Origin of the sequence: Cellulosimicrobium sp. Marseille-Q4280, assembly GCF_943181405.1 — a bacterium.
GTDB lineage: Bacteria > Actinomycetota > Actinomycetes > Actinomycetales > Cellulomonadaceae > Cellulosimicrobium.
Map to the genome: position 1 here is coordinate 228,134 of NZ_CALPBY010000005.1, position 55,546 is coordinate 283,679.

The following is a 55,546-nucleotide window of genomic DNA, read 5'->3' on the forward strand; positions in this document are numbered from 1 at the left end:
GCTCACCGACGCCGGGCACGACGTCGTCCGACGCTCGTTCGCCCTGATCGACGTGATGAGCGCCGAGACCTTCGCCGACTGGTCGACCGACGAGATCGTCGCCGCGACCGAGCAGATCGACCGCGGGACCGGGGCGGTCGCGCGGCCCACGCCGCCTCCGGCCACGCCACGCCACCCCCGACCTCCCCGCACCGCCAGCACCCCCGAGGAGCACCCCCGCATGACCAGTGCCACCACCCCCGCCGAGGCGCCACCCGCGTCCGCCGGGCAGACCACGATGACCCGCCGCGAGGTCATGGAGTCCCTCTCCGGGATCCTCCTCGGCATGTTCGTCGCGATCCTCGCCAGCTCCATCGTGTCGAGCTCGCTGCCCAAGATCGTCAGCGACCTGGACGGGTCGCAGTCCTCCTACACCTGGGTCGTCACGTCGACCCTCCTCGCGATGTGCATCTCGACCCCCATCTGGGGCAAGCTCGCCGACCTCACGAACCGCAAGGTCCTCATCCAGGTCGCCCTGGTGGTCGCGGTCGTGTCCTCGGCGCTGGCCGGGCTGTCGCAGAACGTCGAGACCCTCATCGCGCTCCGCGCCTTCCAGGGCATCGGCGCCGGCGGCCTCATGGCGCTCGCGACCGTGCTCATCACCGACATCATCTCCCCGCGCGAGCGCGGCAAGTTCATGGGCCTCATGGGCGGCATCATGGCCGTCAGCCAGATCGGCGGCCCGCTGCTCGGGGGCGTGCTCACCGACACCGTGAGCTGGCGCCTGAACTTCTTCGTCGGCCTGCCGTTCGCGATCGCCGCGATCGTCGTGCTCCAGCGCACGCTGCACCTGCCGGCGATGGCGCGCAGGGTCGTGCGCATCGACTACTGGGGCGCCGTCCTCATCAGCGTCGGCGTCGCCACGCTCCTGCTCTGGGTCACGTTCGCGGGCCAGAACTTCGAGTGGCTCTCGTGGCAGACCTTCGTCATGGTCGGCGGTGCCCTGGCCGCGCTCGTCGGCGCCGTGCTCGTCGAGCGCGTCACCCCCGAGCCGATCATCCCGCTGCACCTGTTCAAGAACCGCACGTTCGTCCTCGCGGTCGTGGCGTCGGTCGCGGTCGGTGTCGCGATGTTCGGCACGGCCGTCTTCCTCAGCCAGTACATGCAGGTCGCGCGCGGCAAGACGCCGACCGAGTCGGGCCTCCTGACCATCCCCATGATCATCGGCACGTTCGTGGCGTCGACGCTGTTCGGCCAGCTCATCACCCGGACCGGCCGGTACAAGACGATCATGGTCTCCGGTGCCGCGCTGCTCACCGTGTCCCTGCTCGCGCTGTCGACGATCGACTACCACACGAGCTTCGTCCTGGTGAGCCTCTACCTGTTCATGCTCGGCACCTCGATGGGCATGCTCATGCAGAACCTGGTCCTGGCGGTCCAGAACACGCTCGCCGTCGAGGAGATGGGTGCCGGGTCGTCCACCGTGGCGTTCTTCCGGACGCTCGGTGGTGCGATCGGCGTGTCCGTGCTCGGTGCGGTGCTCGCGAGCACGGTGACGTCGTCGATCCGGTCCGGCCTCACCGCGATGGGCGTCCCGGCCGACTCGATGGGCGGCAGCAGCGCGGTGCCCGACGTCGCGACCCTGCCCGCGCCGCTCCGGGACCTCGTCGAGAAGTCGTACGGCGACGGGATCGCCGAGATCTTCCTCGTCGCGGTGCCGCTCGCGCTCGTCGCGCTGATCGCGGTGGCCTTCCTCAAGGAGGTGCCGCTCGGCACCAAGACGGGCCTGCAGGAGCGGCTCGAGCGCGAGGCGGCTGCGTCGGCGGACGCCGACGACGCGCCCGTGGACTCCACGCCTGGACGGGTCACCCTCGTCGAGGAGGCCGAGTCGACGCTCGTCGACGCGTGGGCGCCCGGTGGCGTCGTCGACGACGAGGCCACGGCTCGGCCGTCGCGCTGACCCCAGGCCCCGAGTGCGTGAGACATGCGGTCCCGAGACGATTCGGGGCCGCATTTCTCATGCACTCGACGTGCTGGTCAGGTGTCCAGCAGGGTGAGGTTTGCCGAACGATCGTGACCTTTCCTCCCCCTTGCCGCCATGATGGGCCTGTGTCCGCCGAAACGCCTGCCCCGAGCGCCACCCCGACGACCGAGCCCGACGTCGCGTACGTCGACCTCGAGCGCGAGCTGCGCATCCTGCTGCGCCGCGCCGGGGCGGCGGCCGCCGCCATGGCGCGCCGGATCCACCCCGGTCTGGAGGCGAGCGCCTACCCGATCCTGGCGCACATCGCGGACCGCCCGGGCGTCCGGGGCTCCGACCTCGCGGCGCACTTCGGCGTCGGGCGGGCGACCATCTCCCGCCAGCTCAGCCGCATGCACTCGCTCGGGCTCGTCGCGCGCGAGGTCGACCCCGACGACTCGCGCGGCCAGCTCATCACGCTCACCCCCGACGGCGCGGCACGTCTCCAGGCCGCCCACCGTGGCCGGGTCCAGTCCATCACCGAGGCGCTCGCCGGGTGGGAGCGCGACGACGTCGCGAGGCTCGCGGGGCTCCTGCACCGCTACTCCGAGGACGTCGTGCGCTGGAACGCCACGCGGTGACGCCGGTGCGGCGGCGCCTCGCCCTCGTGGCGGCGCTCGCCGCCGTGGTGCTCGCGGGCCTCGTCGTGGCGACCCGCGTGCCGGACCCGTGGGGCGACGTCGGCGGTGACGTGCTGTACGCGGTGGCGACCTACCTGCTCGTGGCGCTCGTCCTCGTGCGCACCCGCCCCGTCGCGGTCGGCGCGCTCGCACTCGCGTGGTGCGGGGCGGTCGAGGCACTGCAGGCCACCGGCCTCGCGGCGGCCGTGAACGACGAGGTCCCGCCCGCGGCGTGGCTGCTGGGCAGCACGTTCGCGGTGCGGGACCTGGCCTGCTACGCGGTCGGAGTCGCCCTCGCCGTGGGGGGCGACGTCCTGGTCCGGTCGCTCGTCGCGCGCCGCACGGGTCGGCGCACGACGGCGGGCGTCACGCCGTCGGCTCGAACGTCAGGCTGACGGAGTTCATGCAGAAGCGGTCGCCCGTCGGGGTCTGCGGCGCGTCGTCGAAGACGTGCCCCAGGTGCGAGCCGCACCGGGCGCAGCGCACCTCGGTGCGCACCATCCCGAGGCTGCTGTCGGTGAGCAGCTCGACGCGGTCGCCGGCGAGAGGGCTGAAGAAGCTCGGCCACCCGCAGTGCGAGTCGAACTTGGTGTCCGAGCGGAAGAGCTCGTTGCCGCACGCGCGACAGCTGTAGACGCCGACGCGCTTCTCGTCGAGCAGCTCGCCCGTCCAGGCACGCTCCGTGCCCGCGTGGCGCAGGACGGCATACTCCTGCGGCGTGAGCTCCTCGCGCCACTGCTCGTCCGTCTTCGTCACCTGGTAGGTACCGGTGTTCTCGTGGGTCTTGTCGGTCATGATCCACCTCCGCCGTTCCCAACCGTCCTGACGCGCCCGGTGTTCCTGGCCCCGTGGCGCACCGTCCCGTCAGCGGGGAGGATGACCCCATGGCCGAGGTGCCGAACAGACTGCGACGTCACGTCCACGCGCGCGCCGCGCCGGATCTCCTGTACGGCGCCGTCGTCACCGGGTCCGTGCTCGCCGTGAACAGCGTCCACACCGTCGACAGCGACCGCGTCGCGATCGCCGCCTCGGTGGTCGCCGTCATCTACTGGCTCACCCACGTCTACGTGGACGCGATCGGCGGCCGGTTCTCGGACCCGGACCACTCGTCGGGCCATCGGCTCAACGAGGCGCTGCGGACCAACACCGGCGTGCTCGTCGGCAGCATCCCCCCGATCGTCGTCTTCGCCGTCGGGCGGGTCGCGGGCCTCGACGCCGAGACCGCGTCCTTCGTCGCCCTGTGGTTCACGGTCGTGCTGCTCGCCGCGGCCGGCTGGTACGCCGCGACCCGGGCCGGGGTGCGGGGCTGGCCGCTGGTCGGCGAGACGTGCGTGGCGGCCGGCTTCGGCCTCGTGGTGATCCTCCTGAAGTACCTCCTGCACTGAACCGCTGCCTGAGCCCCGGTCCGCGCGCCCCGGCGGAGACCCGGGTCGCACTCGTCGGCAGCACGTGATACAGATCACACTGGCAGACGCCAGCAGGGCGTCCGCAGCGGCGTGACGCTCGCGTCCGCCCTGCCCGAGGAGGCACCATGCGTCCCGACCAGCACGCCCGCTCGATGCTGCCGATCCCCGATCGCACGCCGCCCGGCCTGACGACGTACGACGCGCGGGATCCCGACACCGCGTTCCCGCCGATCGAACCGCTGCTCCCGCCCGAGGGCGCGCCGAACGTCGTCGTGATCCTCCTGGACGACGTCGGGTTCGGCGCCTCCAGCGCGTTCGGCGGCCCGTGCCGCACCCCGACCGCCGAGCGGCTCGCGGCGGGCGGTCTGCGGTTCAACAGGTTCCACACCACGGCGCTGTGCGCCCCGACGCGCCAGGCGCTCCTCACGGGCCGCAACCACCACTCGGTCGGCATGGGGAGCATCACCGAGACGGCGACGTCGGCGCCCGGCAACAGCTCGCTGCGGCCCAACACGAAGGCGCCGCTCGCCCTCACGCTGCGGCTCAACGGCTACTCGACGGCGCAGTTCGGCAAGTGCCACGAGGTCCCCGTGTGGCAGTCGTCCCCCATGGGGCCGTTCGACGCCTGGCCGTCGGGGGGTGGCGGCTTCGAGACCTTCTACGGCTTCATCGGCGGCGAGAACAACCAGTGGGACCCGGCGCTCTACGACGGGACGACGCCCGTCGAGCCGCCCGCTACGGCCGAGGAGGGCTACCACCTCACCGAGGACCTCGTGGACCACGCCGCGGCATGGGTGCGTCAGCAGAAGGCGCTCATGCCGGACAAGCCCTTCTTCGTCTACCTCGCGCCCGGTGCGACGCACGCGCCGCACCACGTTCCCGCCGAGTGGATCCAGAAGTACCGTGGCGCGTTCGACGACGGCTGGGACGTCCAGCGTGAGCGGATCTTCGCCCGCCAACAGGAGCTCGGGGTCGTGCCCGAGGGCACCGAGCTCACGGCACGGCACGAGGAGATCCCCGCGTGGGACGACATGCCCGACGACCTGAAGCCGGTCCTCGCCCGCCAGATGGAGGTCTACGCGGGGTTCCTCGAGCACACCGACCACCACGTCGGCCGGTTCGTCGACACCCTCGAGGAGCTGGGCGTCCTCGAGGACACGCTCGTCTACTACGTCATCGGCGACAACGGTGCGTCGGCCGAGGGCACGGTGAACGGCGCGTTCAACGAGATGGCGAACTTCAACGGCATGGCGGCGCTCGAGACGCCCGAGTTCCTGCGCTCGACGATGGACGACCTCGGGTCGCCGGCCTCGTACAACCACTACGCCGTCGGGTGGGCGTGGGCCATGAACTCGCCGCTGCAGTGGACCAAGCAGGTGGCGTCGCACTGGGGCGGGACGCGCAACGGGACGATCGTGCACTGGCCCCGGCGGATCGCGGAGCGCGGCGGTCTGCGCTCGCAGTTCACGCACGTGGTCGACGTCGCGCCGACGGTCCTCGAGGCGGCCGGGATCCCGGAGCCCACGATGGTCAACGGCGTGCTGCAGTCACCGATGGAGGGCACGTCGATGCTGTACGCGTTCGACGACCCCGAGGTCCCGGAGCGGCACGACCTCCAGTACTTCGAGATGTTCGGGAACCGCGGGATCTACCACAAGGGCTGGAGCGCGGTCACGAAGCACCGCACCCCGTGGGTCATGGTGGGCGGCGATCTCGTGCCGTTCGACGACGACACGTGGGAGCTCTATGACGGGTCGGCGGACTTCAGCCAGGCGCACGACCTCGCCGCGGAGCGCCCGGACGTGCTCGCCAGGCTGCAGCGGCTGTGGCTCATCGAGGCGGCGAAGTACGGCGTCCTCCCGCTGGACGACCGCGGCGCAGAACGGCTCGAGCCGTCGATGGCCGGTCGGCCGACGCTCCTGCGGGGGACGCGGCAGGTGTTCTACCCCGGCATGGGGCGCCTGTCGGAGAACAGCGTGCTGAGCGTCAAGAACAGGTCGTTCTCCGTCACCGCGCAGGTCGACGTCCGCGACGAACCGGCGCAGGGGGTGCTGATCGCGCAGGGTGGCCGGTTCGGCGGGTGGAGCCTGTACGTCCACGAGGGACGCCTCACGTTCCTCTACAACGTGCTCGGCATCCACCACTTCGCCGTCCGGGCGGACGTCCCGCTGCCCACCGGCAGCCACCAGGTGCGCGCCGAGCTCGCGTACGACGGCGGAGGCCTCGGCAAGGGCGGCGACGTCACGCTGTTCCACGACGGCGAGCCGGTCGGCACCGGCCGCGTCGACGCGACGCAGCCGATGGTCTTCTCCGCGGACGAGACCACGGACGTCGGCTACGAGTCGGGCACGTGCGTGTCGCCCGACTACACCACCCGGACGAGCCGGTTCACCGGGCGGCTGCAGTGGGTGCAGCTCGACGTGGGCGGCGACACGCACGACCACCTCGTGGACCCGGAGACGGTGCTCCGGATCGCGATGGCACGGCAGTAGCGACGACGGGACGGCGGGGGCGAGGTACCGCCAGGAGCGGGTACGGCAGCGGGCCGAGGACGGATCTCCCGTCCTCGGCCCGCCGGCCGTGCTGCAAGGTGCTGCGGTCAGCGCGCGGAGGACGTCGAGTAGACGGTCCCGCCCGCGGGGCGCTGCGCGCGGCCGCGGCCGCCGCGGCGGGCGGAGCCGCCCTGCCCTGCCGACTGCTGGCCCTGCTGACCGCCGCGGGACTGCCCGCCACGCGACGAGCCGCCCGACGAGCCACCGGCGGGGCGGCCGGCGCCGCCGGAACGCTGCGCCGTCTGGCGCTGGCCGCCCTGGCCGCCGGCGGACTGGCCGCGCGGAGCGCCGCCCTGGCCGGAGCCCTGGCCACGGCGCGACGCGCGCGAGCCGCCGTTGGTCGACGGCGTGCCGCGCCGGGCCTGCGTCTGCGGGGGCGTGATGTCGGCCGGGCGCACATACGCCGCGATGTCGCCGACGAGCGCCTTCAGCGTGGCGTCGCCCGGGTCGACGGGCTTCGGCTGCGCCGTGATCTTCGCCTTGCGGGTCAGGTCGCGCACGTCGCCGCGCTGCTCGGGGAGCATCACGGTGACGACGACGCCCTCGGAGCCCGCGCGCGCCGTGCGGCCCGAGCGGTGGAGGTAGGCCTTGTGCTCGGCCGGCGGGTCGACGTGCACGACGAGCTCGACCTCGTCGACGTGGATGCCGCGCGCGGCGATGTCGGTCGCGACGAGCACCTTCACGGTGCCCGAGGAGAACGCCTCGAGGTTGCGCTCACGCGCGCCCTGGCCGAGGTTGCCGTGCAGGTCCACGGCGGGGACGCCCGCGGCGGTGAGCTGCCTCGCGAGCTTCTTCGCCTGGTGCTTCGTCTTCATGAACAGGACGCGGCGACCGGTGCCCGACGCGAGCTCGTGCACGACCTGCTTCTTCGCCTCCGCGTCGCGCACCGCGAGGATGTGGTGCGTCATCTGCGGGGGCGCGGCCGCGGCGTCGTCCACGGAGTGGCGCACCGGGTTGCTGAGGTAGCGCTTGACGAGCTGGTCCACGCCGTTGTCGAGCGTCGCGGAGAACAGCATGCGCTGACCCTTCTTCGGGGTCTTGTCCATGATGCGCTTCACGCCGGGCAGGAACCCGAGGTCGGCCATGTGGTCGGCCTCGTCGAGCACGGTGATCTCGATGCCGTCGAGCGTGAGCAGGCGCTGGTTGAGGAGGTCCTCGAGGCGGCCGGGGCACGCGATGACGATGTCCACGCCCTTGTCGAGCGCGGCGACCTGGCGCGACTGCGCGACGCCGCCGAAGATCGTCGTCGTCGTCAGGCCGAGGGCCTTCGCGACGGGCTCCATCGTGGCGTTGATCTGGTTGGCGAGCTCGCGCGTGGGGCACAGCACGAGCGCGCGGGGCCGACGCGGGTGCCGCGAGGTCTTCGCGTGGGCGAGCCGCGAGACGGTCGGGAGCGAGAACGCCAGCGTCTTGCCGGAGCCCGTGCGGCCACGGCCGAGGACGTCGCGGCCCTTCATCGAGTCGGGCAGCGTGGCGGTCTGGATGGGGAACGGGGAGTCGATGCCCTGGCGCGAGAGCTCGCGCACGACGGTGGTGGGCAGGCCGAAGTCGGCAAAGGAAGTCACAGGAAGAAAGGCCTCTCGAGGCTGGGGTCGGGGTCCGCCGCACGCAATCCGGGGGGATCTCCACGACGCGGGGCGCGCAGTTCGCACTGCCCTCGTCCGACCAGTGTCTCATGCCCGACGCCGTGCGGCCGGGAAGCGTGTGCGGCGTCACGTCGGGCGGGACCGCGGGGTCCGCGGCCGAGCACGACCTGACGGTCGATATCAGACGCAGAACGACCGTGATGTCGTGCTCGACCGCGCACCAGGTCGTGCTCGGCGCACCGGGAGTCGGGACGCCGGGGACCGCTGTCCGCCAGGCGTGGTGGAATGGCGCGCGTGGACGCGCTGACGAAGGCCGCTATGGCCCTGACCACCCTGTCCGACGGCGGTGCCACCTCGGGCGGTGGCGTCGCCTCGTCGGTGGGGGACGTCGTCGGGCAGATCTGGGACGCCGCGGTGACCCCCGTCGCTCCCCCGGACCCCGCGGTGGTCGCCGCCATGGGCGTCCTCGCGCTCGCCGTCGTGCTCGTGACCCCGGTGTGGCGCGTGGCGCGGCACGTGATCACCATCGCGCACGAGGGCGCGCACGCGCTCGCCGCGGTCCTGACGGGGCGGCGCCTGTCGGGCATCCGGCTGCACTCGGACACGTCCGGGCTGACGGTCTCCTCGGGCCGGCCGCGCGGGTTCGGCATGGTGCTCACCGCGTTCATGGGCTACGTCGGCCCGGGCCTGATCGGGCTCGGTGCGGCCGCTCTCCTCCGCCAGGGCTACGCCGTCGGGCTGCTGTGGCTGCTCGTGCTGCTGCTCGCGCTCCTGCTGCTGCAGATCCGCAACTGGTTCGGCCTGTGGTCGGTGCTCGTGAGCGGTGCTGCGCTCGTGGCGGTCTCGTGGTGGGCAGCGCCGGCGGTCCAGAGCGCCGTCGCCTACGCCGTGACGTGGTTCCTGCTCCTCGGCGCCGTCCGCCCCGTGCTCGAGCTCCAGAGCGAGCGGGCGCGCGGACGGGCCGCCGCCTCCGACGCCGACATCCTCGCCCGGCTCACCCGCGTGCCGGGGCTCGTCTGGGTCGGCGTGTTCCTCGTCGTCACGGTCGGCGCCGCGGTGCTCGGCGGCTGGTGGATCGTCGGGCCGGCGACGTGACGCGCTCCGCGGACGCGCCGGAAGGACGCGGGTCGGGGCGGCGCCTCGCGAACCTGCTCCTCCCCGGGACCGACCGGCGGGACGTCCCGTCCACGGCGACCGGGGTGGGTCGGACCGTCGAGAGATGGCGGCGGAGACGGGCGGAGATCTGGGTCGGGACGCGGTTCGCCGTCGTCCCGGACCACCTGTGGTTCGGCGTCTCACGCGCGGACCAGGCGCTGCTCCGTGGGCTGCCGGGCGAGATGATGCTCGCGCTGCGGGACGTGACGTCGGTCGAGACGGAGCCAGGGGTCCTCACCGGGATCGTCGCGGTGCACCACGAGCGCGGCGTCCTGCGGTTCCGCTGCTGGCGCGCCGGCGCGGTCGCCGCGGAGGTCGCCGCCGCGGCGCGCGACGCGCGCTGAGGACGTCCGAGGCTGCTGGCGCAGGTCTGACCCGACCGGGCACGACGACGGGCCGCCCGCGATGCGGACGACCCGTCGGGGTTCGAGGACGCGCCTGGAGGAGGAGAGCGGCGCGTCGCCGAAGTGCGTGCGGCGTCAGCCCTGAGGGGTCAGGACGAACGACGGACCCTGAGCGTTCGGGTCGGTGTCGAGCGTGAGGTTCGAGAGCGTCGGCACGGTGGCGGACTCCACGAACACCTTGGCCTCGCCGTTCTCGACGACCTCGTCGTCGGGCTGCGGGGCGGGAACGAGCGCGAGCTCGAAGCTGCCGGCCTGGTCCGCGGACTCGGCGATCCGGAGACCGCCTCCCTCGGGGACACCGGCCTGCGTGGTGAGGTCCTGGACAGCGGTACGGGCGTTGTCGGTCAGGGTGAGCACGAGAGCTCCTCTCGTCGCCGGGCGGGGGCCACGGGACACGTCCGTGCGGCTCACACCTGGGGGGTGTGACCTGCCGTCGGTGCACCCTCCCGCGGGCCCCTCGGTCTCCTCCAACCAAGCAAGATCCGGCGGACGGCGCAAGCGCCACACCCCGATCTCACCGAATTTCTCACGCAGCAAGACCGCACAGGACAGTCCGGGGAGCGGCGCGTACGGTACGCGCCCGCGCGGGTCCGGCGGCGTCTCGCGACCCACCGATGCAGGGCGGCGCGCTGGTGGAGTGCGGCTCAGTGGCCGTGCGAGTGCCCGTGGCCGTGCCCCAGGCGCACGGTCCACACCTCCCCGTCGAGCGTGACGACGTAGGCAGTGCGCCCGACGATCTCGACCGACGTCGGCCGGTCGAGGCCGACCGCGACGGCTCGCAGGTCGCCGTGGCGACCGACCTCCAGGAGCTGTCCGGTGTCCGGAGCGGCCGGCGACCCCTCGGGGCTCCCCGGCGTGAACGTGCCCTGGGCGAGCGCGAACAGGTGACCGTGCCCGCTCTCGACGTCCACGAGCAGCCGACCGCCGGAGGCGACCTCTCGCACGTCCTGCGACCCGGGCCGGAACGCGACGACGCGCCCGTCCTCCGGCAGGTGCGGGACCGGACCGGCCTGCGCGAGCAGGACCGTGCGGCCGACGGTCTCGAGACCCGTGGGCACGACGTTGCCGAGCGCGAGGACCTCGGTGACCTCACCGCGCGTCGTCACGCGCAGCACCCGGTTGTGATGCCCGTCCGTCACGAGGAAGCCGCCCCGGTAGCTCTCGAGCGCGTACTGCACGCCCGAGGGCACGAAGAAGTCCGTGTCGGGCGGGTTCGCGATCGACCAGGCACCGATGTCGGCCACCGGGGTCACGCCGCCGGACCGGTCCACGCGATAGAGGCCGACGACGGCTGGCTCGACGATGGTCACGAGGACGTAGGCGGTGCGCCCGAGGAACGCGACGTCGATCGCGCCACCCGGTGTCCCGGGCAGCTGCGTCGGCAGGCCGGACACGACGGTCGAGATCTCACCGGTCCGGCGGTCGACCCGGGAGACCTCGCCGGACCGCGGCTCGGTCACGTAGAGGGAGCCGTCGGGCCCGATCGTGCTGCCCGCGCCTCCGGAGAGCCCGGTCGCCAGGAGGGTCGGTGCGGAGTGCGAGGGGTCGGGTCGTGGTGGTGTCGCGACGGCGGCCGAGGCCGAGGTCGCGAGGAGGAGTGCGGAGAGGACGAGGACGGTCAGACGGCGCGGGGTGTGCACGGCAGACCCCTTCCATGGTGCGACGGTGCACAGGTACGGGTCGGGCCCGGCGCGGTCGGGAGATCGCCGCGTGCCGGGTCGGGACGAAGTGCTGCCCCCTCACGGACGACGCTACTCCCGTGCCGGGCGGGCGTCACGGGTCGTGGCGCTCCGGATCCAGGGGCTGCGCACGCCCGCGTAGGCTGTCCCCGACGATCGCAGCGCGCTCGTCCGGGGCCTCTAGCTCAACTGGCAGAGCTGCGGACTTTTAATCCGTAGGTTGTGGGTTCGAACCCCACGGGGCCCACCACCTCTCGATGGAGCCGAGCCGGCCGGCGCACGTCCGCCGCCAGCACGTCGCGGAGCGGCCCCGAGCCCATGCCGCGCGGAGCGGCTCGACAGCACCGCGTTGACGGCCGGCACCCCCACCAGCGGGGGGCGATGGTGGGGGCACCGGCGCTGCGTCCACCGTAGGTCGCGAACTGGACGAGTGTCCAGGAGCCAGCGGGTGAAGTCGAGGTCCGCGTCTCGCTCATGTTTCATTCGAGGCGCATCGCTGCAATACTTCGCCTCATGGGGCTGAGCTGGAAGGCGACGGAGGACGGCGGGTACGAGGCCACGGCACCCGAGGGGGTGTACCGGGTCGTCACGCGGGCGGAGGAGTGGTGCCTCGAGAAACCCCTGCCCCGGCCCGGTCGCATCGGCGGGTTCTCGTCACCCGTCGAAGCCATGGCATGGGGCGGCGACATCCACCTCGCGGCCACGGGGAACCAGGTCCGCACCGCGCGGTCGGCATGGCCGACCGTCGACGAGCTCGCCCGCGAGGTCGAGACCTCCTCGAGCTCGCTGCGCTCCTGGCTCGCGGCTCACGTCGGCGGCTCCACCAGCCCGCGTCGCCGCATCGACCCGCATACGCAGCACCGCATCTGGACGTTCTACGGCGGCGAGAACACCTAGCGGCACGTGGCGGCGCACGGCCGAGCGCTGGTGGTCGACCGGTCCTGCAGCGGCGTCAGGAGCGCCCGCCCGTCGGGTCACCCTCCGCCGGCCCGGCGTCCTGGCGGGAAGCGCGCCGGACGGCCTCCGCGAACCACCGGTCGAACTCGGCGCCGATGTCCTCGGGTCGCATGCGCAGCGTCTCCGCGGGGCTCGTCGCCTCTCGACCGGCGACGTAGAGCCGACGCACCATGTCGGTCGTCGGCGTCCAGTGCCTCACGCGCCCCGTCCTGCGCCGCTGGTCGGCGCGGGCCCCACGGCGGTTCCGCCGGGAGTGCTCGCGCCGTCGTCGTGTGGACCGTCGACGAGCTCGACCAGTCCTCGCGCGCTGCTCATGTCGAGCAGGTCGAGGACGGGCTGCGGGGCATCGACGAGCCGCGGACGGCTCGCGGCCGTCACCTTCATGAGGAGCAGGTGCAGGCCCGACGAGTCCATGAAGGTCACGCGCCGGAGGTCGATGGTCTTCGGGAAGCCGTCGATGGTGGAGGCCAGGGCCCGCTTGACCCGGTGCGTCACGGAGAAGTCGATCTCGCCCCACATCACCCACCGCGACCCGCCGTCCTCGATCGCGACGTCGCCCACTACTTCCCTGTTCACCGTGATCCGCACTCCTCGTCGTCAGCGGCTCGACGGTACGCGCCATGTCGCGTGCTCGCTCACCGAGCGGGTCCCCCGCGCTCACGCGAGCCCCGACAGCTCCCCGCACGACGCGACGCGCACGAGCCCCTCCGCGGCCCGGGCCCGCTCGGCGTCCTCCGTGACGAGGGCGTCGGCCTGGAGGCTGGCGACGGCGACGTACTCCGCGGGCCCGGTGTCGTCCCAGCCGAGGCGGTCCGGGACCTTACAGTCCGGGCTCGGTCGCGTCCTCGCCTTCCAGGTCTCAGGCCTCGGGCGGGACGATCGGCGTCGGCTCGAGCGACGCCCGCAACGTGTCCATGACCGCGTTCTCCACGAGCACGGGCACGAAGTCGCGCACGTGCGCGTCGTCGAAGACCTCGAGCTCGGCGTGCACCTGCGCGCGCACGTCGTCCGGGTCCACGCCCGGGAACCGGTCCGCGATGCGCTGGACCACGACGTCGATCTCGCGGGTCTCGTCGGCTGTCATGCGGGCAGGTTCGCACGGCGCGGTTGCGGCAGGGCGAACGTGCCGTGAACTCGGGGGTCCGCCGGAGCAGCACGACGACGACCCGTCGCACGTCGGCCGTCGTCAGGCAGCGCGAGCGCGCCCTCGTGCCCTCTCGGTGTCCCGCATCCCCAGCAGCGACACACCGACGCCGTACGTGACGAAGTCCCCGTAGGGCTCGAGGCGGATCCCCACGAGCGCTCCGCGCGCGCCGTCCTCCTCGACGTCAAGACCCTTCAGCAGCACCGCGCGCACGCTGCCGGGGATCGACGCCGCGGGCACGAGCGTCGCGACCGCGGTGAACGTGACGGTGGCGGCGGGCACCTTGACCCAGGGCACGAACGGCAGACGCTTCGGGACGGGTACCGTGACGGAGACCTGCGGGTTCGCCGCGAGGTGCTTCGCCTTCCACTCGTCGTCGTTCGTCGTCGACCACAGGCGGCGCCCTTCGACGTGGAGCATGACGCCCGCGGTCCGCGCTTCGCCGCGCGCCGACACCATGCCCAGGACCATGAAGTTCTGCTTCAAGAGGACGCGCCACACGTCCCGCGTCGTGAGCTCGACCATCGTGTCTCCGCTCGTGCCACGCCCCCGGACCGTCCGCCCGGCGGCCGTCGACGCCAGGCTAGCCGTCCCCGCGGACCGAGGACAGGACCGGGCCGTAGACTCGAACGAGTGCAGTGCCACCACTTCGACGCCTGGCGGTGCCGGTCGTGCACGCTCCTCGAGCAGCCGTACCCGGCCCAGCTCGCGGGCAAGCAGCGGCACTGCGCCGACCTGCTCGCCCCGCTCGCTCCCGGGCTGCGGTGGCTCGACCCGGTGACCTCGCCTGAGGCCGGTTTCCGCAACAAGGCGAAGATGGTCGTCACGGGGACCGTGGACGACCCGGTGCTCGGGATCCTCGACGAGGCCGGCGGCGTCGACCTCACGGACTGCCCCCTCTACCCCGCGGCGCTGCAGGACGCGTTCGGACCGCTCGCGGAGATCGTCACGCGAGCACGCCTCGTCCCCTACGACGTCCGCGCCCGGCGGGGCGAGCTGAAGTACGTGCTCGTGACCCTGTCGCCCGACGGCGACCTCATGGCCCGGTTCGTCCTGCGCTCGACCGAGTCGGTGCCCCGGCTCCGCAAGCACCTGCCCGCGTTGCTCGACGCGCTCCCGCGGCTGCGCGTCGTCTCCGCGAACATCCATCCCGAGCACAAGGCCGTCGTCGAGGGCGAGACCGAGATCCTCCTCACCGACACGGAGACCCTGCGCATGTCGGTGAACGGCATCGACCTGCACCTGCGCCCGCAGAGCTTCTTCCAGACCAACACCGAGGTCGCCGCGGCGCTGTACCGCCAGGGCCGCGACTGGGTGGACGACGCCGGCCCCTCCTCGGTCTGGGACCTGTACTGCGGCGTCGGAGGGTTCGCGCTGCACGTCGCCGGTGCGGGGCGCGACGTCGTCGGCGTCGAGACGAGCGTCGAGGCGATCGCGAGCGCGCGGCTCACGGCGCAGGACGCAGGCCTGGACCGCACGACGTTCCACGCCGAGGACGCGACGGCGTTCGCGCTCGGGTCGTCGCCTGGCGCGCAGCCCGGACTGGTCGTCGTGAACCCTCCGCGCCGCGGCGTCGGCGAGACGCTGAGCACGTGGCTCGAGGCGTCGGACGTTCGGCACGTCGTGTACTCGAGCTGCAACGCGACGTCGCTCGCGCGCGACCTCGCGCTCATGCCGTCGTTGCGGCCGCGCGAGGCGCGCGTGCTCGACATGTTCCCGCACACCGCGCACTACGAGGTCGCGGTCCTCCTCGAGCGCGCGTGACGCGTCGCGGGCCGCGTCACACGCTCTCGCCCGCCCGGCGCGCGGCCTCGACCGCCGCGTCCTCGACCCGCTGCCGGTAGGCCGTCCACTCCGCGTCGGACTGCTCGGGCAGGTCTCCCCGGCCGTTGCCGGCGGCGCCGTCGACGAGCTCGCGCACGATGTCGGCATGACCCGCGTGGTGCGCCATCTCGTCGAGCATGTGCACGAGAATCTGGTGGAGCGTCACGACGCGCCGCTCCGGCGGCCACCACGGCACCTCGCCGCGCGCGTCGAGGTCGAGACCGGCGACCGTCTCGTCCGAGATCTCGGACGAGCGCCGGAAGAGCTCGAGGATCTCCTCGCGCGACTCGTCCGCGGTCGCCCACATGTCGGCGTTGACCTCCATGTCCTCGCCGTCGAACCACGGCATCGCGAGGTCGTGCGTGCCGCCGAAGGTCTCGCACAGGTAGCCGACCTGCACGCTCGCGACGTGCTTGAGCAGCCCCAGGAGGTTGGTGCCCGTGCGGGTCAGGGGGCGACGGACGTCGTGCTCGCTCAGCCCTTCGGCCTTGCCGAGCAGCGCCGCGCGCTCGCGCGCGAGGTATCGCAGCAGCGTGTCCTTGGGGTCCTCCGGCGACGGGTTCGCAGGTGGGGTCGTGGCAGGTGCGCTCATTCCCCGGACGCTACTCCCGGCCACCCGCAGCGGTGCCAGACTCGCCCCATGGCGACCCTCCACGAGCAGATCACCGACCGCCTCGCGTCGTTCGTCCTGGCGCAGCCGGTGTTCTTCGTCGGCACCGCCCCGCTCGCCGCGGACGGTCACGTCAACGTCGCCCCCAAGGGCATGGCGGGGACGTTCGCCGTCCTCGGGCCGCACCGCGTCGCCTACCTCGACTACACGGGATCGGGCGCGGAGACGCCGGCCCACCTCCGCGAGAACGGCCGCATCGTCATCATGTTCTGCGCGTTCGACGGGCCGCCGAACATCGTGCGGTTCCACGGCACCGGGCGCTACGTCGAGGCCGGCACGGAGGAGTTCGACGCGCTGCGCCCCCTCTTCGCCAAGGACCAGACGGCCGGGCAGCGCGGCGTCGTCGTCGTGGACGTCACGCGCGTCTCCGACTCGTGCGGCTTCTCCGTGCCCCGCATGGAGCTCGTCGAGGACCGCGACCTGCTGGACCGCTGGGCGGCACGCAAGACGCCCGAGCAGCTCGACGACTACCGCCTGCTCAAGAACTCGCGGAGCATCGACGCGCTCCCGGCTCTCGACGGTGGCGCGGCGGCCCAGACCCTGACGCGCGACCCGTCCCGCTCGTCCGTCGTCTCGCCCAGCAGCCGGTAGCCGGACCGCTCGGCGACGGCCTCGCTCGGCTCGTTGCCCACCCGGGTGAGCAGCCGCACCTCCGCGGCGCCGCTGTCGTGCGCCCACCCCGTCAGCGAGCGGACGGCGCGCGTCGCGAGGCCGCGTCCGCGAGCGCCGGGAAGCAGCGCGTAGAACACGGCAGGTGCCGACGTGCCGAGCCCGGCGATCCCCGCGACCCCTGCGTCCTCGCCGTCGCACTCCACCACGTAGCGCACGCCGACCCCGGCCTCGGCGCGCTCGACGGCTGCGCGCGCCCAGCGGCGCGCCTGCGCGTCGGTCATCCGCGGCGGCACGAACGTCCACCGGGGTACGTCGTCGACGCGGGACAGCGCCTGCTCGAGCGGCCAGTCGTCGACCGTGGTGCGGCGCAGCAGCACGGTGGGCGTGCCGACCACCGGGAGCGTCGACGGGGGGTGGACGGTCACGTCCGGTCCTCGCGCGTGGCGGCGAGGTACGCGGCGCCACGCGGCGAGATCCGGTACCCGACCTCGAGGCTCTCCGTGAGCCCGAGCTCCTTGAGCCGCCGCACGCGGACCTTGAAGTCGTCGCGCGCCACCCCGAGCCCGGCCGCGAGCTCGCGCGCCACGACCCCCGGGTGGGCGGCGACGAGCTCGAGGTAGGCGCGCGTCCACGGCTCGGTGGCGGCCCGGTCCTTGCGGGCGAGGCTCGCGCCGATCCGCTCGACGGCGGCCGCGTCGAGCTCGGCGTCCGCGCGCAGCGCGACGCGCGGGTCCGCGCCCGCGAACCGCAGCCCGACGCGATAGAGGTCGCCCTCGCGCGCTGCGCCCCGGGCCAGCACGCGCTCGGGGGAGGCCAGACCGGCGAGCCGCGCGTCGGCGTCGGGCACCAGCGGGACGCCGTCCGGTCCGAGCGGGACGCGCTCGACCGAGGTCACCTCGACCACGCCGATGCTCGTCCGCTGCCGCGTCCCGACGTGCACGCGCGGCACGGTCCAGCGGCGGAACGCGAGCGTCACGGTCCCGTCCTGGATGCCCTGCAGCGTCCGCGCGTCGAGCAGCACGGCTCCCACGATCCCAGCCCGCCCGGCAGCCCGCGAGCGGTCAGGCGAGCTCCGGGCGGCGCGCGACCGTCAGCACGTGCGTGTCCGGCCAGTCGACGGGCTCGCCGGTCGTGGCGTCGTGCAGCGTCGCCACCGGCGCGAACGCGTGCTCGACGAGCCAGTCGTTGCGCCACGCGCCGCTGCCGGGCTCGAGCTCGAAGCCCGCCTCCTCGAGCAGCGACGCCCATCGCGGTCCGCTGAGGTCGCAGAACCGCTCGTGCGCCTCCGACAACCAGTTGTCCACGTAGTCCTTGCGCGTGAGGAACTCCATCGCCTCGCGCAGCGTGAGCCGCCAGCGCCCGTCGCCCAGCCGCTCGGGAGCGAACGTCGCCCCCGACGACCGCGGGAAGTCGTGCGCGAACTGCGCGAGGCGCGCGTCGGTCGACAGCCCGCCGACGTACGCGGCGACGTCCTCGCGCGCGAGCGAGTCGAGGTCGGTCCGTGCCCCGTCCGGCCCGTCCCCGGCGGCCGCAGCGCCGTCGTCCGTCCGCAGCGTGAGCACGACGACGCGGCCCGGGTCCGCGGGCCCGCACACGTCCGAGTTGACCCAGACCCCTCCGGGCCGCGTGTGCCGCAGCACGCGCCGGGCGAACAGCTCGACGTCGCGCACGCCGTCCCCGTACGACGACACCTCGTGCGTGAGCGCGATCGTGAGCGTCGTGTCCACGGACGCGTCCGGCATGACCGACCGCGCGAGGATGTTCGCCTGCACGAACCACACGTTCGGGTTGGCGAACACTCCTTGCGCCTTCTTGTGCTCGGCCTCGGCGACCAGGTGCCGCGCGACGTCGACGCCGAACAGGTCGGACTCGTGCAGGCGCGGCTCGCGCGCTGCGTGCTCCAGCAGCCCGCCGGTCGCGCACCCGATGTCGACGACCCGCCCGGGACGCACGTGCGGCGCGACCTGCGCCCACTTGCGCGCCGACGCCTCCTCGAACGCGGCGGCGTACGTGCGGTAGTCGCGCGTCGTCGTGAGGTCGCCGTCGCCCGAGACCACCGGGTCGGCGAAGATCTCCCGCACGTGCGCGACGAGGCCGTAGCGCGCGTAGAAGTCGGGCACCGCAGGGTGCGCGACCTCGCGCCAGTGCTCGTCGCCCGCGGCGAGGAGCTCGACGACGTCCCACGGCCGCGCGACCGTCCCACCCGTCGCGCGCGCCCCGCCGCCGGGTCCGCCGTCGTCCTCCGCCGCGTCGAGCTCGACTCCCGCGACCCGGAAGCCCAGCTCGCGGTAGGCGTCGATCAGGGACGGCGTCGAGCACGCCACGACGGTGTCGGCCGGCGTGGGCTCGCGGCCGGTGCCCGTCGCGACGCTCGTCACGACGAGGGTCGCGAACCGCGGGTTCGGCGCCGCGTCCGGCACGGGGACGACGACGCTCGGCAGGCCCTCGCGGACCGCGACGTTCTCGATCAGCGCCTCGCGGCGGTGTCCCGGCAGCGGGTTGCGCCGTGTGCCCGAGTGGTTGGCGGAGGTCACGACCCAGACGACCTCGACGTCGGGGGCGCAGCGGACGCGCCGCCCGTCGAGGTCCCGGACGAGCCCGGCACGCAGGGCGCGCAGGTAGTCGACCTGGAACCGCGTGACGAGGTGGTGACGGCCGGGGAAGAGGATGCGGCGGACGGGGCCGTCGGTTCGGTGCACGGGGCTACGGTGCTGGTGGCGGGTCCCGCAGCGCAAGTCCGCCCGTACCGGAGGGGACGGCCGGCGCGGGCCGCGAGCGCACTGGACGCCCGTCCACGATGCGGTGGGCACCTGACCTGTGGCACGGTGATCGCGATGTTCTGGATCATCGCGGGGGCTGTGCTTGTCGTGTCCGGCCTCGCGATCTCCGCGGCGGCCGTCCGCGCCGTGCCCCGGGGCCGGTCGACGGGCGCGAACGGGTTGGCGATCGGCTGCGGTGCGGGACTCGTCCTCTGGGGCGTGATCGCGATCGTCGTCAGCCTCGTGCTGCGGTCCTGACGCGAGGCTGTCCGCGCCGGGTCGTGCGATCCGTGCGACGGTGGACGCAGGCTCACCGAGGAGGACGACGATGGACGTGCTCTCCGCCCACGGGGACGCGATCGGCGCGTTCGACGCACGCGTGCGTCCGCTGACCGACGACGACTGGGCCCGGCGCACCCCGGACGACGACTGGACGGTGCGCGACCTCGTCAACCACCTGACGGCGGAGCAGCTCTGGGCGCCGGAGCAGCTCTGGGCGCCGGAGCTCCTCGCCGGCCGGACCCTCGCGGACGTCGGCACCGTGCTCGACGGCGACGTGCTGGGCGACGACCCCGTCGACCGCTGGGTCGACGCGTCCGTGCAGGCGCGCGAGGCGTTCCTCGCGCCGGACGCGCTCGACCGCGTGGTGCACCTGTCGTACGGGGAGACGTCCGCGGCGGAGTACTGCGCGCAGATGACGTTCGACCTCGTGGTCCACGCGTGGGACCTCGCCCGGGCGACGGACGGCGACGAGGTCGTGGACCCGGCGCTCGTCGCGTGGGCGCTGCACTACGCGGAGGCGCGCTCCACGCTGCTCGACCCGGGCCCGCTGTTCCGCGGCCCGCTCGACGTCGAGGACGACGCGGACGACCTCACGCGCCTGCTCGCCCTCACGGGCCGCCGCCGCTGACCGTCGGGGTCCGGGAGCATCAGGCGCCCGGGGTCTCCCCCGCGGCGTCGCACAGCTCGCGGTACTCCGTGAGGCCCTCGCGCGCCGAGGCGACGTCGAGGTCGACCGACTCCTCGGTCCCCGTGTCGAGGTTCTCCTGGAGCTGGAGGAACGGCACGCGCACCGCGTCGACGGCGCCCTCGAACTCGGGCGGCACCGTCACCGAGAGGCTGCCGAGCTCGATCCCGACCGCGGTCATCGTGCTCACGGTCTCGGTCCCGGCCCCGTCCTCGCTGATGCCGACGAGCGCGGCGACGACGCGGCGCTCGAGCGGCTCGTCACCGTCGACGTACATCGCGGCGCACGCCTGCTGCGCCGTGAGGGTCTCGTCCGGGCTCGCGGTGCCGTCCGTCGCGTCGGCGCCCGCACCGGTCGACGACGTGGCCGACGGCGTGGGGTCGTCCGGCTCGTCGGCCCCGCCCGAGCACGCGGTCAGCAGGGCGGCGCAGAGCACGCCGGCGACGACGGCGGCGGACCGGGACAGGGCGGGTCGGGAGGAGACGGGTCGGAGGGCCATGGACAGCATGGAACCATCCGCACCGGGGAGCGCCCAACCCGGGGGCGGCCGGGTGAACGGCCGGCGAAGGGTCGGCGACGGGCGGCGCGGAACCCTGGCGCGCCACCGCCCGCGTGGCGAGACTGACGACATGGCCCTCGACGACCTGCCCCGTCTTCTGCTCCCGGTGGCGACACGCGCAGGGCGACCGGCCGTCGTCGCGCACCGCGGGAGCTCGTCCGTCGCACCGCAGAACACGCTGGCCGCGTTCGAGTCGGCGTGGCGCGCGGGTGCCGACGCGATCGAGCTCGACGTGCACCTCACGGCGGACCGCCGCGTAGTCGTGCTCCACGACGACACCGTCGACGAGACGACCGACGGCACGGGTCGCGTCGCCGACCTGACCCTCGACGCGCTGCGCGGGCTCGACGCCGGGGCCTCCTTCTCGCGCGCCTACGCCGGGCAGCGCGTCCCGACGTTCGAGGACGTCACGCGCCTGGTGGCGGAACGGCCCGGCATCGACCTGCTCGTCGAGCTCAAGGGGATCTGGTCGGCCGACGACGCCCGGCTCGTCGCGAAGGAGGTCGACGCCGCGGGACTCGCCGGGCGCGTCGTCGTGCAGTCGTTCTGGCCGCCGACCGTCGCCGCCCTGCGCGACGCCGCGCCGCACCTCGCGCGCGGTCTCCTCCTCGCGCTGCGTCCCGACAGCACGGACGAGCTCGTGCAGGTGTGCGCCGACCTGGGCGTCGCGGCGTGCAACCCGGAGCTCGCGCTGCTGCGGCGCGAACCGGACCTCGTGGACGTGCTGCACGACGCCGGTCTGCGTGTCCTCGTGTGGACGGCGGACGAGCCCGGGGAGTGGCTCGACCTGCTCCGTCGCGGGGTCGACGGCGTCGTCACCGACCGGCCCGACCGCCTCGCGGGCTGGCTCGACGGCCGTCTCGGCACCCCGGACGCCCCGCTCGCCGGGTGAGGCGGCGCCGCGCGACCTAGCCTCGACGGATGAGCGCGACGACCCCGGCCCCGGCACCCGCCCCGGCGTCCCCGGACACCGCCCCCGCGGTGCCTCTCGCCCCGACCACGGGGCTGCGCCCCTCCCGCCACGATCGCCCCGACCGAGGCCCGCACGCCCACGGTGTGCGTCCTCGCCCTCACGCCGCTGCTCACGATCGAGATCGAGCCCGCGGGGCCGCACGAGTCGTCGCCCGAGGTGCACGTCCACCCGGGCGGGCAGGGACTGTGGCTCGGGCGCATGGCGTACTCGCTCGGCGCGCGCGTCGTCGTGTGCGGACCGTTCGGCGGGGAGACCGGCACGGTCGCGGCGCACCTCGCGCGCGCCGAGAACCTCGAGCTCCGCACGGTCGGGACGGGCGGCAACGGCGCGTTCGTCCACGACCGGCGCAGCGGCGAGCGCACCGAGGTCGTGACGATGGACCCGTACCCCCTCAACCGGCACGAGGTCGACGACCTGTACAGCACCGTCCTCGTGAGCGCCCTCGACGCCGCCGTCACGATCCTCACCGGTTCGGAGACGGCGGTCGGCGTGCCCGCGTCGTTCTTCGGCCGGCTCGCGCGCGACCTCCACGCGTCCGACCGTCAGGTCGTCGCGGACCTGTCCCGCGACCAGGCGCGCGCCGTCTGCGACGCGCCCGGCGTCGTGCTGAAGATGAGCCACGAGGAGCTCGTCGAGGGCGGGTTCAGCGACGACGACTCCGAGACGGCGCTCCTCGCCTCCGCCCGGGGGATGGTCGACGCCGGCGTGCGGGCCGTCGTCGTCTCGCGCGCGCAGGACCCCACGCTGCTCGTGACGCGCGAGCACACCTACCGCGTCACGACCCCGCGCGTCACGACCGTGGACCACCGCGGCGCGGGCGACTCGATGACCGCCGGGATCGCCGTCGGGCTGGGGCGCGGTCTCGAGCTGCCCGACGCGGTCCGCATGGGCGCCGCCGCGGGGGCGCTCAACGTCACGCGGCGGGGGCTGGGCACCGGTCGCCGCGACCAGATCGAACGCTTCGCGCGGCGTGTCACGGTGCGCGAGGCCTCCTGACCGACCGACGACCCACCCGGAGGACATCGTGCACGCACTCGTGACCAACGACGACGGGATCGACTCCCCCGGCCTGGCCGTGCTCGCCGGCGCGGCCCTCGACGCCGGCTACGACGTGACCGTCGCCGCCCCTGCCCGCGAGTCCTCCGGGGCGAGCGCGTCCCTGCTCGGCGCCGAGCACGACGGACGCCTCGTCGTCGAGCCCCGGGACGCGCCCGGTCTGCCCGAGGGCGTGACGGCGTCCTTCGCGGTCCGCGCCGCGCCGGCGCTCATCGCGTTCGTGGCGGCGTACGGCGGGTTCGGCCCGAAGCCCGACCTCGTGCTCTCGGGCGTGAACAAGGGCGCGAACACGGGCAACGCGATCCTGCACTCCGGCACCGTCGGCGCGGCGCTGTCCGCGACGACGCACGGCATCACGTCGATCGCGGTCTCCGTCGACGCCGCCGAGCCGCGGCACTGGGAGACCGCGCGGCTGGTCACGGACCACGTGCTCGACTGGGTGCGCAGCACGCCCCTCGAGGGGCGCACGCTCAACGTCAACGTCCCCGACTGCCCGACGGACCGGCTCCGCGGGCTGCGCTCGGCACCCCTCGCGACGTTCGGTCTCGTGCAGGCGCGCGTGCACGAGGACGGCGACCGCCACCTCATGCTGCAGTACTCGGGGACGGAGCGGCACTCGGAGCCCGAGTCGGACACCGGCCTGCTGACGCGCGGCTGGGCCACGGCGACCCTGCTGCGCGCGCCGTTCGCCGACGCGAGCGTGGAGATCCCCGGGCTCGGGTAGACCCTCCGTCCGTGCGGTCGTCCGCCGAGCACGGGGTCCGCCACCGGATCTGACCGGATCCGGTGGTCAGTCCCGTGCTCGGCGGTCGCCGTCCCCGTGCTCGGGATCCGGGTCCTCGGCCTCGTCCTGGTCCCGCCGGGCGTCCGCCGAGGCGTCGAAGGCCTCCTCCTCCACGCGCGCGTGCTCGGCAGTGCGCTCGCGCTCCTCGATGACGTCCTGCCCCGGTCCGGAGAACGCCTTCGAGCGCTGCTCGCCCTCGGCGCTGCCGCTGAAGAACGCGGACTCGGCCGCCTCCGGCACGCCGTCCTCGTCGTGCCCGACGGCGGGCAGCAGCCTCGTCTCGCCCGTGGCACCGCCAGCCGGGCCGGGGACGACCCCGACGAGCCGGGTCGGGTCCTCGCTCGGCACGGCTCCTGCCTTTCCCGCACGCCGGATCGTGCCGAGCACGACGGGCGCGTCGGCGCGTCGGGAGCCGCGGTCCGGGGGGAGCCGCGGCGGGCGCGACGGCGCGACGGGCGGCTCGTCGTCCGCCCGGTCGCCCTCGTCGTCGGGACGCCGGTCCGCGGGCCGGTCGGGTCCCGGGCCGTCCGCCTGGGCGTCGTCCGGGTGCGCGGCGAGCGCGGGCCTCCCCGCGTCGTCGGGCACGGTCGTGGCGGCACCCTCCCAGCGCGTGCGCGGCAGGCCCTGCGGTGCAGCCCGCTGCAACCAGTCCACGAGCCCTTCACGGACGAAGCAGCGCAGGTCGAACAGTGTCGGGGCGTCGTGCGCGCTGACGAGCGCGCGCACGCGCACGAGCCCTCCGACGGCGTCGGTCACCTGGAGGATCCCGACGCGCTCGTCCCACAGCTCGGTGAGGGCCAGCAGCCGCTTGAGCTCGGCGCGCATCGCGCCCACGGGCACCTCGAAGTCGAGGTCGAGCTCGACCGTGCCGAGCAGGTCCGCGGCGCGCCGTGTCCAGTTCTGGAACGGCGTCGTCGTGAAGTAGGTCGAGGGGAGGATGAGCCGCCGGTCGTCCCACAGGTGCACCACGACGTACGTCATGGTGATCTCCTCGATCCGGCCCCACTCCGCCTCGAGCACGACGACGTCGTCCACGCGGATCGCGTCGGTGAAGGCGATCTGCATGCCCGCGAAGACGTTCGCGAGCGACGTCTGCGCGGCGAGCCCGGCGACGATCGAGATGAGGCCGGCGGACGCGAGGAGGCTCGCCCCGGCCGCCCGCGCCTCGGGGAACGTGAGCAGGACGCCCGCGATCGCGCACACGACGATGACCGCGACGGTGAGGCGTCGCAGCACCGTGATCTGCGTCCGCACGCGGCGCGCGTGCCGGTTGTCCGCGGTGTCGATGCGGTACCGCTGCAGCGCGGAGTCCTCCAGCACGAACGCGAACGCACCCACCCACCACGCGCCGACCCCGATGAGCGTGATGAGGAGCAGGTGCTCGACGACGGGCAGCCACGGCGTCGACGCGTCCGTCGTGAGACGCACCGCGACCCACACCGCGAGGACCATGAGGATGGCACGGTCCGGGCGGCGCAGCCGCCGCGAGAGGTCGCGCATCAGCTCGCTGCGCCGGCCGAGGCGCCGGACCACGGCCGAGAGGATCGTGCCGAGCAGGAACGCGACCACGATCCCGGCGGCGACGGCACCCAGCGTCACGAGGATGTCCGTGGCGTTCTCGATCTCCGGTTCCATCCCCCCAAGGTAGGCAGCACACGCTCTCGGCGCGCGAGGCGGTGCCGAGACGCGCGTCACCGCGGGGCCGGCCGCGCGACGGGCGCCGGCCCGACGCCGGGCCTACCGTGGGCGCATGATCTCGTGGGACCTCGCCCTCTCCCTGCGCGACGCCGGTCTGCGGTGGTCCCCCGCCTCCGGCGACCGGTTCCGGCTGCTGGCGACCGGTCCGGGCGGCGACGTCTTCACCGTGAGCGACATGACGATCGAGCCGCACGAGTTCGACACGGGCGTCGTGCTCGGCTTCAACGGCACGACCGAGTGGGCGCTGGACTCCGTGGCGCTCGAGGACGCGCTGTGGCACCCCCTGGAGGACCAGCTGCGCGAGCTGCTCGGCGGCACGTTCCGGTGCCTCGAGCGGACCGGCGACGAGTACGTCGTGCACACCGTGCTGCTCGACGACGCCGCGACCCACGCGGCCGCCGACCCGGCCGACGCCTACGGCCGGGCACTGCTCGCCCTCGTCACCGCCAGCACCGGGGACCGCCCCTGACCGGCCCCGTGAACCGTCGGTGGCGGGACGGTCTGCGCGGTGCGCCGACCACGTTCCGCCGGGTCCTGCACGCCCTCGGGAGAGATCCGGCCCCCGTGGACGCGCCGGAGCCGCCCGACGTCCCTCCCGACCTCGTCCCGCTGCTGCGCGCGCTCGGCCGCGACCTGCTCGACTCCGGCCAGTCCGTCACGGACGTGGAGGAGGCGCTGGAGGCCGTCGCGCAGCGGTACGGGGCGACGACCGTCGGGACGCTCGTCCTGCCCACGGGCGTCTTCGTGCGGGTCAGCACGGCGGGCGGGACGCTCACCGACTTCGCGGCCGCCGCCGGGAGCGGGCTGAACCTCGACCAGATCGGCGCGATCTACACGCTCGTCCGGCGCCTGCGGACGACCGACGTGCCGCTCGCCGAGGCCCGCTCCGAGCTCCGCGCGATCCGGGCACGACCGCCCCGTTTCGGCGCGCCCGTGACGATCGTCGGGCACGGGCACCTCACCGTCGGGTTCGGCCTCGTGCTCAACCCGACGGCCCACCTGCTCCCGGTCTACCTCGTCCTCGGCATGTTCGTCGGGGCCCTGCGCTGGCTCGGGTCGCGGTGGCCGACGCTCGGCACCGCCCTCCCGGTCGTCGCGGCGTTCCTCGTCACGGTCGTCGCGACCGACGTCGTGCAGCCGTGGCTCGGCGACGAGCCGTTGAGCGTCCTCGTCCCCCCGCTCGTGTCGTTCCTGCCGGGCGCGGTGCTGACGGTCGCCGCGATCGAGCTGACGAGCAACCAGATCGTCGCGGGCGCGAGCCGGCTCGTGTACGGGGTGGCCCAGCTCCTGCTCCTCGTCTTCGGCGTCATCGCCGGCGCGGCGGTCGCGGGTCGGCTCGACGCCGCGACCGCGCAGCCGACGCTGGGCTGGTGGGCGCCGTGGCTCGGCGTGCTCGTCGTCGGCGTCGGGCAGATGTACTTCGCGTCGACGCCGCGCGGCTCGTTGCCCTGGGTGTGGGTCGTGCTGCTCGGCGCGTACGCCGCCCAGCTCCTGGGTGCGCTGGCCGCCGACCCGCTCGCGGGCTTCGTCGGCGCGCTCGCCGTGGTGCCGCTCGCGACGCTCGTCGAGCGGACCCGGAGAGGCCCGCCGGCCGTCGTCACGACGCTGCCCGCGTTCTGGCTCCTCGTGCCCGGCGCGCTGAGCCTGCTCGGTCTCTCGGACCTCGTGAGAGGCGGGCCCGAGGCCGCGCAGGAGCTCGCGAACGCGGCGGTCGCGGTGTTCGGGATCGCGCTCGGGACGCTCGTCGGCAGCGGCGTCACGCGGGACGCGAGTCGCGTGACACGTACCCTCTTCACATCCTGAGCACGGGTTCCGCACCCCATTCGCGAGGCATCCTCGCGGAAATGGGCGCGACTGGACGTCTGACTAGTTGACGATTGAACGGTCGGTCGGGATCGCCACGCGCGTCCGGGAGCCGACCTCGTGGTGCGAGGGCCTGAGCGTCCCGCCACGACACGCACGCCGTCGTGGTCACCGCGCCCGCCCTTCGTCCGGCTGCCCCTGCCCGGGGCGGCCCCGCCGGGCCCCGTCGACCACGACCCGACGATCGGACCCCGGTTTGACTCTGCTGCACCACGACGCCCGCGGTACCCGCCGGCCGACCCCCGGCGAGGACCGCTAGATGGGCCGCCACTCCGCTCCGCGCACCTCGCTGCGCTCGACCCTCGGTGCGACGGCTCGCCTCGACGCTCTCGTGCCGCCCGTGACGGGCCCGCGCGCCCGCCGCACCGCCGTCGGGACCGGCGCCGCCCTCGCGGCCGTCGCGCTCACGGCGACCACCGCCGCCGCCGCGTTCGTCGACCCCGCGGGGACCTCGACGCAGGGCGCGACGACGCCGGCCCCGGAGACGACCTCTCCCCTCACGACGGCGGGCTCGCCGGCCGTCGTCGCGGACCCCGCGGTGATCGACGCCGCGAGCGACGCGCTCGTGCGCGCGGAGTACGTGACGAGCGAGCAGGCGGGGTCCCTCCCCGCCGCCCAGGCCGCGAAGATCGAGGAGACGCGGACGCGGCTCTCCGAGGCGATCACCGCGACCGGAGGCTCGGCCGACGTGCTGTCCGCCGCCGCACCGGAGGCCCCTGCCACCGAGGACGCAGCCGGCGCCGAGGACACGGCGGCCGCGAAGACCGCAGCGGCGGAGGACGCCGGCACCGAGGCTGCCACGGCCGACAAGGCCGGCGAGGCCGCAGGTACCCAGGCTGCAGGTGCCGAGACGGCCGACCGGGACGCCGACAGGGCGAGCCGCAGCACCGAGCGCACGCGTCTCGACGAGCTGGCCGCACCGCTCACGGGGGGGCTCGTGGCCCCCACGCCGCTCGAGCCCGCCACGGACGGTGCGGCGGACGCCGAGCCGTCGGGCGACGCGACGTCGGCAGCAGACGACGCTCCGGACGAGGACGCCCCGTCCGACGCGGCGACCGACGACGCCGCGGCCACGGAGAAGGCGGCGGCCGCCGAGCCTGCTGCCGAGGACGACGCCGCGACGGTCGCGCCCGCGAGCGCCGACGACATCACCGCGCTGACCGCCGAGCTGCGCACGCTGCTCGACGCGACCGAGGCGGGAGTCGCCGTCGAGGTCGTCCCCGGCCCGCCGTCGGCAGCCGAGGTGGCCGCCCAGCTCGACCAGTGGGCGACCTCCACGGCCGGGTACGGCAACGGTCAGATCCCGGCCGAGGTGCTGTGCGAGCTGTCCTTCGCGCCCGGCGAGATGCTGCGCTGCGACGCCGACCACCAGATCGAGGCGCTCAACCTCAAGTACCGCGAGGCGTTCGGCACGGACCTGTCCGTCACCGACTCCTACCGCTCCTACGGCTCCCAGGTCTCGGTCAAGGCGTCGCGCGGCTACTACGCGGCGACCCCGGGGACGTCGGACCACGGCTGGGGCCTCGCGCTCGACCTCGGTGCCGGCGTGCAGAGCTACGGCACCGCGCAGTACGAGTGGATGCGGGCCAACGCCCCCGCGTTCGGCTGGGACAACCCCGAGTGGGCCCGCGCCGGCGGGTCCAAGAACGAGCCGTGGCACTGGGAGTACGGCGACCTCTCCTGACGCTCCCGCACCGCGCCCGACGCCCCGCGACCGCTCCCGGTCGCGGGGCGTCGTCGTCCCGAGGCGGCGGGGCTACGTGGTCAGCGCCGCCGCGACGAGGAGCATGGTCACGAGGAAGCCCGTCACGAGGTTGAGCCACAGGAACGTGCGCCACCCCGCGTTGGCGCGCTCGCAGTCGGCGTCGCGCACGTCCCGGAAGCGCAGCACGTTCACCGCGTACGGGAGCGGCAGGAGCGCGGCGAGGACTCCGGGCCACGGCAGGGCGGCGAGGACCACCGTCGCGGCGACGTACGCGCCCGCGGCCCCGAGCACGGTCGCGCGCGCCCCGACGACGGTCGCGACGGACCCGATGCCCGCCTCCCTGTCGGCCCGCACGTCCTGCACGGCGCCGAACGCGTGCGACGCCGCCCCCCAGAGGAAGAACCCGACGAGCACGGGCCACACGGTGCGCGCCCCGAGGTCGGCGCCGACGAGCACGAGCGCGTACAGCAGCGGCCCCACGAAGTGCATCGACGACGTCGCCGAGTCGAGGAACGGCCGCTCCTTGAACCGCAGCACGGGTGCCGAGTAGGCGACCACGAGGAACACCACGAGCGCGAGCACGAGGCCCGCTGCCAGGTCGCCGAGCGCCAGGAGCCAGACGACGAGCGGGACGTTGGTCAGCGCGCACGCCCACAGGATGCGCCGGTGCGTCGCGCGCGCCGTCGCCGGGTCCGCGAGCGCCCCCTCGATCCCGCCCTTGCGGGGGTTGCGCAGGTCGCTCTCGTAGTCGAAGACGTCGTTCACGCCGTACATGAGCAGGTTGTACGGGCCGAGGAAGTACAGCGTCCCGACGACGAGCGCGACGTCGACGCGCCCGCCGGTCGCGACGAGGTACCCGGCGGCGAACGGGTACGCGGTGTTGATCCACGAGAACGGGCGCGACGCCGCGAGCACCTCCTTCACGACGCGTCCCCTCCGGTGGCGGCGTCCGGTCCGGCGGCGTCGTCCGGTCCGACGGCACGACGACGACGTCCGAGGACCGTCCACAGCACCGGCATGCCGAGCGCCGCGGCGACCGCGTAGGCGAAGTCCTCGAGCGGCGCGCCCCAGAGGTACACGCCGAGGATCTTGTCGGGGTCGTAGACGTACAGGTCGGCGGCGATCATCAGCGTGTCGAACACGAGCGTGAGCACGCACAGGACGAGCACGGTGAGCGTGAGCGGAGCCGGGCGCAGCCGGCGCAGCACGCGCCACGACACCGCGACCAGCACGACGAGGACGATCACGTTGAGCACGATGTTCGTCATGCGTCACCGTCCCGGTCGGCGAGCCCGGCTCCCCCGCCGGGCGTCCGGTGCCGGCCGCGCAGCACCTGCTCGAGCAGCCGCCACACGACGAGCGCGACGTAGCAGAGCAGCGTGAGGAAGAAGACCTCCTCGATCGGGAGGTCCGGCGCGATCAGGACACCCGTCATCCACGGGCTCTCGCCGCGCGCGAAGATGCCGAGCACGAGCCCGGCGACGTCCCACAGGAGGAACCCGACGACGCCCAGACCGACGGTGAGGGCGGCACGGCGCGCGTCGTGCCAGAAGGCGAGACGGAACCGGCGGTCGATCACGGCCATGCCGCCCAGCGAGACGGCGAGCGCGCCGAGGTAGGCCAGTCCGGTCACCCCCGCGTCACCGCCGCACCGCGACGGGCCCGCCGAGGCGCTCGGGCCGCCGGCTCGCGTCGAGGAAGCCCGGCCGCAGCGGCTCCGGGAGCGGACGGGCGGACGTCTCGCCGAGCAGCCGCTTGGCGACGAGCTCGGCGCTGATCAGGCACATCGGCAGTCCCACGCCGGGGATCGTCCCACCTCCCGCGTGGTACAGCCCGTCGACGCGCGGCGACACCACCCCGGGACGCCACAGCGCGGACTGCCGCAGCGTGTGCTCCATGCCGAGGGCACCGCCGCGCCACGCCGACAGCTCGGTCGCGAAGTGCGCGGGCCCCAGGACGCGCCGGGTCACGACACGACCGGGCAGGTCGTCGATCCCCGCCCACGCGCCGACCTGGGCGAGGTAGCGGTCGGCGAGCCCTTCGAGCGCACGCTGCGACGGGGCGTCGGCGCCGAGCGCCGGGTCCGCGGGGAACGGGACGAGCACGAAGAGGTTCTCGTGGCCGGGCGGCGCGGCGGGCCTGCCCGACGCCGGCCCGTCCGTCGCGGTCGTGCGCGACACGTACAGGGAGGCCGGCTCGGGCACGCGCAGCCCGGTGACGGTGCTCCCCGCGTCCGTGCCGAGGATCGCCTCGAAGTTCCGTGGCCAGTCACGTGTGAAGAACAGCGAGTGGTGCGCGAGCTCGGGCAGCTCGCCACGCACCCCCGCGAGGACGAGCAGCGCCGAGACCCCGGGGCCGTGCGCGTCCCACCAGGAGTCGGGCCGCGTCGACCAGCGGCGGTCCAGCAGGCGGGTCTCGGTGTGGTGCAGGTCCGCGGCGCTCACGACGACGTCGGCGGCGACCACCTCGCCCGAGGCGAGCCGGACGCCGGTGGCGCGCCCGCGGCGTCGGGCACCGGGCTCGACCTCGATCGCCTCGACCTCGACGCCCGTGCGGATCTCGACGCCCTCGGCGCGCGCGAGGCGCTCGATCGCCTCGATCACGGTGTACATCCCGCCGCGCGGGTAGAGCACGCCGTCGACGAGGTCGAGGTGGCTCATGAGCGAGTAGAGCGCCGGCGCCCGGTACGGCGACGACCCGAGGAAGACGGCGTGGTACCCGAGCACCTGGCGCAGGCGGGCGTCGTCGACCGTGCCCGCGGCGTGGTCCGCGAGGGTGCGTCCGAGCAGGCGCGCGAGCCGCGGCAGGCGGCGCACGACGTCGGGCGAGAGCGCGCGGTCGGGCCGCTCGAACGTCGTGTAGAGGAAGTGGTCGAGGGCGAGCCGGTAGGCCTCCGTGGCGTCGTCCGCGTACGCACCCATGCGCGCACCCGCCCCGGGCTCGAGGGCGTCGAACGCGGCGAGCGTCGCGGCGCGGTCGCGCGTGACCTCGAGCGTCGTGGCGTCCGGGCCGCCGGAAGACGCTGGGCCGTCGGTGCCGTCGGGCTCGAAGAAGACGCGGTAGGCCGGGTCGAGGCGCACGAGGTCGACGTGGTCCTCCACGCGCTCGCCGAGCAGCGCGAAGAAGTGCTCGAACACCTCGGGCATGAAGTACCACGACGGCCCGGTGTCGAACCGGAACCCGTCGAGCTCGAGCGTCCCGGCGCGACCGCCGACCGTGCCGTGCCGTTCGAGGAGCGTCACCCGCGCCCCGCCCCGCGCGAGCAGGGCGGCGGTCGCGAGCCCGGCGATGCCGCCGCCGACGACCGCGACGCGCGGGGCCCTCACACGACCGCCCGGTTGCGCGTCGCGACCGACCGGCCGCGCGGCATGGCGACCTGGCCGAGGAGCTGCGTGCTCGCCGCCCGTGCGGCGAGCGCGAGCTTCACCGGGTCGGCGACCCGCACGCGCACCCGGAGGATCTCCTCGGGCGGGGTCGCGCAGAGCCGCGCGAGGAGCCGGTCGTAGACGGCGAGCGTCGCGGCGACCGCTACCCGAGCGCGCACGGGGAGACCCGGGAGCGACGCGCGCGCCGCCGCGAGGTCGGCCTCGACCTCGGCGCAGAACGCCTCCACGTCCCGCCGGCGCAGGCGGTCGGGCACGACGCCGGGCAGGTACCGGCGGCCGAGGTCCGCGTAGTCGGTGCGCAGGTCGCGCAGGAAGTTGATCTTCTGGAACGCGGCCCCGAGCGCGCGGGCACCGTGGACCAGCGTCTCGTCGGGCGCGGTCAGCGGGTCGCGCGGGCCGCGGTGGGCGTTGAGGAAGACGGCGAGGCACATGAGCCCGACGACCTCCGCGGAGCCGTACACGTACCGCTCGTAGCTCTCGCGGTCGTGCACGTGCACGGTCAGGTCGGTGCGCATCGAGGCGAAGAAGGGGTCGATCTCGTGGTGCCCGATCCCGCACCGGCGCGCGGTCCGCGCGAACGAGTGCACGACGAGGTTCGTGGACCAGCCACGCTCCAGCGCGCGCGCCGTCTCGGTCTCGAGCTCGTCGAGGACCTCGGCGGCGCCGTCGCCGCGCCGCGTGTCGACGACCTCGTCCGCGATGCGCACCAGACCGTACACGGCGTCGATCCCGTCGCGGGTCGCCCGGTCGAGCAGTCGCGCCCCGAGGCCGAACGAGGTCGAGTAGGACGCGAGCACGACCCTGCTCGTGCGCGCCGCCGTGCGGTCGTACAGGTCGTGCTCGGCGCCCACGCCACCACTCCGTCCAGGGTCGTCGAGGAACCGGGGAGCGCGCGGCCCCACGCATTCCTCAGCATGCTGAGGAATGTCATGGTCTCATGCCGCAGCCGCGTTCACACGTCGGCGGGCACCTCGATCCGACGAGGACCGGCCTGCCACGCCTCCCACGCCGACGAGATGATCTCGGGCAGGCCCTGCGACGCGCGCCAGCCGAGCACCTCGTTGATGCGGCGCGGGTCGCCGACGAGCTGCGGCGGGTCGCCCGCGCGGCGCGGCTCGATCTCCGGCGTGACGTCGAGCCCGCTCACGCGACCGATCTCGTCGATGACCTCGCGCACGGACGACCCCTCCCCCGTGCCGACGTTGAACACGTCGAACGGCCGCTCGTCGGCGTCGAGGTAGTCGAGGGACGCGAGGTGCGCCTGCGCGAGGTCGAGCACGTGGATGTAGTCGCGCAGGCACGTGCCGTCCGGCGTCGGGTAGTCGTCGCCGAAGATCTTGGGTCGCTCGCCGCGCTCGAGGCGGTCGAGGACCATCGGGACGAGGTTGAGGACCGCGGGGTCGCCGAGCTCGGGCCAGCCCGCACCGGCGACGTTGAAGTAGCGCAGCGCGACGAACCGCAGGCCCCACGCGCGACCGGCCGCGCGGCCGAGCCACTCGCCGACGAGCTTGGTCTCGCCGTACGGGTTGATCGGCTCGGCGTGCAGCTTCTCCTCGACCATCGACACCGACGGCATGCCGTAGGTCGCCGCGGAGGACGAGAACACGAGCCGGTCGACGCCGGCCGCCTGCATCGCGGTGACGAGGTTCGTGAAGCCGCCGACGTTCTGCTGGTAGTACCACGCGGGCTTCTCGACCGACTCGCCGACCTGCTTGCGTGCCGCGAAGTGGATGACGGCGCGCACGCCGTGGTCCGTGAGGGCTCGGGTGAGCACGTCGACGGCCTCGGGCGCCGCGACGTCGACCTGGACGAGCTCCGCGTCGCCGACCCGGTCGGCCCGGCCGGTGCTCAGGTCGTCGACCACGACGACCTTCTCGCCCTTGTCCTGCAGCAGCCGCACCACGTGCGCGCCGATGTATCCCGCTCCGCCGGTCACCAGAATCGTCATGCGGGCCAGCCTAACGGCGGGCCGCCCTGCCCCTCCGGGCCGTCCCGGCCGCGCGCACGGGACCTCAGTGGTGCGCGGACGACTCGGTGCGCCGCATGTCGGGCGGCTCGATCTGGAACGTGCAGTGGTCGACGTCGAAGTGGCCGCTCAAGCAGGTCTTGAGCCGGCGCAGGACGTCCGTCCCCTCGCCGCGGGCGAGGCGATCCGCCTCGACCTCGACGTGGGCCGACATGACCGGCACGCCGGACGTGATGGTCCAGGCGTGCAGGTCGTGCACGCCGACGACGCCGGGGACGCCCTCCATGTGCTCGCGGACCGCGGCGAGGTCGACGCCCGGGGGCGTCGCCTCGAGCAGCACGTGCGCGACGTCGCGCAGCAGCAGGACGGCCCGCGGCAGGATCATGAGGCCGATCGCGACCGACGCGATCCCGTCAGCGCGGGGGAAGCCCGCCGCGACGGCGACACCCGCGGCGACGACGGCGACGGAGCCGAGCAGGTCGCCCAGCACCTCCAGGTACGCCCCGCGCACGTTGAGGCTCTCGGCCTGGCCCGCGGAGAGCAGCCGCAGCCCGACGGCGTTGGCGGCGAGACCCACGAGCGCGACGACGATCATCACGCCCGCGCGGATGTCCGGCTCGGGCGCGCGCACCCGCCCGACGCCCTCGACGATCACGGTGACGGCCACGAACGCGAGGACGAGGCCGTTCGCGAGCGCGGCGAGGATCTCGGCGCGCTGCCAGCCGAACGTGCGCTGCGACGTCGCCGGGCGGGCGGCGAGCCAGCTCGCGAAGAGGGCGAGCGCGATCCCCGAGGCGTCCGTGAGCATGTGCCCCGCGTCCGCGAGCAGGGCGAGCGAGCCCGAGACGAGCGCGCCGACCACCTCGCCGACCATCACCGTCAGGGTGATGGCCAGCACGACGGCGAGCCGCTTGCGGTGCGCGCCGGTCGCGGTGCCGTGCGCGTGGTGCCCGCCGTGACCATGACCATTCCCGCGGCCGCTCACGACGCCTCCTCGGCGCGCGGGAGCGGCGCGAGGGCGACGTGCTCGGCGTCGGCGAGCAGGTGCGCCACCTCGGGACGAAGCAGGCGGTACCACGACGACCGTCCTTCGCGCCGGACGGCGACGACCCCGGCGTCGCGCAGCATCGTCAGGTGGGCCGAGACGGTGGACTGCGCGAGCCCGAGCTCGCGCGTGAGGTCGACGACGCGGCGCTCGGCGCCCGTCAGCAGGTGGACGAGCGCGAGGCGGCTCGGCTCGGCGAGCGCGTGCAGGAGCCGCGCGACGGCCTCGTGGTCGTGCGTCGAGCTTTCCATCGCCATATGGCGATGTTATCGCCGGATGCCGATGAATACCAGGCGGGCGTCTACCCCCAGCCGAGCTCGTGCAACCGGTCGTCGTCGATCCCGAAGTGGTGGGCGATCTCGTGGACCACGGTGATCGCGACCTCCTCGACCACCTCGTCGCGCGTCTCGCAGATCGCGAGCGTGGGATTGCGGTAGACGGTGATCCGGTCGGGCAGCGACCCCGCGGCCCACATCTCGCCGCGCTCGGTCAGCGGCACGCCCTCGTACAGGCCGAGCAGCTCGGGGTCGTCCGCCGGCGCGTCGTCCTCCACGAGCACGACCACGTTGTCCATCTGGGCCGCCAGGTCCGGGGGCACGAGGTCCAGCCCGTCGCGCACCGCGTCCTCGAACTCCTCGAGCGTCATCTCCACCACGGGACCATCCTCCCCCGCTGTACACTGGCCGACGTCCTCGAGCCCCCATCGTCTAGCGGCCTAGGACCCCGCCCTTTCACGGCGGTAGCACGGGTTCGAATCCCGTTGGGGGTACGCAGGATCGTGCAGGACCGGCGGTCACCAGCCGATTTACGGATCGGCTCCTCGGTACGGTACGATCCTCTCGGTTCGAAAGCAGCCCGCCGGACGGCGAGAAGCGGAAGAACTTCAGCATCACAGCAAGGCCCTGTAGCGCAGTTGGTTAGCGCGCCGCCCTGTCACGGCGGAGGTCGCGGGTTCAAGTCCCGTCAGGGTCGCGCGAGGCGAGAGCCCGGGCCGGTCGACATCGGCCGCCCGGGCTCTCGTGTCAAGGCTCTGTAGCTCAGTTGGTAGAGCGTTCGACTGAAAATCGAAAGGTCACCGGATCGACGCCGGTCGGAGCCACCCACGAAGCCCCCGCCGGGGAGACATCGGCGGGGGCTTTCTCGTCCCCCGACGCGTCTCGGCACGTCACAGGCGTGTCGAAGAGCTCTCCGTCGACGCGCGGGAGTTGCGGACCGACTCGGCTGCCGGTTGAGTGGGACGAGGATCACCGGCGAAGGGCGGAGACATGAGCGACTGGGTCGACGGGCGCATCCCGCCCGAGGAGCAGAAGCCGACGGTCGGGCAGCTCGTCGAGCGCCTCTCCGAGCAGGCGACGAGGCTCGTGCGTTCCGAGATCGCGCTCGCCAAGACCGAGCTCAAGGACAAGGCGATGCACGCCGGCGTGGGCATCGGGATGCTCGTCGTCGGAGCGGTGCTCGTGCTCTACGGTCTCGGCTTCCTCTTCGCCGCGGGCATGGAGGGCCTCGCCACCGTCATGCCGACCTGGCTGGCGGCGCTGATCGTCGGCCTCTTCCTCGTGCTCGTCGCCGGGACCCTCGCGTTCGTCGGGGTCAAGCAGCTCCAGCGCGGCGTCCCTCCCACCCCGACCGCCGCGGTCGACAGCATCAAGGAAGACGTCGAGACCATCAAGAAGGGGGTCCGCCCGTGAGCGCCGACAAGGCACCCGCGCCGTCCCAGTCCCAGATCGAGGACGAGATCGCGCGCACGCGCGCCGAGCTCGCGGGGACCATCGACGAGCTCACGACGCGGCTCGACCCGCGCGTCCAGGCCTCGCACGTGGCGCAGCAGGCGAAGCAGGCGGCGTCCGACACCGGTGCCTTCCTGTCGGGGGGCGGCTTCCCCGAGGAGGATCCCGACCGGTCGCGCAACGTCAAGCTGCTGCTGGGAGCCGCTGTCGCGGGGACCGCGCTCGTCGTCGCGGCGATCCTCCGCAGACGCTCCTAGGCCGTCGCGCGTCGTCGCGCCGCCCAGGTCGCCGCGCCCTAGGGCGGTCACGCCGCGCCGAACCCGGCACGGTCGTGGCGTCCGCCCAGCGCTCGATCAGCCCTTGTCCGCGCCGTCGGCCGGCTCGCTGGCAGCGCCGAGCAGCGCACGCACCTCGGACTCGCGGTAGCGACGATGGCCACCCAGCGTGCGGATCGACGAGAGCTTTCCCGCCTTCGCCCAGCGGGTCACCGTCTTGGGGTCCACCCGGAAGAGGCTGGCGACCTCGGCGGGCGTGAGCAGAACCTCGGACTCTCCATGCATGGACATCACGGCACCTCCTCCTGGAACGCGCTGGTCCGGCTGATGCCCCGGATCACGACGACAGCACGACGCCAGTTCCCCTCCATTGTCGCAGGATGCGGATTTCGGGCGACTTGACGGACGGGTGAATTAGGAGCCCTATGGTCGGAAGGGTCGGACAGTCGCTCGTGCGCCTTACGGGCACCCTGGGACGCGGCCGGCGGGCGACCCGGAACCCGGCCTCACCGCCGGGTTCGTGGAGAGGTTGTGACGGTACGCACGTCACCATCTCGGCACCTCGCTTGAGTGGCTGGAATAGGCCCCGAGCGTGTACCGTTGGACTCTGAACAGACGAAACTACACCCCGGGGCCGCACGTCTGAGCACGGTGCCGCCCCGCTTCTACGTTGAGGGGGTCGGAGCCATGGGCCGCGGCCGTCAGAAGGCTAAGCAGACCAAGGTCGCTCGGGAGCTGAAGTACTACAGCCCCGAGACGAACTACAGGGCTCTCGAGCAGGAGCTCACCGGTCACAGCCGTACGGATCTCGCGACGGACTCCCGCTTCGGCGCCGAGTCGTCCGACGATCTCGACAGCTACGACCAGCGATACAACGGCTGGTCCGACGACCGCTGACGGTCGTCGCCCCGTCTCCCCTCCCGGCGACGGGGCCCCGCCCGTAGGTGCGATCTCCACGTACGACGGCGCCGCCATCCGACGGGATGGCGGCGCCGTCGTCGCGCCCGGAGCCTGACGCCGCCGTCGCGCACCGGACCTGAGACGGGCCGCGACGCCCGCCGGCACGGTGACCGCGGAGAGATGGCAAACCGCAGGCAGCGGCGATCCCCGGGCGACCCTCAGGCCCGGTAGTCGTGCACGAGCCGGACCGCGCCGGCCTGCACGCCCTTGGTCCCGGCGACGAGGTCGCCGTCCGCGACGCCGTCCTGGCCGGCGGGGTCGAACGCCTCGACGGAGCCGAGCACCCACGCGGGCAGGCCGAGCGTCGCGCAGCGTGAGAGGGCGGCGTCCGCGCCGTCCGCGCCCACGATCGCGACCATGCCGACACCGAGGTTGAGCGTGCTCTCCAGGTCGGTGCGCGGCACCCCGCCGAGCTCGCGCACGAGCCGGAAGACCGGCGGCACGTCCCAGCTCGCGCGGTCCACGACCCCGACGAGACCCGCCGGCAGGACGCGCGCGAGGTTCGCCGCGAGGCCGCCGCCGGTGACGTGCGTGAACGCGTGCACCTGCGCGGCCTCGTCGGCCGCGAGCGCGAGGCAGTCGCTCGCGTAGACGCGGGTGGGTTCGAGGAGCTCCTCGCCGACGGTCCGCCCGAGCTCGTCCACGTGGCGCTCGAGGCCCCAGCCCGCGTGCTGCAGCACCGCGCGCACGAGCGAGTAGCCGTTCGAGTGCAGTCCTGACGACGCGAGGCCGATCAGGACGTCCCCCTCGCGCACGCGGTCGGGGCCCAGGAGCGCATCCGCCTCCACGACGCCGGTCGCCGCGCCCGCGACGTCGTACTCGTCCGGGCCGAGCAGGCCCGGGTGCTCCGCGGTCTCGCCGCCGACGAGCGCGGTGCCCGCGACCTCGCACGCCGCCGCGATGCCGCGCACGATGCCGGCGATGCGCTCGGGCACGACCTTGCCGCACGCGATGTAGTCGGTCATGAACAGCGGCTTCGCGCCCACGACGACGATGTCGTCGACGACCATGCCCACGAGGTCGAAGCCGATCGTGTCGTGGACGTCCATCGCCTGCGCGATCGCGACCTTCGTGCCGACGCCGTCGGTGGACGTCGCGAGGAGCGGGCGGCGGTAGCGGGTCAGCTCGGCGGCGTCGTAGAGGCCGGCGAAGCCGCCCACTCCCCCGAGGACCTGCGGGCCCTGCGTGCGACGCACGGCGTCCTTCATGAGCTCGACGGCCTTGTCACCCGCCTCGGTGTCGACGCCGGCGGCGGCGTAGGTCAGGCCGGCGGAGGTCTTCGGCACGTCGGCAGTCACGGTCGTCGCTCCAGGTGTCACGGGATGGGAGAGGTGCGGTCGGGTCAGGGGTGCTGGAGCGCCCCGCCGCCGCCGGCGGTCACGGAGAGCGACCGCAGGCCGTCCTCGGGGGCGCCGAGCGGCAGCTCGGCCTGCTCGAGGAGGTGCTTGCCGAGCTGGTCGTCCGGCGGGAGCTCGATCGGGTACTTCCCGGTGAAGCACGCGGTGCACAGCTGGGACGCGGGCTGCTCCGTCGCGGCGATCATGCCCTCGGTCGAGATGTAGCCGAGGGAGTCGGCGCCGAGCGACTGCCCGATCTCGTGGGGCGAGAGCCCGTTGGCGATGAGCTCGGCGCGCGAGGCGAAGTCGATGCCGTAGAAGCACGGCCACTTCACGGGCGGCGAGCTGATCCGCACGTGCACCTCGGCCGCGCCGGCCTCGCGCAGCATGCGGATGAGCGCGCGCTGGGTGTTGCCGCGCACGATCGAGTCGTCGACGACGACGAGCCGCTTGCCGCGGATGACGTCGCGCAGCGGGTTGAGCTTGAGCCGGATGCCGAGCTGGCGGAGCGTGTCCGACGGCTGGATGAAGGTGCGGCCGACGTAGGCGTTCTTCGTGAGCCCCTGCCCGAACGGGATGCCCGACTCGGCGGCGTACCCGACCGCGGCGGGCGTCCCGGACTCCGGCACGGGGATGACGAGGTCGGCGTCGACCGCGTGCTCGCGCGCGAGCTGACGGCCCATCTCGACGCGGGCGGCGTGGACCGAGCGTCCGTTGATCGCGGTGTCGGGGCGCGCGAGGTACACGTACTCGAACACGCAGCCCGCGCGCTCGATGGGCGCGAAGCGCTGCGAGCGCAGGCCGTCGGCGTCGATCGCGATGAGCTCGCCCGGCTCGACCTCGCGCACGAACGACGCGCCGACGATGTCGAGCGCCGGGGTCTCGCTCGCGACGACCCAGCCACGCTCGAGGCGGCCGAGCACGAGGGGGCGCACGCCCTGCGGGTCGCGCGCGGCGTAGAGCGTGCGCTCGTCCATGAAGACGAGCGAGAACGCACCGCGCAGGCGCGGCAGGACCTCGAGGGCGGTGGCCTCGAGGGTGTGGTCGGCGTCGCCCGCGAACAGCGCGGTCACGAGCGCGGTGTCCGTGGTGTTGCCGCGCGCGAGCTCACCGCGCCGCTGGCTCCCGTACCGCTCGGCGACGAGGTTGACCAGCTCGGCCGAGTTGGTGAGGTTGCCGTTGTGGCCGAGGGCGACGGTCCCGGACGCGGTGGCGCCGAGCGTCGGCTGCGCGTTCTCCCACGTCACACCGCCGGTGGTGGAGTAGCGGCAGTGCCCGACGGCGATGTGCCCCGTCAGGGCGTTGAGCGCCGTCTCGTCGAACACCTGGGAGACGAGTCCCATGTCCTTGTAGACGAGGATCTGCTCGCCGTTGCTCGTCGCGATACCGGCCGACTCCTGCCCACGGTGCTGCAGGGCGTAGAGGCCGAAGTAGGCGAGCTTGGCGACCTCCTCGCCGGGCGCCCAGACCCCGAAGACGCCGCAGGCGTCCTGGGGGCCCTTCTCGCCGGGCATGAGGTCGTGGTTGAGAAGTCCATCTCCGCGGGGGGCCACGTACCTCAGTGTCTCACGGGGGCGGCCTCGTCCGGAGAACGCGCCCGCGACCGCTCCGGAGAACCACCCGCGGACCGGCGCGGGGCCGTTCACCGGAGCGTTACGTCGTCTCACCAGACAGTCGGGGGTTTCGCGGAGTGGTCGCCTCCCGCTTGAATCTGGACTTACCCGATCGCGGCAGTCCAGTTTGCCGTGCGAGACGGCCCCCGGGCCCCCACCGAAGGACGAGACAGATGCGACGCCACCGGACCACGTTCCCCCTCGCCGCCGCCGCCGCGGCCACCGCGCTGGTCCTCACCGCCTGCGCGCCGACCGCCGTCGACGGCTCCGGCGGTGGCGACGGCGACGCGTCGGTCGAGCCCACCACGCTCTCGCTCGTGGGCTTCGCCGTACCCAAGGCGGGCAACGACGCGGCCCAGGAGCTGTGGGCCGAGACCGAGGACGGCCAGGGCGTCACCTGGGAGACGTCGTACGGCGCCTCGGGCGACCAGAGCCGCGCCGTCGCCGACGGCCTCGAGGCCGACTACGTCCACTTCTCGCTCGAGGGCGACGTCACGCGCCTCGTCGAGGCAGGGATCGTCGCCGACGACTGGGACGCGGGCGAGAACGCGGGCATCGTCAGCCAGTCCGTCGTCGTGCTCATCGTGCGCGAGGGGAACCCCGAGAACATCCAGGGCTGGGAGGACATCGTGAAGCCGGGCATCGAGATCGTCACGCCGAACCCTGGCTCGTCCGGCTCGGCACGGTGGAACATCCTCGCCGGCTGGGGCAGCGTCATCGCGAACGGCGGGACCGAGCAGGACGCGACCGAGTACCTGCGCCAGTTCTTCACCAACGCCGTGGCGCTGCCCGGCAGCGGGCGCGACGCCACGACGACCTTCACGGCCGGGACGGGCGACGTCCTCCTCTCCTACGAGAACGAGGCGATCCTCGCCCGCCAGAACGGCGAGACGTTCGACTACGTCGTCCCCGACCAGACGCTGCTCATCGAGAACCCGGCGGCCGTCACGGTCGACGCCGACCCGAAGGCGCAGAGCTACCTCGACTTCGTCCTCACGGCCGAGGGGCAGCAGGCGTTCGTGAGCAAGGGCTTCCGCCCGCTCGTGGGCGAGGTGGAGGGCGAGGTCGAGGGAGCCAACGACCCGAGCGACCCGTTCCCCTCCATCCCGTCCCTGCTCACGATCGAGGACGACTTCGGCGGCTGGTCCGCGACCAACGAGAAGTTCTTCGGCGACGAGGGCCTCGTGACGACGATCCAGACCGAGACCGGGAAGCAGTGACCCGTGACCTCCACCCTCGCTGAACGACCGGGCCGGGCGGCGCGCGAGCGCCCCCCGGCCCCGGCCGCGCGCGGCCGGGACGGCCGTGCCCGCCGCCGGACGCGCAACGGCCCGTACCGGCTCACGGCCGTCTCGGGACTCGGGCTCGGCGTCTCGCTCCTCTGGTTCTCCGCCCTCGCGCTCGTGCCGCTCGTGGCCGTCCTCGTCGAGACCTCCGCGGGCGGCTGGCCCGCGTTCGTCGCGGCGATCACGCAGCCCCAGACGGCGGCCGCGCTCACGCTCACCGTGTCCCAGGCGCTCGCCGTCACGGCCGTGAACGTCGTCATGGGCACGCTCGTCGCCTGGGTCCTCGTGCGCGACGCCTTCCCGGGCAAGCGCATCCTCGAGGTGCTCATCGACATCCCGTTCGCCCTCCCGACGATCGTCGCCGGGCTCGTGCTCCTCGCGCTCTACGGGCCGTCCGGGCCGCTCGGGGTCGACGTCGCGAACACGCGCGCCGCCGTCTTCCTCGCGTTCCTGTTCGTCACCCTGCCGTTCGTCGTGCGCAGCGTCCAGCCCGTGCTGGCCGAGCTCGACCGCGACGTCGAGGAGGCCGCGTCGTCCCTCGGCGCGACCCGCGCCACGACCTTCCGCCGGGTGATCCTGCCGGCGCTCGCCCCGGCGATCACGGCCGGAGCGGCGCTGTCCTTCGCGCGGGCGATCAGCGAGTACGGCGCGCTCGTCCTGCTCTCCGGCAACCTGCCGATGCGCACCGAGGTCGGCTCCGTCCGCATCCTCAGCTACCTCGAGAACGGGCAGCCCGAGCAGGCCGCGGCCGTCGCGTCCGTCCTGCTGCTCGTGTCGCTGCTCGTCATCGCGACGATCCAGCTCGTCCAGAGGAGGGTGGCCCGCCGTGGATAGCTCTCCCTGGGTGCGCCGCACGCTGCGCGCCGTCGTGGTCGTGTACCTCGTGATGCTCGTGGGCTGGCCGCTGACCCTCGTGGTGCGCGGCGCGTTCGCCGACGGTCTCGAGACGCTGCGCACCGCGCTGTCCGACCCGAGCGTCGTCTTCGCGCTCCAGCTCACGGCGTCGGTCGCGGTGCAGGTCGTCGTGATCAACACGCTCTTCGGCGTCGGGATCTCGATGCTGCTCGTGCGCTACGACTTCCCCGGCAAGGCACTGCTCAACGCGCTGCTCGACCTGCCGCTGTCCGTCTCGCCGATCGTCGTGGGTCTCGCGATCGTCCTCGTGTACGGCCAGGACGGCTGGTTCGGACCGACGCTCGAGGACGCGGGACTCCAGGTGGTCTTCGCACCACCCGGCATCGTCATGGCGACCGCGTTCGTGTGCCTGCCGCTGGTGATCCGCGAGGTCGTCCCCGTGCTGACCGAGATCGGCACCGACGAGGAGCTCGCCGCGACGAGCCTCGGCGCCACGTGGTGGCAGACGTTCCGCCGCATCACGCTGCCCGCGATCAGGTGGGCGGTCGTGTACGGCGTCGTCCTCACGCTCGCCCGCGCGCTCGGCGAGTTCGGCGCGGTGAAGGTGGTCTCCGGGAACTTCGAGGGCCGCACCCAGACGTCGACGCTCCTCGTCGAGCAGCGCTACCAGGACTTCGAGCAGGGCACCGCGTACGCGGTCGCGTTCCTCCTCGCGTCCGTCTCGGTCGCGTGCATCGTCGCGGTCACCTTCCTGCGCTCGGACACGCCCACCGCCGTCGCTTCCCCGCCCGCCCCCGCACCACCCACCCCGCGAAGGCCGCCTCATGAGCATCGAGATCCGGAACGTCCGCAAGACCTTCGGCGACTTCGTCGCGCTCGACGACGTCTCCGTCTCCGTCCCGACCGGCCGCCTCACCGCGCTCCTCGGCCCGAGCGGCGGCGGGAAGTCGACGCTCCTGCGCGTCGTCGCGGGCCTCGAGCAGCCGGACTCCGGCACGGTCGAGATCGAGGGCCGGGACGCGACGAACCTGCCCGCCCGGCGGCGCAACGTCGGCTTCGTCTTCCAGCACTACGCCGCGTTCAAGCACCTGAGCGTCGCGCGCAACGTCGCCTTCGGGCTGGAGATCCGCCGCACGCCGAAGGCCGAGACCGCCGAGCGTGTCGACGAGCTGCTGCGCCTCGTCCACCTCGAGAGCTTCGCGCACCGGCTCCCGTCGCAGCTCTCGGGCGGGCAGCGCCAGCGCATGGCGCTCGCCCGGGCGCTCGCGATCCGCCCGAGCGTCCTCCTGCTCGACGAGCCGTTCGGCGCGCTCGACGCGAAGGTCCGCAAGGAGCTGCGCGACTGGCTGCGCCGGCTGCACGACGAGATCCCGGTGACGACCGTGTTCGTCACGCACGACCAGGAGGAGGCTCTCGAGGTCGCCGACGAGATCGTCGTCGTCAACGAGGGCCGGATCGAGCAGGTCGGCACGCCCGACGACCTCTACGACCGACCCGCGAACGACTTCGTCATGAGCTTCCTCGGCCCGGTCACGCGGCTCGGCGGGATCCTCGTCCGTCCGCACGACATCCACGTCGAGGTGCTGCCCGACGGCGCCCCTCCCGCGGGCGCCGAGGCTCACCCCGCCGACGGCCCGGGCGCGGGCGGTGCCGTGACCGGCGTCGTCTCGCGCACCACGCGCGTCGGCTTCGAGGTGCGCGCCGAGGTGACGGCCGAGGACGAGGTGGTGAGCGTCGTCGTGACGCGGGCCGAGGCCCGGACGCTGGGCCTGGAGGCCGGGGTCGCGGTGCGGCTCGCACCCGCGGAAGGCGCGCCGACGTCCCGGGTCCCGGCGGGAGTCGCCGGGGCGGTGTGAACCGGGTCGGCCGACGCACGAGCGCACCCCGCTCCCCTATCCTGCGTCGGTGGACCGCACCCGCTCGCGTCACCGCCGCGAGCGCGGCACCTTCCGGTTCGTCGAGGTCGTCCCCGGCCCCAGGCTGGCCGTCCTGGACGGCCTGGCGACGGCGAGCGGCGCGTTCCTCGGCGGGCTCGTGGTCGCCCTGTTCGCCCTGATGGGTGTCGTCGTCGGCGGTGGGGAGCTGCTCGGCGGGATGCGGTTCGAGCTCGAGGAGCTCGGGCGAGGCGTCCTCGGCTGGTGGGCCCTTCTCCTCGCCCTCGCCGCCGCCTTGTTCGTGCCGCTCCGCGCGGCCTCGACGTCGCTCCTCGCGCGCGATCTCGTCGACACGGGACGTCCTCGCACGCAGGTGCCGCCCCGCGCCGTCCGCGAGCGCGTCGCGCGGTCCAGCCCGCCCGGTGCGGTCACCGGGCTCCTGTGGACGACGCTCGGCGTCGCGGTGCTCGGTGGCGGCGGCATCGGCGCGGCGATGCTCGCGTCCGACGACGGGCACGGCCCCGCCGTCCTCCTCGCGGGGGTCGTGCTGGCGGCCGCGAGCGGGCTGGGACTCGTCGCGACGCGCGGGTGGCGTGAGCGCTGGGAGGTGACGCAGCGGCGGGTCCGCACGACCTGGGGCGGGAACGAGGAGCGTGCCGCCGAGGCTGCCGAGCGGCGCGTGCGCTCGATGCTGGGCCCCGAGCCCGTCACCACGGAGGCCAGGGCACGCGAACGGGTCGGTGCCCGACGGCGGAGGGTGGCGAGCGCCGTCGTAGGGATCGGCGGAGCGGTCGGCTTCGTCATGTTCATGGCCGGCCTCCTCGTGCGCCAGCCCGGGAAGCGAGCCCCGCGCCGGTACTACGGTCCGGCGGGAGAGACGGCGATCGACGTGCTCGTCGGCGTCGGGGGCGCCCTCGTCGCCGCAGCGCTGCTCGCTCTCGTCCTCTGGCTCGCCGCGACGGTCGTCCGGGCCGCGCACCACGAGCGTCGGGTCCGCGCCGCGCTGCGGGTCGAGCCGCCGACGCGGACGCTGCCGGACGCCGTCGTGCTGGACGTCGCCCACGCGCAGCACTCGGCAGCGGGTCGGGCGGCGATCGGCTGGATCGCGCTGCTCGGGCTCGTCTCCCCGGTCGCGGTCGCGGCGGTGTCCGGGAGCATCCCGGTGCTGTGGTCGGCGGGGGCCGTCCGCGCAGCGGCGGTCGCCGGTGTGCTGTCCGGCCTGGTCGCGGTGGGCTACGTCGTCGCCGACGTGCGACGCTCCGCCGTGCTCCGGGCGCAGGTCCGGTCCCGGTGGGCGCCGGGTGACGGGTCGCCCACCTGAGCGACGCCGGCCCAGCAGGTCCGTGGATCAGCGACCGCGCAGGCTCCGGCGGTCGGCGATCACGGCCCACACACCGGCGACCGCGGCGCCGAGCGCCGTGCAGGTGAGGAGGATGACGGAGAAGTAGACGCCGGGCTTGAGCACGCCCTGCGCGGCGTCGGACTGCAGCCACGCGCCACCGACCCCGAGCCCGACCACGAGGCCGAGGACGATCCCCACCGTGAAGAACGCGCGGTAGCGCGGCGCACGACGCACGGTCGTCGGGTCGACGACCTCCTCGATCTCGACCTCGTCGGCGGGCACGTCGGCCGCGTCGTCGGCGGTCGGCTGAGGGCCGGACATCGCGTCGGACGCCGCGCCGCCGGGCCGGTCGTCGGACCGGTCGTGGGGAGCGGAGGACTGCTGGGAGCTCACGAGGACGACCCTACCTGCGCTGCCTGGGAGCTCGATGCGAGCCGGACGCACCGCGACCCGGGTCCGTCGGACGGAACCCGGGTCGCGGTCTCGATCAGTGCGTCAGGGGCGCGTCACCCGCAGGTGATGCCCTCGAACGTGACCTTGTGCTGCTCGTAGCGCGGCGTGGCGCCCGGCACGTACCCGGCGACGGTCACCGAGCCGTCGTCGAGCGAGGCCTGACGGGTCGCGTACGACTGGTACGCCGCCGTCCCCGGCTGGACCGCGGCGAAGCGCTTCTCGCCGAACGGCGTGTAGTGCCGGACGTCGATCGCCACGTCCTCGCCGTTGGTGGCCCGCACCGCGAGGTAGGCCCTGCCCGCGAGGCAGCGTGCCTCGGCCGTCACCGTGAGGTCGACGCCCGTCGGCTGCTCGGCCGCCTCGACCGTCACGGGGATCCGCGCGGTCGTGCCGCTCGGCTCCGCGACGACCCACAGGTCGTAGGCACCCTCCCCGGCGTCGTCCGGCACGGTCGCCGTGAGCGTCGCCGCCCCGTCGGTCACCGTGGCCGTCCCGACGGCGTCGCCCGGGTTCTCCGGGTCGAACACCCCGTCGGCCGGGACCAGGTACCCCGTGACCGCGGTGTTCTGCGGCGACCCGAGCGACGTGAGGTCGAGGCGCGACAGCGCGACGCTGACGTCCTCGCCCGCCGTGACCGGGCCGGGCAGCGCGTCGACGACCACGCGCGACCGCGCGAACGACGGCTCGATCGGGGCGTCCGCCGAGTTGTCCGCGAGGTACGCGATCCACGCGTCACGGTCCACGAGACCGGAGTCGCGCGGGTCCGTGCCCTCGGTGAACACCCGGAAGTTGTCACCGCCGGTCGCGAGGAACGAGAACGTCGCGACGCGGTACTCGCCCGCGGGGTCGATCGGCTCGCCGTCGATCGTCACGGAGAGCACGTTGTCACCAGGTGCGGCGTTGCCGTCCGCCGTCGCCGCCGTCCAGCTCACGTTGTCCGACAGGCCGAGCGCGAGGTACGGGCGGGACGGCCGGTTGCCGTTCGCGTCCGTCTGCCACTGCTGCTCGAGCATCGTCACGACCTGCTCGCCCGTGAGGGTCACAGTCCACAGGTTGTTGACGAACGGGAGCACCGCGTTCGCCTCGGCGTACGTGATGACGCCGTCGTCGCCGTAGAGCAGCTCGCCGCGCAGGCCGCCCGGGTTGACGACGCCGAAGTCGGCGCCCCCGCGGTCCGGGTCGGCGAGCGTGTCGCGCAACGAGTTCGCGACGAGGTTGCCGAGCGCCGACTCCGACGCGCGGTCGTCCCGACCGGTCGTCGGTGCCGGGCCGGACCCGACGTAGACGCCGTTCACGTACGAGCCGCCCGTGAAGGCGGTCGTGATGTCCGCGGTCACCTCGCCCACCGGCTGCGAGCCGATGACGTCGGCCTCGGCGAGCGCCGGGTCGAGCACGTCCTTGACCGCCTGCACGCGCGGGTAGGTCGCGACGAGCTGCTCCCACGGCGTCGTCGTGCGCGGCACGTTGACGACGTCGTAGCTCACGACGTCGGCCGTCGTGTCGTCGACCTCGAGCGTGACGTGGCCGATGTTCTCGCCGTAGCTCCCGGTCTGGATGACCGGGCGCGTGCGGGTCTCGTCACCGGGGACCGGCGCCTCCCACGCGTACTGCTTGTGGGTGTGGCCGTTGAAGATCGCGTCGACCGACGGCGCGGTGCCCTCGACGATCTCGGCGAACGTGCCGCCTGCGGCGACCTCCTCCTCGAGCGTCGCGCCGTCGGGCGTACCCGCGCCCGCGCCCTCGTGGTAGAGCGCGACGAGCACCTCGGCCTCGCCGTTGGACTCGTCGCCGTCCTGGAGCTGGGCGGCCACCCGGTTCACGGCCTCGACGGGGTCGCCGAAGTCGAGGTCCGCGATGCCCGACGGCGTGACGAGCGTCGGGGTCTCCTCGGTCACCGCGCCGATGAGACCGACGCGCACGCCGTCGATCTCGAGCACGTCGTACTCGGGGAGCGCCGCGTCCTGCGTGCCCTTCACGTAGACGTTCGCGCCGAGGTAGTCCCAGTCCGCCGCGTCCGTCACACGACCGGTGAGGTCGTCGAAGCCCTGGTCGAACTCGTGGTTGCCCACAGCGGACGTCTCGAGGTCGAGGGCGTTGAGCACGTCGATCGTCGGCTGGTCCTGCTGCGACGCGGACGCGAACAGGGACGCCCCGATGTTGTCGCCGACGGAGATGAACGCCGTGCCCTCGGGGTTCCCGGCGCGCAGCTGCTCGACCGTCCCGGCGAACGACAGGGTGTTGTTCGTGACGACCCCGGTCTGGGCGTTCGTCACGTACGGCTCGATGCGGCCGTGGAAGTCGTTGATCGCGAGCAGGTCGATCGTCGTGGTGCCCGGCCCGACGTCGCCGCCCAGCTCGAGACCGACCAGGACCGGGTCGTGGTCGGACGACCGGAACGGCGTCGTGTCGTAGAGGATCGACGCGTTGTAGTTGTAGCGGCTGTACTCGTTCGCGATGGGCTCGACCGAGTTGACGTTCCACACGTCGGTGCCCGTCACGACGCCGGCGGCGGCCTCCGAGGCGAACACGTGGTCGAGCGACCCGACGTAGCCGTCGAAGAGGTAGGTCTGCTCGCCGGTCGTCGCGCCGAGGTCGACGTAGCCCGCGTCCTTGAGGACCTCGAGCGGGTCCTCCATCGAGTACGAGTTGAAGTCGCCTGCGAGCAGCACCTTGTCGGTCCCCGCGTCCGCCGCGACGTCCTCGGCGAAGCCGACGAGCGCCGTCGCCTGCGCGACGCGCGACGCGTTGAACGCGCCCTGCCCGTCGCCGGAGTCCTCGTCGCCCGGCAGGACGGGGTCGCCCGAGCCCTTGGACTTGAGGTGGTTCGCGACGACGAGCACGTCGTCGTCGGTCGTCGCCGACCCACCGGCCGGCTGGAACACCTGCGCGAGCGGCTCGCGCGCGTTGACGAACGCCGCGTCGTCGAGCAGGACCTGCGACTCGCCGACCGGCTCGGCCGCGTCGACCTGGTAGATGTAGGCGAGCCGGATGACGTCCTCGTCGTCGGGCAGCGCTGCCGGCGAGGGGACGAACGCCCACTCGTCGGCGCCCGCGGCGGCGTTGAGCGCGTCGACCAGGTCAGACAGCGCCTGGTCACGGTCCTTCCCGAACGGCGCGGAGTTCTCGATCTCCATGAGCGCGACCACGTCGGCGTCGAGCGCGTCGATCGCCGCGACGATCTTGGTCTCCTGGCGCTCGAGGTTCGCCGCGTCCGCCGCGCCGCGCGCGGCACAGCCGGTGCGGACCGTGATCGGGTTGTCCGCGCGGTCCGTGTAGTACTGGCAGCCCGTGAGCTGGTCACCGGTCGTCGTGAAGTAGTTGAGGACGTTGAACGTCGCGACGCTCAGGTTCCCGCCCACCTCGGCGGGCGCGGCCTCGCGCGTGTCCTCGAACGTCGCCGGCTGGACCTCGTCGGCGTTGCCGCCGTCGCCCGCGCGCAGGTGCGTGAGCGGCTGGAAGGTCCACGCGTCGAACCGGTAGTCGAGGATCACCGCAGAGGTGAACGTGACGCCCGCACCGACGCGCGCCGGGGCGCCGCCCGTGAGGTAGGGCAGCGGGATCCCCTTGTTGGCGGCGCTGTTGAAGTTGGTCGTCGCCCCGTCGTCGAGCACGACACCGCGCGCAGCCCGGTCCGCGACCGCGGCCTGGGCCTCGCCGGACCCGGGGCGCCCGACCGACGTCGGCTGGAGGAACGGGTCCGTCCCCGCGGCGAGCAGGAACGAGCCGTAGTAGTTCGTGTCGTAGTTGTCGGCGATCGTGAAGTCGCCCGCGGGCTGGACGAGCATGCCCTCGAGCGGCTCGCGCTCGGCGTCGGTCGCGGGGAACGCGACGTCGGCGGCCTTCACGGCCTCGGCGGGCTCGTCGAGCACCGACCAGCTGCTCGCACCGGGCGTGATCTGCGTGAGCGTGAAGTACTCCGAGACGGTGCCGGTGACCTCGACGTGGTCGCCGACCTCGAGCTGCTCGGCCGCGGCCTTCGAGTACACGAAGATCGCGTCGGACGCGTCGTGGTCGTCGCCCAGGTCTCCGCCCGTGCCCTCGGTCTGGACGTACAGGCCGTCGTAGCCGCCCGTCGGGTACGTGGCGGTGACGACGCCGCGCGTCGTGACGGTCTGCCCGACGAGCGGGCTGGCCGCCCCCGTGCCCTGGATGTCCGCGATCGGGACGACCTCGCCGGGCTCCGGATCGGGATCCGGGTCCGGGCCACCGTCGCCGCCGGAGCTCGTCGGCGTCACCGCGTCGAGGACCGCGAAGTCCGCCGCGTTGTCGTCGGTGTCCGCGAAGCCGGTCCGGTTGAGCGAGCCGCCCGCGGTGTTCGCCCGTCCCGCGGGCGCCGCGGCCGACTCGTAGGTGTTCGAGCTGCCGTAGCCGAGGAGGTCCACGACCTGGGCCTGCGCCCCGACGACGTCGCCCACCGGGAGGGTGACCGCGCCGGGCGCGGACACGAGGGCGATGGTGCCGTTCTGGCCCTGGAAGTTCAGCCCGCCGGAGGCGTCCGGCTCGGGCAGCGCCGCCCCGGTGCTGCCGTTCGACCCACCGGCGACGAGGTAGTAGCCACCCGCCTCGATGGTGCCGGTGAGCGCGACCGTGCCGTTGGAGGCACCGGTCCCCGTCGCGGACCGGTACTGGACGGACCAGCCGTCGAGCGTCACGTCCTGCGCGGTGGGGTTGTAGAGCTCCACGAACTTGTTCGTGAACGGGGCGTTGGCGCTGCCGCCGCTCAGGTAGGCCTCGTTGATCACGACGCCGGAGCCGTCGACGGCGGTCGGCAGGGAGCCCGCCGCGGTGGCGGCGGTCGCCGACAGGGGGACGGCGAGCGCCGCGCTCAGCGTCGCTGCCACCACCTTTCCCCGTCGGTTCCCGCGCTGCGGCGGGAGGTGGTGGTGGGACACGCTGACTCCTTCATCTCGTGCGGACGGCCCCGGAGCCTCGCGTCGGTGCCAGGGCGCGGACGCGACATCCCTGATGCCAGGGTCATCGCAGCGCACGCGGATGAACGGACGGTTGCTGCCGGATCACCACCGCGAGAACGACACCGCACGTCGTCGTGCCGCGTCGGCCCCGCGAGCGGCGGCCGATCATCCACCGGACGCTAGTCCCCCGGGCCGCCGGTCGCCAGGCCGGCGCCCAGAACGTTACGCACCGGTAACACGTCGTCCCCGCAGCACTGTGGGCGGAGGTGCGTCAGCGGGGCCGGGCAGCCTGGAGCGGCAGGAGCCAGGACAGGTCGGCCCGCTCGCCCGACGCGCGGACCCGGCCGGCCGCGACCGCGTCCGCCCAGGCGAGCTCCCCCGTCGCGAGGCCGAGCCAGGTCTCCGTATCGGTCTCGACGACGTTGGGCGGCGTGCCCCGCGTGTGGCGCGGACCCTCGACGGCCTGGACGGCGCCCGCGGGCGGGACGCGCACCTCGACCGCATGGCCCGGCGCGATGCCGGCGAGCTCCTCGAGCGTGAACCGCACCGCGGTCGTCACGTCCCGGCGCTCGGCGTGCCCGTCGCGCCAGGCCGCGAGGGCGAGACGTCCGACGGCGGGGTCGGTGCGGCGTCGGGCTGGCATGGGACCAGCCTAGGCACCGCTCGGGCCCCGGCGTGCCGGACCACCCGTCACGTCACGGGGCGACGCGAAGGGATCAGGCCAGCGTGAAGAGCACGCGGCGGTCCACGACGGACGCCTCGCGCAACGTCACGCGGACGGGGTCGCCGAGCGGGAGGTCCGCGCCCTCCACGGGCGCGCGCACCGCCGGGTCGGCGAGCACGACCTGTCCGCGACGCTCGGGCCCGGCACCGGTCTCGCCCGTGCGCTCCCGGCGACGGTCACGCTCGCGGTCGTCCTCGACGTCGACGACGACGCCGTCGAACACCTCTCCGACACGCCCGGAGAGCAGCGCCGCCTCGACGACGTCGACGATCGCACGGTCGTAGGAGCTCGCCCGCTGCCCGGTCCGGGCCATCGTGCGCGGCAGCCCCGGCAACGCGTCGAGCACCCAGCGCGGCACCGGCTCGTCGGCGCACAGCGCGAGGCACACCTCGGTCCCGTACCGGTCGACGAGGCGGCGCAGCGGGGCGGTGACGTGCGCGTACTCGGCGGCGATGGCCGCGTGCGCGGCGTCGTCGGGCACGCCCGGCTCCTGGCCCGTACCGCCGAACGCCTCGTACGACGCCCCGCGGAACAGGCTCGTCGCCTCGGTGAGGAACGCCGCGTGCCGGGGCTGCGCGGAGTCGAGCGTCGGGACGAGGTCGCCGTACGCGACGTCGCGCGGCCAGTCGATGCCGAGGGCGCGAGCGGTGCGGCGCAGGCGGGCGACGTCACGCTCGTCGGCGTCCGGCAGCGCGCGGAAGATCCCCACGCCGCCGTCACGCATGATGCGCGCGGCGGCGATGCCCGTGAGGAGCGAGACCTGCGCGTTCCACCCCTCGGCCGGGAGGGTCGCGCGGAAGACGAGGCCGAACGAGCCGTCCTCGTGCGCGACGATCTCCTGCTCCGGGACCTCGAGCGAGACGCCGCCCCGGTCACGCTCGCGCGCGCGGCGCAGCTCGCCGACCACGCGCAGCAGCGCGAGCGTGCCGGCGGTCTCGTCCGAGCCGGCCGAGGCGTCCGCCCCCGCTGCGACCGGTGCGAGCGCGTCGATGCGCGCCTGCGCCTCCTCGTACGTGAGCCGGGCGCGCGAGCGCACGACCGCCCGGCGCACGGTCGCGTCGACGATCTCGCCGGACGCGTCGAGCACGATCCGCCAGGCCGCCGCACGCCGGTCCTCGTCCGGCAGCAGGCTCGCCGCGCCCTCCGAGAGCGTGGCGGGGTGCAGCGGCGTGCGCTCGTCGGGGGCGTAGAACGTGCTCCCGCGCTCGTGCGCCTCGGTGTCGACCGCGCCGCCGGGCTCCACGAACGACCCCACGTCGGCGATCGCGTAGTGCACGACGTAGGCCGCGCCGTCCTTCGCACCGGCACCCGCCGGCTCGAGGAACAGGGCCTGGTCGAGGTCCATCGACCCGGGTGGGTCGATCGTGAGGAACGGGAGGTCGCGCAGGTCGGCCCGGCCGTCGCTGCGGGCGGGGCCGCCGGAGTCACCGAGGCCGTCCGCCGCCGCGCGTGCCCCCGCTTCCTCCGCCTCGGCGACGACCTCCGGCCCGAAGGCCGCCGGGATCTCCATCTCGCGCCGGAGCGCGGCGAGCGCCGAGCGGACGCCCCGGTCGACGTCGGGGGCGGGGGCGAGGCGGACCTGGGGGCTGGGCACGAGACCGACCCTACCGAGCCCTGCCGGGCAGGGCAGGGCCGCACCTGTCCGGGCCGGGCGACGCGCGGGCCGGCCCGTCCCACCGGCCGGCCCGCCCGTCCGCTCAGAGGTCCCGCGTGCCGAACCGGTCGCGTGACCCTGTCACCGCTCCCCCGGCCGCGGCGGCCAGCTCCGCGCGCACCTCCGCGCGCAGCCGTCCCTGGTTCTCGGGGTCGGGCGCCGCGCCGAGCAGCAGCTTCGTGTACTCGTGCTGCGGGTCGAGGATGACCTGGTCGGAGGGGCCACGCTCGACGACCTCGCCGCGGAGCATCACGATGATCTCGTCGGAGAAGTGCCGGGCCGTCGCGAGGTCGTGCGTGATGTAGAGGACGCCGAGGTTCTCCTCGCGCTGCAGCCGCGCGAGGAGGTTGAGCACCCCGAGGCGGATCGACACGTCGAGCATCGACACCGGCTCGTCCGCGACGAGGAACCGCGCGCCGGGCGCGAGCGCGCGGGCGATCGCGACGCGCTGGCGCTGCCCGCCCGACATCTCGTGCGGCTGCTTGGCCGCGTAGACGTCGGCCGGGGTGAGGTTGACGCGCTCGAGCAGGTCGTGGACGCGACGCTCGACGTCGGCCCTCGACCGCGCGACCTTGTGGATGCGCAACGGCCGCTCGAGGTGGTGCCCCACGGTGTGGAACGGGTTGAGCGACGCGAACGGGTCCTGGAAGACCATCTGGACCTGGTGCCGGTACGCGTCGAGCGCACGGCCACGGGTCGCGGACGGCTTCCCGTCGAGCAGGACCTCGCCCGAGCTGGGTGTCTCGAGCTTCGCGATCATGCGCGCGACGGTGGACTTGCCCGACCCGGACTCCCCGACGACCGCGATCGTCTTCCCCGGTTCGAGCGTGAAGGACACGTCGTCCACCGCGCGCAGCGTCGACCGCCGGAACCCGCTGCGGACGCGGAAGTCCTTGACGAGGTTGCGGACCTCGAGCGTGCTCATGCGTGCCGCCCTTCCTGGTGCTCGCCCGTGCGCACGAACGCGCCGCGGTCGCCCGTGAGGCTCGGGAACGACCCGAGCAGCTTGCGCGTGTACTCGTGCTGCGGACTCGCGTAGAGGTTCTCCGCGGTGTCCAGCTCGACGATCTCGCCGCGCAGCATGACGGCGATCCGGTCGCTGATCTCCAGGAGCAGGGGCAGGTCGTGCGTGATGAACACGACGGCGAACCCGAGCCGCTCGCG

56 protein-coding genes, 4 tRNA genes and 2 pseudogenes (1 of these 62 only partly in view) are annotated in these 55,546 nt (G+C 73.8%); 30 read left to right on the forward strand and 32 right to left on the reverse strand.

Going from position 1 to position 55,546, the window contains the following annotated elements:
• Positions 1–220 precede the first annotated feature (220 nt).
• The 3 genes from NFS20_RS14335 to NFS20_RS14345 all read left to right on the forward strand — a co-directional run bounded on the left by NFS20_RS14335 (position 221) and on the right by NFS20_RS14345 (position 3,014).
• A complete protein-coding gene (locus tag NFS20_RS14335; RefSeq protein ID WP_502800826.1) occupies positions 221–1,939 on the forward strand; it encodes an MDR family MFS transporter in 1,719 nt (572 codons plus the stop codon).
• 149 nt (positions 1,940–2,088) lie between these two features.
• Entirely contained in the window at positions 2,089–2,580 is a 492-nt protein-coding gene (locus NFS20_RS14340; protein WP_251152471.1) for a MarR family winged helix-turn-helix transcriptional regulator, read from the forward strand.
• A 5-nt stretch (positions 2,581–2,585) separates the two neighbouring features.
• Positions 2,586–3,014 (forward strand): ribosomal maturation YjgA family protein, encoded by a 429-nt coding sequence (locus NFS20_RS14345; RefSeq protein ID WP_251152472.1) that lies wholly within the window; start codon positions 2,586–2,588, stop codon positions 3,012–3,014.
• Here NFS20_RS14345 and msrB read toward each other — a convergent pair.
• Positions 2,986–3,414, reverse strand: coding sequence for a peptide-methionine (R)-S-oxide reductase MsrB (msrB, locus tag NFS20_RS14350; RefSeq protein ID WP_251152473.1), 429 nt, complete (start codon positions 3,412–3,414; stop codon positions 2,986–2,988). The genes NFS20_RS14345 and msrB overlap by 29 nt on opposite strands.
• Before the next feature lie 89 nt (positions 3,415–3,503).
• On the opposite strand from msrB, the gene NFS20_RS14355 reads away from it, so the two are divergent.
• Together NFS20_RS14355 and NFS20_RS14360 are read left to right on the forward strand one after the other, a co-directional pair.
• On the forward strand, positions 3,504–4,004 hold the full coding sequence (locus NFS20_RS14355) for a hypothetical protein (protein WP_251152474.1): 501 nt from the start codon (positions 3,504–3,506) through the stop codon (positions 4,002–4,004).
• Positions 4,005–4,150: 146 nt separating this feature from the next.
• Positions 4,151–6,517, forward strand: a complete 2,367-nt coding sequence (locus NFS20_RS14360; protein WP_251152475.1) for an arylsulfatase — start codon at positions 4,151–4,153, stop codon at positions 6,515–6,517.
• Positions 6,518–6,624: 107 nt separating this feature from the next.
• Here NFS20_RS14360 and NFS20_RS14365 read toward each other — a convergent pair whose 3' ends face one another.
• Positions 6,625–8,142, reverse strand: coding sequence for a DEAD/DEAH box helicase (locus tag NFS20_RS14365; RefSeq protein WP_251152476.1), 1,518 nt, complete (start codon positions 8,140–8,142; stop codon positions 6,625–6,627).
• Between the two features lie 339 nt (positions 8,143–8,481).
• Here NFS20_RS14365 and NFS20_RS14370 point away from each other — a divergent pair, with 339 nt between their 5' ends.
• Positions 8,482–9,258 carry a M50 family metallopeptidase gene (locus NFS20_RS14370; protein ID WP_251152477.1) on the forward strand — a complete coding sequence of 259 codons (777 nt, stop codon included), beginning with the start codon at positions 8,482–8,484 and terminating at the stop codon, positions 9,256–9,258.
• Positions 9,234–9,662: a hypothetical protein gene (locus NFS20_RS14375; protein WP_251152478.1), complete on the forward strand. Its 429-nt coding sequence runs from the start codon at positions 9,234–9,236 to the stop codon at positions 9,660–9,662. Before NFS20_RS14370 ends, NFS20_RS14375 begins: the two co-directional genes overlap by 25 nt.
• A gap of 135 nt (positions 9,663–9,797) precedes the next feature.
• Here the strand turns inward: NFS20_RS14375 and NFS20_RS14380 are convergent, their stop codons facing one another.
• Both NFS20_RS14380 and NFS20_RS14385 read right to left on the reverse strand, forming a co-directional pair.
• The gene (locus NFS20_RS14380) at positions 9,798–10,079 is read right to left on the reverse strand and encodes a HesB/IscA family protein (protein WP_251152479.1); all 282 of its coding nucleotides are present in this window, start codon (positions 10,077–10,079) and stop codon (positions 9,798–9,800) included.
• 287 nt (positions 10,080–10,366) lie between these two features.
• A complete protein-coding gene (locus NFS20_RS14385; protein WP_251152480.1) occupies positions 10,367–11,362 on the reverse strand; it encodes a ScyD/ScyE family protein in 996 nt (331 codons plus the stop codon).
• Between the two features lie 213 nt (positions 11,363–11,575).
• On the opposite strand from NFS20_RS14385, the gene NFS20_RS14390 reads away from it, so the two are divergent.
• Positions 11,576–11,651: transfer RNA gene (locus NFS20_RS14390), tRNA-Lys, on the forward strand.
• 263 nt (positions 11,652–11,914) lie between these two features.
• The gene (locus tag NFS20_RS14395) at positions 11,915–12,298 is read left to right on the forward strand and encodes a hypothetical protein (protein WP_251152481.1); all 384 of its coding nucleotides are present in this window, start codon (positions 11,915–11,917) and stop codon (positions 12,296–12,298) included.
• A 55-nt stretch (positions 12,299–12,353) separates the two neighbouring features.
• Here NFS20_RS14395 and NFS20_RS14400 read toward each other — a convergent pair whose 3' ends face one another.
• From NFS20_RS14400 to NFS20_RS14415, 4 genes are all read right to left on the reverse strand, one after another.
• Positions 12,354–12,557, reverse strand: coding sequence for a hypothetical protein (locus NFS20_RS14400; protein ID WP_251152482.1), 204 nt, complete (start codon positions 12,555–12,557; stop codon positions 12,354–12,356).
• The gene (locus NFS20_RS14405) at positions 12,554–12,934 is read right to left on the reverse strand and encodes an STAS domain-containing protein (RefSeq protein WP_251152483.1); all 381 of its coding nucleotides are present in this window, start codon (positions 12,932–12,934) and stop codon (positions 12,554–12,556) included. The genes NFS20_RS14400 and NFS20_RS14405 overlap by 4 nt, the downstream gene beginning before the upstream one ends.
• 283 nt (positions 12,935–13,217) lie before the next feature.
• On the reverse strand, positions 13,218–13,442 hold the full coding sequence (locus NFS20_RS14410) for a three-helix bundle dimerization domain-containing protein (RefSeq protein WP_251152484.1): 225 nt from the start codon (positions 13,440–13,442) through the stop codon (positions 13,218–13,220).
• 102 nt (positions 13,443–13,544) lie between these two features.
• On the reverse strand, positions 13,545–14,027 hold the full coding sequence (locus tag NFS20_RS14415) for a pyridoxamine 5'-phosphate oxidase family protein (protein ID WP_251152485.1): 483 nt from the start codon (positions 14,025–14,027) through the stop codon (positions 13,545–13,547).
• Positions 14,028–14,135: 108 nt separating this feature from the next.
• On the opposite strand from NFS20_RS14415, the gene rlmC reads away from it, so the two are divergent.
• The gene (rlmC, locus tag NFS20_RS14420; protein ID WP_251152486.1) at positions 14,136–15,266 is read left to right on the forward strand and encodes a 23S rRNA (uracil(747)-C(5))-methyltransferase RlmC; all 1,131 of its coding nucleotides are present in this window, start codon (positions 14,136–14,138) and stop codon (positions 15,264–15,266) included.
• Between the two features lie 16 nt (positions 15,267–15,282).
• On the opposite strand, the gene NFS20_RS14425 is transcribed toward rlmC, so the two are convergent.
• The gene (locus tag NFS20_RS14425; RefSeq protein WP_251152487.1) at positions 15,283–15,918 is read right to left on the reverse strand and encodes a DinB family protein; all 636 of its coding nucleotides are present in this window, start codon (positions 15,916–15,918) and stop codon (positions 15,283–15,285) included.
• A 48-nt stretch (positions 15,919–15,966) separates the two neighbouring features.
• Between NFS20_RS14425 and NFS20_RS14430 the strand changes: the two genes are divergently transcribed.
• Complete coding sequence (locus NFS20_RS14430; protein WP_251152488.1) at positions 15,967–16,587, forward strand: pyridoxamine 5'-phosphate oxidase family protein; 621 nt, start codon at positions 15,967–15,969, stop codon at positions 16,585–16,587.
• Positions 16,588–16,640: 53 nt separating this feature from the next.
• Here NFS20_RS14430 and NFS20_RS14435 read toward each other — a convergent pair.
• From NFS20_RS14435 to NFS20_RS14445, 3 genes and pseudogenes are all read right to left on the reverse strand, one after another.
• Positions 16,641–17,033, reverse strand: a pseudogene (locus NFS20_RS14435) (GNAT family N-acetyltransferase); the annotation flags it as partial.
• Complete coding sequence (locus NFS20_RS14440) at positions 17,030–17,638, reverse strand: hypothetical protein (protein ID WP_251152489.1); 609 nt, start codon at positions 17,636–17,638, stop codon at positions 17,030–17,032. The gene NFS20_RS14440 and the pseudogene NFS20_RS14435, both read right to left, overlap by 4 nt.
• A gap of 31 nt (positions 17,639–17,669) precedes the next feature.
• Positions 17,670–19,307, reverse strand: a complete 1,638-nt coding sequence (locus tag NFS20_RS14445; protein ID WP_251152490.1) for a class I SAM-dependent methyltransferase — start codon at positions 19,305–19,307, stop codon at positions 17,670–17,672.
• Positions 19,308–19,442: 135 nt separating this feature from the next.
• Here NFS20_RS14445 and NFS20_RS14450 point away from each other — a divergent pair, with 135 nt between their 5' ends.
• Together NFS20_RS14450 and NFS20_RS14455 are read left to right on the forward strand one after the other, a co-directional pair.
• Positions 19,443–19,625: a hypothetical protein gene (locus NFS20_RS14450; RefSeq protein ID WP_251152491.1), complete on the forward strand. Its 183-nt coding sequence runs from the start codon at positions 19,443–19,445 to the stop codon at positions 19,623–19,625.
• 70 nt (positions 19,626–19,695) lie between these two features.
• Complete coding sequence (locus NFS20_RS14455) at positions 19,696–20,277, forward strand: TIGR03086 family metal-binding protein (protein WP_251152492.1); 582 nt, start codon at positions 19,696–19,698, stop codon at positions 20,275–20,277.
• Between the two features lie 19 nt (positions 20,278–20,296).
• On the opposite strand, the gene NFS20_RS14460 is transcribed toward NFS20_RS14455, so the two are convergent.
• Complete coding sequence (locus NFS20_RS14460) at positions 20,297–20,833, reverse strand: hypothetical protein (protein WP_251152493.1); 537 nt, start codon at positions 20,831–20,833, stop codon at positions 20,297–20,299.
• A 130-nt stretch (positions 20,834–20,963) separates the two neighbouring features.
• Here NFS20_RS14460 and NFS20_RS14465 point away from each other — a divergent pair, with 130 nt between their 5' ends.
• The 3 genes from NFS20_RS14465 (at position 20,964) to surE (ending at position 23,646) form a co-directional block, all read left to right on the forward strand.
• Positions 20,964–21,785, forward strand: a complete 822-nt coding sequence (locus NFS20_RS14465) for a glycerophosphodiester phosphodiesterase (protein WP_251152494.1) — start codon at positions 20,964–20,966, stop codon at positions 21,783–21,785.
• 162 nt (positions 21,786–21,947) lie between these two features.
• Positions 21,948–22,862 (forward strand): 1-phosphofructokinase family hexose kinase, encoded by a 915-nt coding sequence (locus NFS20_RS14470; RefSeq protein WP_251152495.1) that lies wholly within the window; start codon positions 21,948–21,950, stop codon positions 22,860–22,862.
• Positions 22,863–22,890: 28 nt separating this feature from the next.
• Positions 22,891–23,646 (forward strand): 5'/3'-nucleotidase SurE, encoded by a 756-nt coding sequence (surE, locus tag NFS20_RS14475; RefSeq protein WP_251152496.1) that lies wholly within the window; start codon positions 22,891–22,893, stop codon positions 23,644–23,646.
• A gap of 66 nt (positions 23,647–23,712) precedes the next feature.
• Here the strand turns inward: surE and NFS20_RS22295 are convergent, their stop codons facing one another.
• Entirely contained in the window at positions 23,713–25,341 is a 1,629-nt protein-coding gene (locus tag NFS20_RS22295) for a mechanosensitive ion channel family protein (RefSeq protein WP_353050464.1), read from the reverse strand.
• A 115-nt stretch (positions 25,342–25,456) separates the two neighbouring features.
• Between NFS20_RS22295 and NFS20_RS14485 the strand changes: the two genes are divergently transcribed.
• The 3 genes from NFS20_RS14485 to NFS20_RS14495 all read left to right on the forward strand — a co-directional run bounded on the left by NFS20_RS14485 (position 25,457) and on the right by NFS20_RS14495 (position 28,951).
• Positions 25,457–25,873: a pilus assembly protein CpaE gene (locus NFS20_RS14485; RefSeq protein WP_251152497.1), complete on the forward strand. Its 417-nt coding sequence runs from the start codon at positions 25,457–25,459 to the stop codon at positions 25,871–25,873.
• Between the two features lie 95 nt (positions 25,874–25,968).
• Entirely contained in the window at positions 25,969–27,207 is a 1,239-nt protein-coding gene (locus NFS20_RS14490; protein WP_251152498.1) for a threonine/serine exporter family protein, read from the forward strand.
• A 319-nt stretch (positions 27,208–27,526) separates the two neighbouring features.
• The gene (locus NFS20_RS14495) at positions 27,527–28,951 is read left to right on the forward strand and encodes a M15 family metallopeptidase (protein ID WP_251152499.1); all 1,425 of its coding nucleotides are present in this window, start codon (positions 27,527–27,529) and stop codon (positions 28,949–28,951) included.
• Positions 28,952–29,023: 72 nt separating this feature from the next.
• On the opposite strand, the gene NFS20_RS14500 is transcribed toward NFS20_RS14495, so the two are convergent.
• The 9 genes from NFS20_RS14500 to NFS20_RS14540 all read right to left on the reverse strand — a co-directional run bounded on the left by NFS20_RS14500 (position 29,024) and on the right by NFS20_RS14540 (position 36,015).
• Positions 29,024–29,896, reverse strand: a complete 873-nt coding sequence (locus tag NFS20_RS14500) for a prenyltransferase (protein ID WP_251152500.1) — start codon at positions 29,894–29,896, stop codon at positions 29,024–29,026.
• Entirely contained in the window at positions 29,893–30,240 is a 348-nt protein-coding gene (locus NFS20_RS14505) for a lycopene cyclase domain-containing protein (protein WP_251152501.1), read from the reverse strand. Before NFS20_RS14505 ends, NFS20_RS14500 begins: the two co-directional genes overlap by 4 nt.
• Complete coding sequence (locus NFS20_RS14510) at positions 30,237–30,605, reverse strand: lycopene cyclase domain-containing protein (protein ID WP_251152502.1); 369 nt, start codon at positions 30,603–30,605, stop codon at positions 30,237–30,239. Before NFS20_RS14510 ends, NFS20_RS14505 begins: the two co-directional genes overlap by 4 nt.
• Positions 30,606–30,612: 7 nt before the next feature.
• The gene (crtI, locus tag NFS20_RS14515) at positions 30,613–32,298 is read right to left on the reverse strand and encodes a phytoene desaturase family protein (protein WP_251152503.1); all 1,686 of its coding nucleotides are present in this window, start codon (positions 32,296–32,298) and stop codon (positions 30,613–30,615) included.
• The gene (locus NFS20_RS14520; protein ID WP_251152504.1) at positions 32,295–33,209 is read right to left on the reverse strand and encodes a phytoene/squalene synthase family protein; all 915 of its coding nucleotides are present in this window, start codon (positions 33,207–33,209) and stop codon (positions 32,295–32,297) included. Before NFS20_RS14520 ends, crtI begins: the two co-directional genes overlap by 4 nt.
• A 101-nt stretch (positions 33,210–33,310) precedes the next feature.
• Positions 33,311–34,306, reverse strand: a complete 996-nt coding sequence (galE, locus tag NFS20_RS14525; protein WP_251152505.1) for a UDP-glucose 4-epimerase GalE — start codon at positions 34,304–34,306, stop codon at positions 33,311–33,313.
• A 64-nt stretch (positions 34,307–34,370) separates the two neighbouring features.
• Complete coding sequence (locus NFS20_RS14530) at positions 34,371–35,309, reverse strand: cation diffusion facilitator family transporter (protein WP_251152506.1); 939 nt, start codon at positions 35,307–35,309, stop codon at positions 34,371–34,373.
• Positions 35,306–35,626, reverse strand: a complete 321-nt coding sequence (locus NFS20_RS14535) for an ArsR/SmtB family transcription factor (protein WP_251152507.1) — start codon at positions 35,624–35,626, stop codon at positions 35,306–35,308. Before NFS20_RS14535 ends, NFS20_RS14530 begins: the two co-directional genes overlap by 4 nt.
• A 44-nt stretch (positions 35,627–35,670) precedes the next feature.
• The gene (locus NFS20_RS14540; protein ID WP_251152662.1) at positions 35,671–36,015 is read right to left on the reverse strand and encodes a metallopeptidase family protein; all 345 of its coding nucleotides are present in this window, start codon (positions 36,013–36,015) and stop codon (positions 35,671–35,673) included.
• A gap of 50 nt (positions 36,016–36,065) precedes the next feature.
• Here NFS20_RS14540 and NFS20_RS14545 point away from each other — a divergent pair.
• From NFS20_RS14545 to NFS20_RS14565, 5 genes are all read left to right on the forward strand, one after another.
• A tRNA-Glu gene (locus NFS20_RS14545) sits at positions 36,066–36,138 on the forward strand.
• A gap of 129 nt (positions 36,139–36,267) precedes the next feature.
• Positions 36,268–36,341, forward strand: a tRNA-Asp gene (locus tag NFS20_RS14550).
• Positions 36,342–36,395: 54 nt separating this feature from the next.
• Positions 36,396–36,468 (forward strand) — tRNA-Phe (locus NFS20_RS14555).
• 166 nt (positions 36,469–36,634) lie between these two features.
• Entirely contained in the window at positions 36,635–37,057 is a 423-nt protein-coding gene (locus NFS20_RS14560; RefSeq protein ID WP_251152508.1) for a phage holin family protein, read from the forward strand.
• Positions 37,054–37,353 carry a DUF3618 domain-containing protein gene (locus tag NFS20_RS14565; protein ID WP_251152509.1) on the forward strand — a complete coding sequence of 100 codons (300 nt, stop codon included), beginning with the start codon at positions 37,054–37,056 and terminating at the stop codon, positions 37,351–37,353. Before NFS20_RS14560 ends, NFS20_RS14565 begins: the two co-directional genes overlap by 4 nt.
• Before the next feature lie 96 nt (positions 37,354–37,449).
• Here the strand turns inward: NFS20_RS14565 and NFS20_RS14570 are convergent, their stop codons facing one another.
• On the reverse strand, positions 37,450–37,662 hold the full coding sequence (locus tag NFS20_RS14570; protein WP_251152510.1) for a BldC family transcriptional regulator: 213 nt from the start codon (positions 37,660–37,662) through the stop codon (positions 37,450–37,452).
• A gap of 396 nt (positions 37,663–38,058) precedes the next feature.
• Between NFS20_RS14570 and NFS20_RS14575 the strand changes: the two genes are divergently transcribed.
• Complete coding sequence (locus NFS20_RS14575) at positions 38,059–38,268, forward strand: DUF3073 domain-containing protein (RefSeq protein ID WP_251152511.1); 210 nt, start codon at positions 38,059–38,061, stop codon at positions 38,266–38,268.
• Between the two features lie 221 nt (positions 38,269–38,489).
• On the opposite strand, the gene purM is transcribed toward NFS20_RS14575, so the two are convergent.
• Entirely contained in the window at positions 38,490–39,629 is a 1,140-nt protein-coding gene (gene purM / locus NFS20_RS14580) for a phosphoribosylformylglycinamidine cyclo-ligase (protein ID WP_251152512.1), read from the reverse strand.
• A 44-nt stretch (positions 39,630–39,673) separates the two neighbouring features.
• A complete protein-coding gene (purF, locus tag NFS20_RS14585) occupies positions 39,674–41,221 on the reverse strand; it encodes an amidophosphoribosyltransferase (protein ID WP_251152513.1) in 1,548 nt (515 codons plus the stop codon).
• Between the two features lie 233 nt (positions 41,222–41,454).
• Here purF and NFS20_RS14590 point away from each other — a divergent pair, with 233 nt between their 5' ends.
• The 5 genes and pseudogenes from NFS20_RS14590 to NFS20_RS14610 all read left to right on the forward strand — a co-directional run bounded on the left by NFS20_RS14590 (position 41,455) and on the right by NFS20_RS14610 (position 46,617).
• Entirely contained in the window at positions 41,455–42,501 is a 1,047-nt protein-coding gene (locus NFS20_RS14590; RefSeq protein ID WP_251152514.1) for a sulfate ABC transporter substrate-binding protein, read from the forward strand.
• Positions 42,502–42,504: 3 nt separating this feature from the next.
• Positions 42,505–43,401, forward strand: coding sequence for a sulfate ABC transporter permease subunit CysT (gene cysT / locus NFS20_RS14595; protein ID WP_251152515.1), 897 nt, complete (start codon positions 42,505–42,507; stop codon positions 43,399–43,401).
• A gap of 52 nt (positions 43,402–43,453) precedes the next feature.
• Positions 43,454–44,116, forward strand: a pseudogene (locus NFS20_RS14600) (sulfate ABC transporter permease subunit); the annotation flags it as partial.
• A 130-nt stretch (positions 44,117–44,246) separates the two neighbouring features.
• Positions 44,247–45,278, forward strand: a complete 1,032-nt coding sequence (locus NFS20_RS14605) for a sulfate/molybdate ABC transporter ATP-binding protein (RefSeq protein WP_251152516.1) — start codon at positions 44,247–44,249, stop codon at positions 45,276–45,278.
• Positions 45,279–45,327: 49 nt separating this feature from the next.
• Complete coding sequence (locus tag NFS20_RS14610) at positions 45,328–46,617, forward strand: hypothetical protein (protein ID WP_251152517.1); 1,290 nt, start codon at positions 45,328–45,330, stop codon at positions 46,615–46,617.
• Between the two features lie 27 nt (positions 46,618–46,644).
• Here NFS20_RS14610 and NFS20_RS14615 read toward each other — a convergent pair whose 3' ends face one another.
• From NFS20_RS14615 to NFS20_RS14640, 6 genes are all read right to left on the reverse strand, one after another.
• A complete protein-coding gene (locus NFS20_RS14615; protein WP_251152518.1) occupies positions 46,645–47,031 on the reverse strand; it encodes a hypothetical protein in 387 nt (128 codons plus the stop codon).
• Positions 47,032–47,144: 113 nt separating this feature from the next.
• Positions 47,145–51,983 carry an ExeM/NucH family extracellular endonuclease gene (locus NFS20_RS14620; protein WP_251152519.1) on the reverse strand — a complete coding sequence of 1,613 codons (4,839 nt, stop codon included), beginning with the start codon at positions 51,981–51,983 and terminating at the stop codon, positions 47,145–47,147.
• A 292-nt stretch (positions 51,984–52,275) separates the two neighbouring features.
• Positions 52,276–52,647 (reverse strand): sterol carrier family protein, encoded by a 372-nt coding sequence (locus NFS20_RS14625; RefSeq protein ID WP_251152520.1) that lies wholly within the window; start codon positions 52,645–52,647, stop codon positions 52,276–52,278.
• A gap of 73 nt (positions 52,648–52,720) precedes the next feature.
• Positions 52,721–54,322, reverse strand: coding sequence for an RNB domain-containing ribonuclease (locus NFS20_RS14630; protein ID WP_353050465.1), 1,602 nt, complete (start codon positions 54,320–54,322; stop codon positions 52,721–52,723).
• 103 nt (positions 54,323–54,425) lie between these two features.
• The gene (locus NFS20_RS14635; protein WP_251152521.1) at positions 54,426–55,307 is read right to left on the reverse strand and encodes an ATP-binding cassette domain-containing protein; all 882 of its coding nucleotides are present in this window, start codon (positions 55,305–55,307) and stop codon (positions 54,426–54,428) included.
• Positions 55,304–55,546, reverse strand: partial view of an ABC transporter ATP-binding protein gene (locus NFS20_RS14640; RefSeq protein WP_251152522.1) — the 3' end only. Its footprint extends 672 nt past the window's final position; 243 of the gene's 915 nt are visible here — the last part of the coding sequence; the start codon falls outside the window, past its right edge; its stop codon occupies positions 55,304–55,306. Before NFS20_RS14640 ends, NFS20_RS14635 begins: the two co-directional genes overlap by 4 nt.

What these genes read in the sequence shown, in the direction of transcription:
- NFS20_RS14335 (WP_502800826.1), top strand. Translation starts at nt 221, where the DNA reads ATGACCAGTGCCACCACCCCCGCCGAGGCGCCACCCGCGTCCGCCGGG.
- msrB (WP_251152473.1), bottom strand. Translation starts at nt 3,414, where the DNA reads ATGACCGACAAGACCCACGAGAACACCGGTACCTACCAGGTGACGAAG.
- NFS20_RS14355 (WP_251152474.1), top strand. Translation starts at nt 3,504, where the DNA reads ATGGCCGAGGTGCCGAACAGACTGCGACGTCACGTCCACGCGCGCGCC.
- NFS20_RS14360 (WP_251152475.1), top strand. Translation starts at nt 4,151, where the DNA reads ATGCGTCCCGACCAGCACGCCCGCTCGATGCTGCCGATCCCCGATCGC.
- NFS20_RS14370 (WP_251152477.1), top strand. Translation starts at nt 8,482, where the DNA reads ATGGCCCTGACCACCCTGTCCGACGGCGGTGCCACCTCGGGCGGTGGC.
- NFS20_RS14395 (WP_251152481.1), top strand. Translation starts at nt 11,915, where the DNA reads ATGGGGCTGAGCTGGAAGGCGACGGAGGACGGCGGGTACGAGGCCACG.
- NFS20_RS14410 (WP_251152484.1), bottom strand. Translation starts at nt 13,442, where the DNA reads ATGACAGCCGACGAGACCCGCGAGATCGACGTCGTGGTCCAGCGCATC.
- NFS20_RS14415 (WP_251152485.1), bottom strand. Translation starts at nt 14,027, where the DNA reads ATGGTCGAGCTCACGACGCGGGACGTGTGGCGCGTCCTCTTGAAGCAG.
- NFS20_RS14425 (WP_251152487.1), bottom strand. Translation starts at nt 15,918, where the DNA reads ATGAGCGCACCTGCCACGACCCCACCTGCGAACCCGTCGCCGGAGGAC.
- NFS20_RS14430 (WP_251152488.1), top strand. Translation starts at nt 15,967, where the DNA reads ATGGCGACCCTCCACGAGCAGATCACCGACCGCCTCGCGTCGTTCGTC.
- NFS20_RS14450 (WP_251152491.1), top strand. Translation starts at nt 19,443, where the DNA reads ATGTTCTGGATCATCGCGGGGGCTGTGCTTGTCGTGTCCGGCCTCGCG.
- NFS20_RS14455 (WP_251152492.1), top strand. Translation starts at nt 19,696, where the DNA reads ATGGACGTGCTCTCCGCCCACGGGGACGCGATCGGCGCGTTCGACGCA.
- NFS20_RS14460 (WP_251152493.1), bottom strand. Translation starts at nt 20,833, where the DNA reads ATGGCCCTCCGACCCGTCTCCTCCCGACCCGCCCTGTCCCGGTCCGCC.
- NFS20_RS14465 (WP_251152494.1), top strand. Translation starts at nt 20,964, where the DNA reads ATGGCCCTCGACGACCTGCCCCGTCTTCTGCTCCCGGTGGCGACACGC.
- NFS20_RS22295 (WP_353050464.1), bottom strand. Translation starts at nt 25,341, where the DNA reads ATGGAACCGGAGATCGAGAACGCCACGGACATCCTCGTGACGCTGGGT.
- NFS20_RS14485 (WP_251152497.1), top strand. Translation starts at nt 25,457, where the DNA reads ATGATCTCGTGGGACCTCGCCCTCTCCCTGCGCGACGCCGGTCTGCGG.
- NFS20_RS14495 (WP_251152499.1), top strand. Translation starts at nt 27,527, where the DNA reads ATGGGCCGCCACTCCGCTCCGCGCACCTCGCTGCGCTCGACCCTCGGT.
- NFS20_RS14505 (WP_251152501.1), bottom strand. Translation starts at nt 30,240, where the DNA reads ATGACGAACATCGTGCTCAACGTGATCGTCCTCGTCGTGCTGGTCGCG.
- galE (WP_251152505.1), bottom strand. Translation starts at nt 34,306, where the DNA reads ATGACGATTCTGGTGACCGGCGGAGCGGGATACATCGGCGCGCACGTG.
- NFS20_RS14535 (WP_251152507.1), bottom strand. Translation starts at nt 35,626, where the DNA reads ATGGCGATGGAAAGCTCGACGCACGACCACGAGGCCGTCGCGCGGCTC.
- NFS20_RS14540 (WP_251152662.1), bottom strand. Translation starts at nt 36,015, where the DNA reads ATGACGCTCGAGGAGTTCGAGGACGCGGTGCGCGACGGGCTGGACCTC.
- NFS20_RS14560 (WP_251152508.1), top strand. Translation starts at nt 36,635, where the DNA reads ATGAGCGACTGGGTCGACGGGCGCATCCCGCCCGAGGAGCAGAAGCCG.
- NFS20_RS14570 (WP_251152510.1), bottom strand. Translation starts at nt 37,662, where the DNA reads ATGTCCATGCATGGAGAGTCCGAGGTTCTGCTCACGCCCGCCGAGGTC.
- NFS20_RS14575 (WP_251152511.1), top strand. Translation starts at nt 38,059, where the DNA reads ATGGGCCGCGGCCGTCAGAAGGCTAAGCAGACCAAGGTCGCTCGGGAG.
- NFS20_RS14590 (WP_251152514.1), top strand. Translation starts at nt 41,455, where the DNA reads ATGCGACGCCACCGGACCACGTTCCCCCTCGCCGCCGCCGCCGCGGCC.
- NFS20_RS14605 (WP_251152516.1), top strand. Translation starts at nt 44,247, where the DNA reads ATGAGCATCGAGATCCGGAACGTCCGCAAGACCTTCGGCGACTTCGTC.
- NFS20_RS14625 (WP_251152520.1), bottom strand. Translation starts at nt 52,647, where the DNA reads ATGCCAGCCCGACGCCGCACCGACCCCGCCGTCGGACGTCTCGCCCTC.
- NFS20_RS14635 (WP_251152521.1), bottom strand. Translation starts at nt 55,307, where the DNA reads ATGAGCACGCTCGAGGTCCGCAACCTCGTCAAGGACTTCCGCGTCCGC.